The organism is uncultured Cetobacterium sp. (assembly GCF_945952365.1).
In the GTDB taxonomy this organism is placed as follows: domain Bacteria; phylum Fusobacteriota; class Fusobacteriia; order Fusobacteriales; family Fusobacteriaceae; genus Cetobacterium_A.
This window is the reverse complement of sequence record NZ_CAMFHX010000021.1, coordinates 1-41,570: the sequence shown is the minus strand read 5'-3', so window position 1 is coordinate 41,570 and position 41,570 is coordinate 1. Positions and strand designations below refer to the sequence as shown.

Genomic DNA, 41,570 nt, shown 5'->3' with positions numbered 1-41,570 from the left:
TTTTAACTCCTCGCTTGTCAGTTTGCACTTGTAGGTGGAGGTTCACTCGCTTTTTTAACTCCTCGCTTGTCAGTTTGCACTTGTAGGTGGAGGTTCACTCGCTTTTTAATTACTTTTATTATATCTTATTCCATCAAAAACTTCAATGTTTTTGTGTGGTTATAAACTAAAATCTATACCCTAAATCTATAGCTAAAGTCTCTCTATCTCCAAACGAATAATCTACTAAAACTGTAAAACTATCATTTATTACTGTGAAAACTCCAACTGATGGTGTTACTTTTTCTAGCTCCATTTCAAATCTATAGTTCATATCTTTAACTCCTGGAGCAATATCTGGAATAGGCCCTGACATCGAGCTATCAGTTTTCTGATATCCAGCTCCTAAATACGGTGTTACAGAATAACCTTTACTACGATAAACTACATATCCTAGTCTTCCCATTGCAACTTCGGCACTTTTAGTCGCTACATCTCCATCCATCTCTATTCTTGTGTATGTGTACTGTAGTGATGAGAAAACTCTATTGTACTCTCCAGCTATTAAAGCCCCTCCACCATAAAGTTTTCCTTTTGCCTCGTGTTCTATAGTCCAATTTTTTTCCCCTGTTATTTCTAAAGATGGCCCCAATGAAATTGTTGGAACTCCAAGATTAAATTTGACTTTTGCATTTAATTCTCCACCTATAGCATAAAGATTCATAAATGGTAATACAAAATAATCCACTTTAACTATTTGAACATCTGCATCAACTTTTAAATTTTCTGGTTTAAAAAATTCTGCATTTAAATTTAATTCTTTATTCAATTTATCTAACTTTATTTTTCCTGAAACACTAGCCTCTGTCAAGTTTCCTTTCTCAGTCTGCTTAACACCCATAACCGACACACCCCAACGGTTCATAGGATATGGAATCCCTCTCCAACTATCCTGCCCTAAAACCAATTGTGGTAGTAAAAATAATAACCCCGTAACTCTTTTCATCTCTTCTCCCAGTATTTTTTTCTTAAAAAAAGCTAGGTGAGTGAGGCACCTAGCTAGTGATTACTTAGTATCCTTTTTTAGCAAGTAGTAAAAAAAGGGCAATAACGATTATAATTCTTTGCATTTAACGACTACACCCCCTTTCTAGGGTAAGTAACCACTGATACTAATTATATCATAACTACAAAAAATAGAAAAGAGCTAGTTTCTCACTCCTAGCTCTTCCCCATACAATGTAGTCATTAACATTGAATTATAATCGTTTATGTATTAATTATACTACTCTTTCTTCTAAAAATCAAATTTTTGTAAAAATCTTTTTATAACCTCTTTTCAGAATTCAAATATACTCCTTCACATCCTCAACTCTATTTAAAACTCTAGCTCCACCATCATATAGCGACTGCATCTCAAACTCCCCTGGTACACGAACAACCTTAGCTATAAAAGCCACTCGTTTCGTTATCTCCTCACATATATAATCCGAATACGCCATCCCACCAGTTAAAATAATAGCATCCACAGCACCCTCTGCAACAGCAGCAAGGCCACCAATCTCCTTAGCTATCTGATAACACATCGCATCTATAATTTTTTTAGCTTTTTCATCTCCACTCAAAACCCTATCCATAACCTCTTTCACATTGTTAGTTCCAAGGTAAGCAGAGATTCCACCATCCCCTTTTAGCCTTCGCAGTAAAAACTCCTTCGAGTGTTGCCCAGTGTAATAAAGCTTAAAGAAATCTCCAATTGGCAGAGTCCCAGCACGCTCTGGAGTGAAGGGCCCATCTCCATCCAGAGCGTTATTTACATCTACGACCTCTCCATTTTTATGAAGCCCAACCGAGATTCCACCACCCATATGAACTGCTATAAAAGTTTTCTCATTGTAATCTATCCCCAACTCTTTACAATATTTTTTAAGCACACCCTTTTGATTTAAAGCGTGGAACACCGATCGACGAACCAGCTCAGGCATTCCTGAAACCTTAGCTAGCTCACTCATCTCATCCACAACCACAGGGTCCACTATATACGAGGGTATCTTTAGCTCATCCGCTATCTTCTTAGCTAAAATACCACCTAAATTCGAAGCGTGCTTTCCATAAAACTCACTTCGTAAATCATCTATCATCTTATCATTCACAGAATACGTTCCACTCTTCAACGGCTTTAAAAGCCCACCCCTTCCAACAACCGCCTCTAAACTGCTGAACTCAATCGGCAACTCTTTAATCAAAGAGTATCTGTACTCCAATTCACCTTCGTAATCCAAAGTTTTCAAGAACTCACTCTCATGATGCAACTCGCGTTTTAATTTCTCAACTCCATTTGTAAAATATGCAATTTTCGTTGATGTCGATCCTGGATTGATAACTAAGATATTAAACTCTCTCATATTTCCTCTCCCTAGTAGTTATTTTTTATATACTCTCTTCCAACTTGAAGAGCTTTTTCATTTATAGGTAAAAGGTCAGCTTTTCTCTCTCCAAAAATCTTTAAAAATCCATGTAACACACTTTCATCTTTCAAACTCTTCGATATCTCTAAATACGCTCCTAACATAACCATATTAGCTACTTTTAAATTTGCACACTGCTCATGAGCCAAGTCATTTGCTGGTATTTTATATACTTTTATATCCTCTCTGTCACTCGCCTCTTTCACAAGAGATGAGTTCACTAAAAGCACTCCATTTTCTACGAGTGAATCCTGAAACTTTTTAAGTGAGGGTAGATTCATAGCTATAAGAACTGTTGCATTATTCGTTATAACTGGTGACCCGATAGGTTCATCTGAAAGTATAACCGAGCAGTTAGCTGTTCCTCCCCTCATCTCTGGACCATACGACGGTAGCCACGAAACCTCTTTACTCTCTATCATACCTGAATATGCAAGAATCTGCCCCATCGACATAACTCCTTGCCCTCCAAAGCCTGAACATATTATGAAATTATCCATTTTTCTCCACCTCACTTCTGTCTTTGAAAACTCCTAGTGGGAATACATTCATCACTCCATCTTTTAGCCATTTCAATGAATCTGCGGGTGTTTGTCCCCAGTTCGTTGGGCATGTCGATAGTATCTCAATCATAGAGAACCCTTTTCCTTCTAGTTGCAGTTGAAAGGCTTTCTTTATAGCTTTTTTCGTTTTTCTTATATTCACAGGGTCATGAACCGAGCATCTTTCTATATAATAGCTTCCACTTAAAGTAGCTAACATCTCAGACATATGAACTGGATACCCTTGAACCTCTGGGTCTCTTCCACTTTGAGATGTTGTTGTCTTTTGGTTTATTAGAGTTGTCGGTGCCATCTGCCCACCTGTCATTCCATACGTTGTGTTGTTTATAAAAATAGTTACGAACTTCTCTCCTCTAGCTGCTGCATGGACAATCTCTGCTGCTCCGATACTTGCTAAATCCCCATCCCCTTGATATGTGAATACAACTTTATCAGGCAGCACTCTTTTGATTCCAGTTGCAACCGCTGGTGCTCTACCGTGAGATGCCTCGTGCATATCTGCATTGAAATATTTATAAGCTAAAACAGCACATCCAACTGGTGCTACTCCAACTGTGTCTCCTATCACTCCGAGCTCCTCTAAAGTTTCAGCCACCAACTTATGAACAATTCCATGCGTACACCCAGGACAATAGTGGGTAGCTACATCTGTCAATCCTGCACTTCTTTTATAGATACTTTCCATAACTACCTCCCCATTATCTCTTTAACTTTTTTTATTATATCCTCTGGAGTTGGAACCATTCCACCCGTTCTTCCGTAGAAATAAACTGGCTTTCGTCCCTCGTTTCCAAGCCGAACGTCCTCTATCATCTGCCCCATACTCATCTCAACCACAAGGATATTCTTCACCTTTTCATTTAGATTTTTTACATCCTCGTATGGGAAAGGCCAAACCGTTATAGGTCTTATAAGCCCAGCTTTTATTCCATCCTTTTCCAAACTTTTAATAACATTCTTAGCTATACGAGCCGTTGTTCCATAGGCAACTAAAACTATCTCGGCATCCTCTAAACCTATAGTTTCAGACATAACCTCATTTTCTTTTATAGCGTCAAACTTTCTAAATAGTTTCTCACAGTGTAGCTCTAACTCCTCTGGCTTTAAGTAAAGTGAGTTTATAATATTTGGTGCACGTTCACCCTTTGTTGTCGTTGTCGCCCAGCTTTTATTAAACTCCTTTCTCTCGGGATTTTCATTTAACTCCACTGGCTCCATAACCTGGCCTATCATTCCATCAACTAACAGCATAACTGGAGTTCTATATTGATCAGCTACATCAAACCCTTTTCCTATCAAATCGACAGCCTCTTGGACTGTGGCTGGAGCGTAAACTGGCATGTAGTAATCACCATTTCCCCCTCCACGAGTAGCTTGGAAATAGTCGGCTTGAGATGGTTGAATCCCACCTAACCCAGGGCCTCCCCTTGTCACATTTATAACCACGCAAGGCAGTTCAGCTCCCGCTATATACGATAGCCCCTCCTGCTTTAAGGCCATCCCTGGAGATGAAGAGGATGTCATAACTCTAGCTCCGCACCCCGCTGCACCATAGACCATATTTATAGCCGAAACCTCAGACTCAGCTTGTATAAAAGACCCACCAACTTTTGGAAGCTCCCTTGACATATACTCAGGAATCTCATTTTGTGGTGTTATCGGGTATCCGAAGAAAAATCTACAGCCAGCATTTATAGCTGCTGCACTCATAGCTTCATTCCCTTTCATTAGCTTTTTTGCCATAAAACTCCTCCTTAAATCTTATCTATACTTATAACTGAATCTGGGCACATCATAGCACAGTTTGTACATCCAACACATTTTTCCTCATCCGTTACATGCGACACATTGTAACCCTTAGAGTTCATCTCATCCATATTCAGATGAACAATCTTCATTGGGCAGAACAGGGTGCAAAGCCCACACCCTTTACACCGCTCTTTATTAAAACTCACCTTAAACTTAGCCAAATCCACACCTCCTAAATAACTGATGCCAACACTATCGATAAAAACTTACTCTCTTCACTGTCAGCTCTTGATGTTATAACTATCGGGATTTTTGCTCCCACCAAAACTCCTGCTGTTTTGCTCTTTGTCAAATAACATAAACTCTTATAGAAGATATTCCCAGCTTCTATATTTGGCATTATAAGTATATCTGCATCCCCTTGAATCTTTCCAGCTATCCCTTTTATCTCTGCTGATTTTTTCGATAAAGCGTTATCTAAAGAGAGTGGTCCCTCAACTATAAATCTCTCATCCTCTGCTAATTTTTTTGTAATAGTATGAGCATCTGTAGTTGCTATCATCTTTTTAGAAACATGCTCTTTTGCTGCTAAAAGTGCTATCTTTGGTGTCTGAAGGTGCAGTGCACTCCAAACCGAATAGCAATTTTCTATTATCTTAATCTTGCTCTCAACATCTGGTAGTATATTCATAGCTGCATCTCCAAAAGCTATCACTCTATCTATAGAATCTAGCTCTGCTACTGTCACATGAGAGAAAAATATATCTTCACCCTTTGACTTTGCCAACTCCTCTTTTTTGTTTAATATCGCTTTCAATATAATTGATGTATCAACTAAACCCTTCACCAAAAAATCTCCAGCTCCACTCAAAATACTTTGAAGCGCTATCTCACTACATTTTTCTTTCGTATCTCCGTGAACAATTTGGAAATCATCTAAGTCTGCTCCATTTAACAGCAGATGTTTTACAATCTCCTCTCTATCTCCAACTAAAATTGGTTCAGTGATTATATCCTCTCTTTTAGCTCTAAGAATCGCCTTTAATAACTCATCTTCATGAGCACAAACTACAACTGGCACTCTTTTAACATGACTCTCTTTACACTTTTCTAATAGTTCTGAAAAAAATTTCATATTACCTCCAATTTTTTCATCTTTTAACGTAGCTCGGTTTCATGTTTTTAATACTCTTTATTCTCTCTTCAGCAAACTGCATAGCTGCTATATTTACTGGGATATCCTGAACTTTAGCTATCTCAAAAATTTGTAGCAATCTATCATAAATGGCTTTTACATCCGCTGTTGCTGCATCTTTATTGTAACCTTTCAACTCATGATAAACATTGATTAGTCCACCACCGTTTGCAACGAAATCTGGTGCGTATAAAATTCCCTTCTCTTTCAATTGAGCACCATGCTCCTCACCCTTCAATACGTTGTTTGATGTTCCAGCAACTATCGAACACTTTAATTGCGGTATAGTCTCATCATTTATAACTCCACCAAGAGCACAAGGTGAGAACACATCCACATCTAAACCATATATATCCTCTGGTTTTACAAACTCTACCTCTGGATGCTCTTTTTTCATTCTCTCAATATATGTTTCATTTATCTCTGTGAAGTAGATTTTCTTTGCTATATCGCCATGCTCGTTATCACCTAAAAGGTATTTGATTAAATAGTATCCTGTTTGTCCAGCTCCTTGAACAGAGAATGTTTTTCCTTCAATAGTAGAGTCACCAAACTGTACTTTTAAAGCAGCACGTATAGAGTATAGTGCACCTAGTGCTGTGAATGGTGATGGGTTTCCACTCTTTCCGTGAAGCCCAACAACATGGTCAGTCTCCATAGCTACAAACCCCATATCCGATGTACTTGTGTTTACATCCTCAGCTGTTATATATCTTCCATTTAAGCTTTGAACAAACCTTCCTAGTTCTCTAAAATATGCTTCACTTTTAACTTTTTTTGGATCTCCAATTAAAACTGTTTTTCCTCCACCTAAATTCAGCCCAGCAACAGCTGCCTTATATGTCATTCCTCTTGATAACCTAACAACATCTAACAGAGCCTCCTCCTCTGTTTTGTAATCCCAAAGTCTTGTTCCCCCTAAAGCTGGTCCTAAATCCGTGTTATGAATAGCAGTGATACCTTTTAAGCCTGTGTTTTTATCGTAGAAATATACTACCTGCTCATGATCAAACTCTTCCATAAATTGAAACGTCTTTAATTTTTTCATAAAAATCCCTCCTTAAGCGTATAATTCCAAAAGTGACTAAAACATATTTTTTTCAAACTTTATCTTAATATTTCTATATACTACACGTCTGAATAAAAAGTCAAATTTTTTTGAACCCTTTTTTACAAAATACTATTTTTATAGTAATATCTTCCTATTAAAAAGGAAAAAAGGAAATGAGGAAGTTTTTTAGAATATTAGAGCAGAATAAAAAATAGTTAAAGCAAAAAGAGAGACGCCCCTCCCAAAGTCTCTCTTTTTGTTTTCTTTATTTTTTTCTCTACATACTTCCAATTATATTCAAAAACCAACCTGAAGTTTTATACTCCTCTTCTCCGAGTGAATCTTTAAAGCCTGAGAAGTTATATCCCCCTCCAAGCTTCATATTTTTATCTAGATTTTTATAAACTCCAAATATAGCACCGTTTAAAACATCCTCGTTTGCTCTATCTAAAAGCCACTGATACTGTCCATAAACTTCCCAACTGTTCATAACCGTGTAGTTAGCTTTAAGTCCTAGCATATACAGGTCATTTAGATATACATTTTTCTCTCGTCTATACCCATTTTTTAGGGATAAATCAAGTCTTCTAGTCGGTGAGTAAATCGTTTCAAACTCAGCTATATGGGCACTGAAATCCTTTACAGCTTTTGTATCCTTATCTAAAATCATAGTGTATCTAGAAAGATAGTTCAATCTATCGTTAGAAATAGGTCTATATGCCAATCCTACACTGCTTTGTAGGTATCTGTTCTCATAGCTATCATCTGTGAATGAGTAGTTGAGTTTTCCAGCTAAAGTGTACTCTTTACTGTATCTGTAGGTGAATGAGTTCGTAGTGAGATACTGCTCTATCTCTTCATTGCCTCGCTCTGAACGATACTCAACACGGTTTTTCAGCGTCAACTTTTCAGATTCAGACCTAAGATATAAAGAGATTCCACGCCGGTCACTCTTCTCATCGTTTGGTAAAATAACCTCACCATATTGAATAGCTCCACCGATTGTAACGCCACGCCTTAAATCATAATCTATCCCATATCCTTGAAGAGAAGCCTCTTTTCCACGCTCTTTGATAAACTGGTTCTCTTGGTAAAGGCTTGTACGTTCACCAACTCTTGCTCTTTGACCAATTGTATATCTATCTCGACTTATCTCTCCATCTGAGCTATACCCAGAATAGATATTATAGTTATCATAAAGCTGATAATCTCCTCCTAGCTCGTAGTAGTTTCCAGAATCTCCAAACGACGTACGAGTGTTTACTTTGAATCTGTCGTTGACTCTTTTTTCAGCTCCAAGCGAGATGGCATTCGATATCCCCGCTTTAATCTCACTATATATCTTTGTGCTTTCATTCAAAATATACTCTAATTTTGCACTGCTGACAGTTCCGCTTTCTCTCTCCTCGCCCCACTTCATCTCATCAATATATTGAAACTTCAGATAGCTTTTCAATCTTTCCGAATGAGTGTAGGCAAGTTCACCTCCAAACGTTTGGAAAAATCTATCCTCGAAATCCGAGGCGAAAGAGTAGCCACGCTCTTTTCTTTCATACCAAGCCTTGAACTCAGCCTCCTCTAAAAGCTTAACAGCTCCCGTAATACGATAAGCGTTTCCAGTTATCTTGTCATCATCTCGACCAACACTTTGAAACGTCAATCCACCATCAAAAGATAGATGGTTATTTATATTTGAAACTCCCTCACTCTGACTGAACTCACCCTTTAGGTAGTTACCTTTCTCATCATGAAGTTTTATCTCTACACCTTTCAAATCGTAGTTCTCTTTTCCACGACTCTCATGTATAGCAGTCACTCCAACCTGAACGTTTTCATTTATATCTTTTACAGTTTTAACTCCATAGTTTGAAGAGTCTGAAATCTCTCCATCTTTTGGAATATAACTATAATCAGCCACAAGGTAGGCGTAGTAATCAGCTGAACCTCCGCCACTCAAAGGAGTTGTTAAAATAATCCGCCCAATGAACGAATCAATCTCATAGTCACGTCCCTCTTGGAGGTATATAATCTTTTCTACAACGTAGGTATCAGCATCCACAACTTTTATCCAAACCTTTTGGCTACCTTTCAATATATCTCCATTTTTCAGAAAATATAAGCTACCTCCAGTTCCCAAAAATTCATCATGCCCATACATTGTATTTGGTGTACTCGCAAAAACTTTAACGTTTATATCATCCTGCTTATACTCACCCTTAAATCCATACAGCTCTTTATTGTAATCCATAAACCGAGTTCCTAAGAACCCTGTTTCATAGGTTCCCCAAAGTAAGCTCGAATCTTTATGTTGAAACTTTAAGTAAACTTTACCTTTTGTATTTACCTCTTTTCTGATTTTAGAGTCATCTCCATAAGTTGGATAATAAACATACTCATCATCAGTGACTCTCTCTAAAAGGGTCGTACTTTTTCTATCCTTTGTATCAAAGTGCAAAGTTAGTTTGTAATCACCATAACTCGCTTTTCCAAAATATGTGGCTCTTGGAGATTCACTGTCTTTTCCAACATAAGCATCTATAAACCCTGTGCCCGTATAGTTTAGCTTTATATCATCAACTTTTAACTCATCTGAAGACTCTGAAGACTCCAAAGATTTCTCTGGAGTTTGAACTATGAAGTTAAACTTTGTTAAAGAGTATGGTGTGATTCTTTTTACCATAGGGTTTTCACTTTTTACAACGCTTCCAGATGGAAGGCTGTTCTCATCCAATTTCAAAAGAAAATTCTCTCCAAACTTTTTATCTACCCACTGGTCTGGTAAGTGAAATCTACCCTCGTCATCAGCTTGAACAACTATCCCACCAGGTGTATAAACCACAGCATAAGGAATACCCTTATCTGTTTTCTCATCTATAACCTTTCCTATAATTGTAGCTGTATTCAACAAAGAGTCTGCCTTCACCTCTACACTTGTCTCTCCTATGTTTGAAATCTTATTGTTTCTACTGCTGACAGAACTTTGAAATATATTTTTTCCAACACTTGCTCCAACTGTAGCTTTCATATAAAAGGTCTTACTATACTTTTGATTCGGAGTTAAGGAAAACTTCTCTAACTCATCCTCTAAATATCTAAAACCTCTTGGCGTTATATTTTTTAAAGATAGATTCTCATAAGTTTTGTTATCACGATTTTCCACGCTCACAGTAAACCCAACAACCTCACCTATCTTTATCTCACTCTTCGTTGAAGTCAGTTTCACACGAATCCCCTGCTCAACTTTTTCCTCCTCTGAATACTCAGAGATTGGCTTTAGAAATATCGTTTGGTCATCATTTGTACCACCAGCTATTTTAGCTTTACTCTCAATAACACCGATAGCGTCTTTATCTATATCAGCTTCTATCAAAAACTCTATTGCAACTCCGGGGCCTATATCCACCTTTGTGTTTAAATCCTCTCGCCCCGACACCTCATTTTTCAAATATGTGTACTGCTTAAATCTTGAAGATTCGTCACGAGGCCCTAGATATGTCACCTTCCAATTTGAAAAAGCCCGACCATAACGCTTTCCCTCTTTCTCAGTACTCACCTCTGACAACAAATCCTCTACTGGAATATATCTTCCATATCCCTCTCCACTGTTTTTAATAGTAAGCATATATCTCAATCTATCTCCTGGCTTATACACTCCGTTTTCTGGTTCTAACAGCGTCTTTTCACCTTTGATAGAGCCACTCACACTGCTCAATCCTTCTGAGGTTTTGCTACTGCTGTTTATTTTGAAAACCAATCCACTTAAAGTCCCCAAAGCTTTATCTGAAATAACTCCTGAAATTTGAAAAGTTATACTACTCTTTGGTGCAAAGTCTATACTTTTACGAATGTAATTTACCGTATCTCCCATCTCAGAAGTTATAACAGTTCTTGGATCGCTACTCTTCACCGACACCTCTACACTCTCGAGTGCTCGCTCCTTCACATCCGACCCAGCTAGAAGTGCTTTAACCTCCTCTAGGTTACTCTCTACAGAGAGATTACTTAAAAATCCCTCACCTATATTTTTAAGTTGAATCTCATATGTCACCATATCTCCAGGTTTATATTTTGTGGTTTTATTTAATATTTTCCCATTTAAACTTTTCAAGGTGTTTGTAAATTCAAGTTTTCCAGGTAAAGCTGTTACAGTGCTCGATTTTTTATTCTCACCATAAATAGAATCGACGTTTATACTTTCAAAAATATTGTTTTTAGTGATCCCTTTAAATGTATATTTAAACTCCTCTCCAGGGTATATAACTGGTACACTCTCGATTTTTTCATCATTTTTAAATGGATTTACATCTCGATTTTGCATTCCAGACTGTTTAACCTTAGCGTCAGCTATCCCCAGTTTATATGGGATTCCATAAGATGTTCCAAGCCCGTTATTTTTTAAGGTCACAGTGTATTCAATATTTTCTCCAGGCTTATAGTTTTCCTTTGAGACTGAGAACGAATGAGTTATATCACTACTACTCATCTTTGAAACTATCTCACCTTTTTTTATATCTCCAACTGCATCCTTACTAACTTTTCCAAGTACTCGATACTCCACGAATCCATCAGGCAGTAACCGTGCTCCCTCTCCTCGCTCTAAAATATTTTTAGTATCACTACTACTAAAAGCTAAAATCTCATCACCATGAGCTGACTTTGTTTTAATCTCATCTATGCTTGGGTCTAAATCATACTCTTTTAAAATACCCTTTCCACGATTTTCCACTCTAAAAAGATACTCTATATATCCCTCAGGCGTATACGAGTCTATCTTTTTCTTTCCAGTTTTATCTAGATACCTCTCTACTCGGGCTATTATATGTGGTTCAGGAGAATGTGATTCGATTTTATTATTGTACGTATGACTATCAATCACAAAATTCAAATATATATCACCAATCAGAAATTGTGATGTTGTTACCGAATATTTTTTTACAATCTTTTCTCCAGCTGCTATATTCACTCTTTCATTTATATCTTGAGCGTTTAAAAATGCTGGTGACATCTCCTCGGTCCAATCTCTAGCCTCACTTCTCTTCATAAAAGCTCGGATAGGAACTGCTTTAGCATTTCCAAGCCCACTGTTTTCAATCTCTACTTCATAGGTATAAAGTCTTCCAGGAGAGTATTTTCCAGAGTTTAAAATCTTGGCCTTTATGCTCGGAGGTGGACTTTTTATAGTCAGCTCTTTATAGATAACATCTCCTAAAATTTTATCGTTTACACGTCCTTTAATCTCGTAGATTAAACTCTCTCCATTTGCAATATCAACACCTACTCCAGATGTTTTCTGATTTGTTTTAATCTGAATATCTTTTAAAAAAGGTTCATCCTTTCCACTCAAAGTTGGAACTAAGATATCTTGTATAGACTCATCAATAATGTAGTTATTCAGATACCCCGAATTATCTGGTTCAACTATCACTTTATAAGTTAAATACCCTCCTAAAGTATAACTGTCTGAGTCCACCTCTCTTTTAATTTTAGGCTTTGATTCTAAAACCTCATTTTTGTAAAGTAGCTTTTCAGATATCTGCCCACCTTCGTAGATAACAACCTCATTTTTTACAATTTGATGAAGAAGTTTTTTATCTGGTTTTGCTACAATCTTATACTTTATAACCTGGTTTGGATATAGCTCAGTTATAACTTCATCTAAAGAATCTCTTTCCCCTCTATTAATTCTCTCGCCATCTTTATATATCTCCCAAGATGTAAATACAGACCCCTCCACATCTAAGAAATTTTCACCATTATTGGCTAAAACCCCTTTTAGCTCATTTAAATTATTTTTTATTTTAACATCCCTTTTAATGTTCTTACTGTAGTTTTCAATAACTATATCGTAAGTAAACTCTTTTAAAGGGTCTATATCCTTTCCATAAAGAGCCTCTAGTAGAGCTATTAAGATTATTGAAATTTTAAATAAAAATAGTAGTTTTCTCATACTCTGCTCCCTTTTGTTTAGTATACTTAGTATAACATTTTTGAAAGAAAAAATACAAAAAAGATGCAGTTAAACTGCATCTTTTAATAGAAAAACTATTCTCTTTTCTTTTAAGCTGCTGATTTTGATCTCTTTTTATTCTCTAACACATCGAATAAAACTTGTAACATAAAGATTGCTATCAACGAGTAGTTTATACCTTTTCCAGCTACTCCAACTGCTCCAAGTAAAATCAGTGATAATAGTTGAATTCCTAAGTATTTAACTCCAATCATCCAAGCCGAGAACAGTGGGAATGAAACCTCTCCGTTGTTTGTAATCTCATTTTTAAGATCCTCTTTATCCCAAACAAATCCGATAAATACACAAAGTAATAACCCTCCAACTGGAAGTAAAATATTATCTGTTAAGTATCCTAAGAAATCAAAGAAATTCATTCCAAAGAATACATTTAACTCTGCCATCGGTCCAAACGAATGTGAGTTTGGAATTGCAAATCCTGCTATTACAGCACTCACTAAGAACGTAGCTTTCTTTCTATCCAATTTCATTTGATCCACAACAAACGATACTACAACCTCTAGTAAAGACATTGTTGATGTAAGTGCAGCAAATAAAACTAGTAAGAAGAATATAATTCCAAATACATTTCCAAAAGGCATTGAAGCAAACACTTTTGGTAAAGTTATAAAGATTAATCCCGGTCCAGCTGTTGGCTCTAAACCAAATGAGAAAACTGCTGGTAGGATAGCAAGTCCTGCTAAAAGAGCAATAAGTGTATCTAGCACTGGGATACAGAACGCACTTTTTACAAGGTTCGTATCCTTAGGTAAGTAACTACCATAAGTTATCATGGCACCCATACCTAAACTTAGTGAGAAAAATACCTGTCCTAGAGCTGCTATTACAACTGCAGGAGTTATCTGTGAGAAATCAGGCTTAAGGAAATATTTAATTCCTTCCATCGCATTTGGAAGAGTTACTGATCTTGCAACAATAACTAACATAAATACAAACAATACTGGCATCATTATTTTACTTGCTTTTTCAATTCCACCAGATACACCTTTTAAAACAATTAATGCCGTTACGATTACTACAATGAAGCTATATACTATAGGTGAAGTTCCAGACGAAATAAAGTTTCCGAATGTCGTCACTGGATCCTCTGTTAACCCCCCTCTAATAAACATACCGATATATTTTACAATCCACCCAGCGATAACTACGTAGTACGAATAGATAATAAAACAACATAAAATTCCAAATATTCCTACGAATCCCCAACCCTTTTTAATGTTGTTATATGAACCGAAGGCATCTGATTTTCCTCTTCTACCTATAGCCATCTCTCCTAGCATTAAAGAGAATCCTAAGATTACTATCAGTGTTAAATAGACAAGCACAAACGCTCCTCCACCATTCTTTCCTGCTAAATATGGAAACTTCCATAAATTTCCAAGTCCAATAGCTGACCCTGCAGCTGCCAATACAAATCCTACACTCGATCCCCAATTACCTCTTTCGTTACTCATAATTATCACCGTCCTTTTTGAAAATTAATTTTTATTTTTAAGAATAATAACACATAAAAAAATAAAATACAACAGTTTTTTTACTAAAATTTAGTACTTTTGTTCTTTGTAAAAGAACTTTGTTAAAATAAAATACTTTCGTACTAAAAAATAAAACATATGACTGTCTTTTTAGTGTTGACACTAAGAGTAAATTCATAGTATACTTTTTCTTAAAAACATAAAACTATACATAATTTTTTAGGAGGAAAATCGAAATGAAGAAAAAAATCAGAATACCTGATACCTATGTCATTATCTTTTTCGTAGTTATTTTTGCTGCTTTACTGACGTATCTTATACCAGTTGGAAGCTTTACTATGGAGAAAATTCAATATGCTACTGAAGCTGGTATGAAAACTAGAACAGTTCCTGTTCCTGGAAGTTTTGCCTATGCTTTAGATGAGCTTGGAAAGCCACTTATCAAAGGAGTTCCTTTATTTGCTGCTGGTGGAGAGATGAGTATAACTAACTATATCTTCGAAGGTCTTGTTAGTGGAGATAAGTGGGGAACTGCTGTTGGAATTATCGCTTTCATTCTGATTACAGGTGGAGCTTTCGGTATTATTTTAAAAACTAAAGCTGTTGAAGCTGGAATTTTAAATATGATTAAAAAAACAAAAGGATCTGAGGTACTATTGATTCCTTTAGTGTTTTTACTGTTCTCTCTTGGTGGAGCTGTATTTGGTATGGGAGAGGAAGCTATCCCGTTTGCTATGATATTAATTCCTATCGTTGTTGGAATGGGATATGACTCTATCACTGGAATCTTTATGTGTTACATCTCAACTCAAATTGGTTTTGCTACTTCTTGGATGAATCCATTCAGTGTGGCTATAGCTCAAGGAGTTGCAGGAGTTCCAGTACTTTCAGGAGCTATGTTTAGAATAGCTATGTGGATATTCTTTACGACATTTGGAATTGTTTACACTATGAACTACGCTAAAAAAGTTAAAGCTAACCCTGAGTTATCAATATCTTACGAGACTGATAAATTCTTTAGAGATGACTTTAAAGCTGATGAAGCAGAGGATTTAGAGTTCAAGTTTGGACATAAGTTAGTATTTTTAACGATATTCTTAGGGATGTCTTGGATTGTTTGGGGAGTTGTTTTACATGGTTACTACCTTCCTGAAATCGCTGCTCAATTCACAATTATGGGTATTATATCTGGAATAATTGGAGTTATATTCAACTTAAACGATATGACTGTTAATGATATCGCGACATCTTTCAGAAAAGGAGCCGAGGAGTTAATCGGAGCTGCCTTAGTTGTTGGAATGGCAAAAGGTATCGTTTTAGTTTTAGGTGGAGTAGATGCTGGAACACCTACAGTTTTAAACACTGTTCTTAACTCTGTAGCTGGAGTTTTAAGTCAACTACACGCTTCTTTATCAGCAATAGCTATGTACTTCTTCCAATCTACATTCAACTTCTTCGTTGTATCTGGATCGGGACAAGCTGCACTTACGATGCCAATAATGGCTCCTTTAGCTGACTTAGTTGGTGTTCCTAGACAAGTTGCTGTTCTAGCTTTCCAATTGGGAGATGGATTTACAAATATGTTTGTTCCTACTTCTGGAATTCTAATGGCGATTTTAGGAATTGCTAAGATTGAGTGGGGAGTTTGGGCAAAGTTACAAATTAAATTCCAAGGAGTTTTATTCCTTTTAGGTTCAATCTTCATGGTAATTGGAGTTCTAATCAATCTTCAGTAAGTTAATATTTTGTAAAAAAAATTGACAACTGTAGTGATTATGTAGTATACTCACATCTAATAAAACAAAATAGAGGTTAGTTCACTTCCATATACGGAGCCTAAGGCCGACGGCGTAGATGTTATGATCCTGTGAATTAAGTATTGTGACGCTGCCATAACAATACGCTTATTAACTTAGTTAAGTTCTCTACGGCATACCATTTTTGGTATGCCTTTTCTTTTGGGGTAGTATTTTTAAAATACAGGAGGATTTAAAAAATGGTTTCATTCGGGGTTTTATCTATCGTTCCAATTTTAATTGCAGTTTTCTTATCAATCAAAACTAAAAACGTAGTTTTGTCACTTTTTTCCAGTGTATTCTGTGGAATTTTTATTTTAAACAACTACAATCCCCTAGAGACTACAAAGGTTCTAGTTGGTAAATACTTTATAAATCAGCTTACAGATAGCTACAATGCTGGGGTTATTGTGCTTATGATTTTTATAGGTGGATTTATTGAACTTATGATGATGTCTGGAGGAGCTTACGCTTTTGCTGAAAGTTTTAAAAACTCTATCAACTCAAAGAGAAAAGCTCAGCTTCTTGCATATTTTACAGGGATTATGATATTTTTCTCTGATTTGGGGACCCCTCTAATTGTAGGACCTATCTTCAATCCATTTTTCAAAAGATTAAAAATATCTAAGGAGAAACTAGCTTTCATTTTAGATTCAACTTCATCACCAGTTGCTGTTTTAGTACCGTTTATTGGATGGGGAGTTTTCATAATTGGATTGCTTCAAAAAGAGTTTGAGCTTTTAAATCTGAATCTTTCAGACTACGAAAGTTTTATAAAGTCGATACCTTTTAACATATATCCACTGCTAGCTTTAACTATAATTCCAACTCTGACTCTTTTGAAGTTAGATTTTGGACCTATGAAAACTTTTGAAGATAATCTCTCTTTAGAAAGCGAGGTTGCTGAAAATGAAACAACACTGGATAACTCAAAGTATCGTGTTGAAAATGCTCGTGGCTCTTTTGTTTGGTTGCCAATCCTTGTTTTACTTGGAACACTTTTCTCGATGCTGGGAGTTTCATTTATAACTTCTAGAGTTTCTGGGGGAGCTTTCAGAGCCGCTCTTACAAGTGGATATCTATATGCTGCTTTAGTTCTTATGGGACTGATGCTGTTTTATAAATCTAAAACTTTTAAAGAGATATTCTCAATCTACATGAACGGTATGAAAAAGATGAGTGAGATTATTATAATCCTTATTTTAGCTTGGTCTTTAGGGGTTATCAATAAAGATTTAGGAGCTGACCAATTTCTAATCAGTTTCTTAAAATCACTAGATATAAACTCTGGATTCATTCCAGCTATAGCATTTTTATTTGGAGCTGTGATTTCGTTTTCAACTGGGAGCTCATGGGGAACTTTTAGTATTATGATACCTCTTGTTATTCCTATGGCTTTGACTTTTAACGCTCCGCTTTACGTTACGATAGGAGCTATTCTTTCAGGTGGACTTTTTGGAGATCATGTTTCTCCAATCTCAGATACAACTATTCTTTCATCTGCTGGAGCTGGTTGTGACCATATAGACCACGTTAAAACTCAGACTCCATATGCTCTTATAAATGCAGCTTTAGCAGTAACTGTGTTTTTAATAGGTGGTTTCACTGAAAACAGTTACTTAATAATATTTGCTATCATTGCACAGATTTTGATTTTAATTGGTATAAAGTTAATTACACAAAAATGTTTTAAGGGAGATGAAAAATGCAGTACTTTTCAGGAAGATTCAAAGAAGCAGCAAGTGATTTAATCCTAGATTTTCACTCGTCGATACACTTTGATAAAAGACTATATAGATATGACATTATGGGAAGTATAGCTCATGTCAGAGGGCTATCTAAAATGGAGATTATTTCAAAAGAGGATGGGGAGCTTATAGAGAAAACTTTAATCGAGATTTTAGAAAATATTGAAAATAATGAGATAGAGTTTTCTACAACTTACGAAGATATCCATATGAATATTGAGAAAATTCTAATTGATAGAATAGGGGATGTTGGAAAAAAGCTACATACTGGACGTAGCAGAAACGACCAAGTTGCAGTTGATATGAGACTCTTTGCAAAGGATGAAGTTAAAAAGATTCAATCATTTCTTTTAGAGTTGATTGAGGTTACAACAGAGCTTGGTGAGAAAAACTTTGAGACGTATATGCCTGGGTTTACTCATCTTCAAAAAGCTCAACCCATCTCTTTTGGACACTATATGTTTGCATATTCAGAGATGTTTAAAAGAGACTTCAAGCGTTTAGAAAATGCTGCTGAGCTTATGGATTTCTCTCCTCTTGGAAGTGCTGCTCTTGCAGGAACAACTTATCCAATAGATAGAGAGTTTACAGCTGCAATTCTAGGTTTTAAAGGACCTACTTTAAACTCTTTAGATGGAGTTAGTGACAGAGATTATCTGATTGAGATTATGTCAGGACTTTCTATTATTATGATGCACCTTTCTAGATTCTCAGAGGAAATTATAATCTATAGCTCAAATGACTATGGATATATTGAATTAAGTGACTCTTTCTCAACAGGAAGTAGTATCATGCCACAAAAGAAAAACCCAGATGCAGCCGAACTTGTTAGGGGGAAAACTGGTAGAGTTTACGGGGATTTAATGGCACTTTTAACTACTATGAAAGGGATTCCTTTGGCATACAATAAAGATATGCAAGAGGATAAAGAGGCTTTCTTTGATGCTGTAGATACTGTCAAAGGATGTTTACAGGTGTTTATTGGAATGGTTAAAACTCTAAAAGTGAAAGATGAGGTTTTACTTTTAGCATGTAATGATGGTTTTATAAATGCGACTGACGTTGCTGACTATCTGACAGTGAGAGGAATGAGTTTTAGAGAAGCTTACAAAATAACGGGGGCAATTGTGAGCTATTGTATTCAAAATAATCTGAACCTAGAAACTCTTTCTTTAGAGAAATACAAAGAGTTTTCATATATTTTTAGCGGGGATATATATGAAAATATAGCTATTAAAACGTGTGTTGAAAAAAGAAAGTCCTTAGGTGGACCTAGTAAAGAGAGTTTATTATCTCATCTAGAAGATTTAAATAGGTTTATTGCGGGGGCTAAAATAGATCTTATTAACTATAGATTAAACGATATATTTTAAATAGTATATTTTAAGAAAAAGCTCTAGGGATTTTAATATCCCTAGAGCTTTTAAATTATAACTATATTCTCTAATTTAGCTAACTGTTCTCTTTGAATCTCTAGTATCTCACCACGAAGAGTTATTGTTGAGCCATACTCTTTTGATAAGATTTCAAAACTATCTTCTAAAACTATTTTTACCGCAGATTCCTGAGAGTACGGAAAATCTATAACACAATACACTCTTTTTTCAACTGAAACTGTAGAGTTATCTAAACTATTTTGAAGAGCTTTATTATAAGTTTTGAAAGCTTCTCTCACTTCTAACTCCTCATCAAATTGCATCTCTTTTGCTACTTTCTCACCTAGCTTTGTCAGCTCAAAGTAGGTATGATTTCTATGTTTTGTTACAACATTATTCTCTTTCGTTTTATAGTTCACCATTACATTTTGCACTCTTTGAAGAACTTTTTCTAAAACTAATTTTTTAACAGTATCTCTCACATCATTTTGATTCTCTAAAATTCTATTGGCCAACTTTGATATAAACGTCGGTCCTATTTTATATATTGTAAGTATTATCTTCTTTTCTAAACTATTCATATGAACATCCTTTCTATTTTCTATACTTTAAATAAATATCTATTTTCGAGTTTCCAGCAGGATTAAATAGAAGCTCTAACTTCAAATTCTCACTTATAATTTCTAATGGTTTTTCGGGTTTAATTGAAAATAACTGTTTTGCTAAATTTGTATTATAATCCAATGTACTTATCTCTGGAAAATTAAGAGGATGAATCTCTCTATGTACAATTTTTCTAAAAACATCTATATTTTGAGCTTCGATTTCACTGCTTTTTAACAAAACATAAAACTCTCCAATTTTATCACATAAAACCCCTTCTAATAAACTATCAAAATTTAGTCCATACTTCTTTTTATTTTTTATAGTGAATAATACCTTAGCTTTTACATAGTCATAATTATGTAAACTCATAGCATCAAACAATAGATAAGCTACCTTTTTTTTATCTACTATATGATTCTTATATAATTTTAAAAATAACTTTGTATATATTTTCAATGTTTCAACTTTAGAGTTTTGAATATTAAATACTATACTCCAATTCTCCTCTATCTTTTTTACTGTAAATCCTATATTAAAATCTGTATTTTTATTTATATCCTCAATTAATGGAGTTAATACAAATCTTTTTAAATCATACAATCTCGAGTAACTTTCAATTGATATCAGTTCCTTAAATTTTTCCACGTCAATCTCTAATGTATTTTTTAAAATATTTGTTTTTAACACTTTATAAAAAAATTCAATTGAAAATATATTTTTTAAAAACAGTGCTTCTCTTAATGAGTATTTAAAAACTTTTTCTTTATTTATTAAATAGTCTACAAACTCTGAATTTAAGCTAACCTTAAATGAATCCTTTTGAAAAATTATACAATTAAAAAATGGACAATAAATCTTTTCTTTATCTTGCTCTATAAAAAATACCCCTTTTTTACCAAGCCTTTCTATAAAATTTTTCTTACAATTTCTCAATTTAGGTATCTCAATCTCATCTAAAAAAAACTCTAGCTTCTCTTTTTTTAAGTACTTCTCTATTAAAAGTTTTAAAATTATCTTTTCCTCTTTTAATAGTTGTGACGAAAATTCCAAAAAATATTTATTTTTCATAAAAATTTCACACTCTCCCCTTTTTAAAAATAACGAAAATCGTTATCTCTCTTTTTCAATAGTGTACTTTTTTGTATTTATCACTAAATTTTATCACTTTTTTCTATATTTTTATACAATTAAAGCGAAAAACAGAGACTTTAGTTCGAAATTTGACATTATTTTTTAGATATCGTATCATTGTGACAATAAGACGTCAAATAAATTTTTTAGGAGGTTTAACTTTATGAAAAAAATATTACTATTATGTGCTGCTGGAATGTCAACGAGCTTACTTGTTACAAAAATGAAAAACTCTGCTAAAGAGAAAGGAATCAAAGTAGAAATCGAAGCCTGCCCTGTAGAAAAATTTACAGATAAATTACCTATATATGATATCTTTCTTTTAGGGCCTCAAGTTAGATTTAAGCAAGATGAACTTAATTTAATCGCTAAAGAACACAACAAACGAGTAGAAGTTATAAACATGATGGACTACGGAACTATGAATGGAAAAAAAGTTCTTGAAGATGCATTAAATCACTTAAAATAATTGGAGGTATATCTATGGCAGCAATGGATCGTTTAAATAATATTTTAGAAAAACATTTTTTACCTATAGCTATGAAAATTTCATCACAAACACATATTCAATCTGTTAGAGATGGACTTACTTTATCAATGCCACTACTTATTGTTGGATCTATATTTTTAATTTTTGGTTTTTTACCTATCCCAGGTTACCCAGAATTTATGAGCAGTGTATTTGGACCACTTTGGAAAGCTAGAATTTTATATCCAGTACAAGTTACTTTTGATATTATGGCTTTATTTATTGCTATTGGAGTTGCTTATAGACTAGCTGAAAGAAGAAAGGTTGACCCTTTATCTTGTGCCGCTATATCTTTAACTGCATTCCTACTTTTAACTCCATTTAATATTGCTCATAAATATAGCGATATTGTTTTAAATGTTAAAGGAATTGATTTAGATTTAATTGGAAGTAAAGGAATTTTCGTGGCTATTTTAACTGGTCTTTCTACTACTGAAATTGTTAAATTTGCAGTAGAAAAGAATTTAGTTATCAAAATGCCTGATTCTGTTCCTCCTGCTGTTAGTAAATCTTTCTCTGCTATTATTCCAGCTATGCTAGTTATATTATCTGGTTTAACTTTAAGAATTATTTTTGAAGTTACACCGTTTGATCATATTCATAACTTTATTATAGCTATAATTGGAAAGCCGCTAACTATTCTAGGTGGGTCTTTCATTGGAACATTCTTAGCTGTACTTGCAGCACAGCTACTTTGGTCAATGGGATTACACGGTCCTAATATTGTCGGTTCTGTTATGACTCCAATTTGGTTGGGAATGATGGATCAAAATAGAATCGCTTTCCAAGCTGGAGAAGCTATTCCTAATATCTCTGGAAGTACTTTTGTATTCTTAGCATCTAAATTAGGTGGCTCTGGAATGACATTAGGTTTAACTTTCTTTATGGCATTCTTTGCAAAAAGTAAGCAACTTAAAGAGATAGGAAAGATGTCTTTCGGCCCAGGTATATTTAACATCAATGAACCAATTATTTTTGGTACGCCAATTGTTATGAATCCTATCTTAATTATTCCTTTTATCGTTGCACCTTTAGTTACTACAACTATAACGTATTTCGGAATGAAATTTGGATTTATTGCTCTTACAAATGGAATTAACGTTCCTTGGACTTTACCCGCTCCTATCTATGGTTTCTTAGTTACTGGTGGACATATTTCTGGAGCTGTTATTGGAACTGTTGTTGTCCTTATATCTTGTGTTATTTACTATCCATTCTTTAAAATATATGATGCTCAAAAAGTAAAAGAGGAATGGTCTTTTGAACAAGAAGCAAAAAAGGATGAAGAAGAGATTGGAGAGTTTGAAACAATTTAAAAATTGAAGATATTAATTGAAATCTATAAAATAAAAAAATAAAACTTGGAGGAAATATTATGGATAAGAGATTAAAAATAGTTACAATTGGTGGGGGATCATCATATACTCCTGAAATTATTGAAGGTTTTATTAAAAGATATAAAGAGTTACCTGTTAGTGAGCTTTGGCTAGTAGATATTGAAGAGGGTAAAGAAAAATTAGAGATTGTTGGAAATTTAGCTAAAAGAATGGTTGAACAAGCTGGATTAAAAGGTAAATTTGATATCCACCTTACTTTAGATAGAAGAGAAGCTTTAAAAGATGCTGATTTCGTTACAACTCAATTCAGAGTTGGACTTTTAGAAGCTAGAATCAGAGATGAAAGAATTCCTTTAAGATATGGAATGATTGGGCAAGAAACAAATGGAGCTGGTGGATTTACTAAAGCTTTAAGAACAATTCCTGTAATTTTAGATATTTGTAAAGACATAACTGAACTTTGTCCTAACGCTTGGCTTGTTAACTTCACTAATCCTAGTGGAATGGTTACTGAAGCTGTTATAAAATATTATCCAAATATCAAAATAGCTGGTCTTTGTAATGTTCCTATCGGAGTTAGAAAATCTGTAGTTGACGCATTAAAAGCTAAAGATGAAGAGGTTGAACTAATCTGTGGAGGATTAAATCACTTCTTCTGGGGAAGAAAAGTTTTACACAATGGTGTAGATAAAACTAAAGAAGCTGTAGCTGGAGTTTTAGCTGATATCGAAAACACTCCTGCAAACCTAAGAACAAAAGAGCCTTGGTTAAAAGATCAAATTATGGATTTAGGTATGATTCCTTGTGGATACCATAGATATTACTATATGACTGATGAGATGTTAAGAGCACAGGTTGCAGATATTAAATCTGGAAAAGGAACTAGAGGAGAGCAAGTTAAAGTTGTTGAAAATGAGTTATTCGAATTATATAAAGACCCTAACTTAAATATTAAACCTAAACAGTTAGAGCAAAGAGGTGGACAGTATTATTCTGATGCTGCTTGTGAGTTAATTAACTCTATTTATAATGATAAAGGTACTGTAATTGTTGTTTCAACTAAAAATAATGGTGTTATTGATTGCTTACCTGATAACTGTGCTGTTGAAGTTACTGCTAGAGTTTATAGAGATGGTATCAAGCCATTCCCTCAAGATCCTATGCCTGTTGAAGCTAGAGGAATCTTACAGCTTATGAAATCATTTGAAGAGATGACTATAGAAGCTGCTGTTACTGGAAATTATGGAAAAGCTTTACACGCTTTAACTTTAAATCCTCTTGTTAATAGTGGTAATCAAGTAAAAACAATGTTTGACGAAATCATTAGAGAAAACTGGGATTTCCTTCCTCAGTTCCACCACGCTATATCTAGATATAAGTATTAATTTAAAAAGGGCTATTATTTCAATAGCCCTTTTCACTTTTTATTAACTTTTTTAACGTAGAAGCATCTGTTGTTAATCACTCTAATTCAATATTTCATTCAATGGTTGTTTTTGTTTTATATAAATCTCTTTTCTAAATTCTTTTAACTCAAAATATTCTTTCATTACTCTTAATTCTATTTTTTGACGCTCGAATATATTTTTATCTAAAATTAATACTCCTCTTTCTAAAAATTCATTTTGTATTACTGTTAATAAATCTATAAAATTGAAAACCTTTATCTCCTTAGAAGTCTTACTTTTCAAATCATTTTCAAGAAACTTTATTATAGATTTTTTAATTTTACCATCTAGTAAAACTGCAATAAACAACTTACCTTTAGCTTCCAATAAATATATTGATATAATTTTTAGACTACATAATTTTTTTTCAATTATCTTAAGTAAAATATCAATCATAATCTTTACTCCTTTGAATCAACAACTTCTTTCTTTATATATTCTGCATTAAGCCAAAAAGATTGTTTTGACATTTTTCTTCCGTCTGGTAGAGGATAGGTATCACTACTATCTTTAGCATGTGGTCTAACATGACCAACACCATTAAAAGAGCTACTTGGCAAATTATTAAAATTTCTTGCTCCTCTTTTTTCTATTATAACGCCTTCAGAAATAACTTTTTTAGTTTCATTCCATAACTCTTCCATTTTATCTAACCCCATTGACGGAACTCCCCAAAGTTTAACTTTTTTTAACTTCAAATATTTTCTTTGCTCAAAGCTATCTAAATCTTTAAACTGTTTTTTAGTTTCGGTTGTTATCTCATAAACTACAAAGAAAAACTTATTCTCAACAAGATAATTAAACAGTTGAGATTCTTCCCATTCTGCTTCACCAACTAAATCTAAAAATTTGAATGTTGGAAAAGATATATTTTCTAATGGTAGACCATTTTTATCTGTTCTTATAGTTTTTAATGTTACCCCTGCTTTTTTAAATTCTTCTATTTTTTTACTTTCAACGCCCAAAATTTTATTCGAAAGTAGAAAATAATAATTCTTTGACAAATTATCTTTTGTATAATCTACCTCCATGCCAAACTGCTCTTCTATTTCATAAGCTGTTTTTCCTATAAACGGTTGGAATATATTTTCCAAAGTACTCTCTAATGTTTGATTCTTCGCTTTTATTGATGTTAAAAGTTTTGATTTTTTTTGTAATAATTCCTCGTAAACCATATCCATGTATGACCGTTTAAAAGAAAATGCTCTTTGCTTTGCTAACTCTTCTGAAAACGGTTGAATTCTTTTTGAATTTGCATTTGCTCCTTTTGTACAAGCACCTAAATACAATGTATCTCCTTCTGAAATCTCATGAGCTTTTCCAGCTTTAATTTTATTAACAATAGTGTTCCAATCTTGTTCTATAATTTCTAAATCTTTTTCATTAGGTTCCCATAAACTAACCAAATCAAAGATATATTCTAAATTAGCTTTATCTTTTTTCCAAATATAAAAACAAAATAAAATTTTAAAAGCTTTCTCTCTTAAACTATTGTTTTCCCAAGACTCTTCCGCTAATTTATAATAATCAATCATTGTTAATACTGTTCTTTCTTTCATCGAAAGACCTTTTTTCTCTCTTAAAGATTTAGAACTTTTTTTCTTTGTTATCTCTTTCAAAGGTGTAACTTTTAATTCTATGCCAGCTTCTGAAAAATCAGCTATCTGAAGATTGTTATTATCTATTTTAAAATAGCTTTCTTCTACTATTTTATTAAATCCACCCTTGTCAGAACCTTTAGATATTTTATTAATTTGAAAATCTTTTAGGCATTTTCCTTCTAATCTCTTTCCGTATTTTTCAATTGAATTCGAACATTTTTTATCAAATAACATGCTATCCCCCTATGTTTTATATTTAAGTATTTTCCACTTAAAAAGCTTGATCTTTTCACAAAAATATTATACAATATTATTAGATAATATAAAATTTTAATTTAGAGAGGATTTAAAATGGAAAAGAAAATAGTAGAACTTTTTGCAGGAGTTGGAGGGTTTAGAATCGGTTTTGAAGAAGCAAATCCTGATTGGGAAACAGTTTTTGCAAGTCAATGGGAACCAGGAAAGAAAAACCAGTTTGCTTTTAACTGCTATAAAGAGCATTTCGAAAATAAAGGAGGAGTTACTAAATTTAGTAACTGTGATATATCTACAGTTCCGACATCAGAAATTCCTGATTGTACTGTTTTAGTTGGTGGATTCCCTTGCCAAGATTACTCAGTAGCAAGTACTGGAGCACAAGGAATCGCAGGAAAAAAAGGAGTTCTTTGGTGGGAAATAGAAAGAATTTTAAAAGATAAAGAACCAGCTTTTATACTACTTGAAAATGTGGATAGACTTTTAAAATCTCCTTCAAAACAAAGAGGAAGAGATTTTGGAGTTATCCTAGCGTGTTTAAATAATTTAGGTTATAGCGTTGAGTGGAGAGTTATAAATGCAGCTGAATATGGATTTGTTCAAAGAAGAAAAAGAATCTTTATATTTGCATTTAAAAACACTACTAAATATCATCAAGCTATAGCAAAAAAAGATATCTCTAGAATAGCATATTTCGATGGAATTTTTGCTAAAAGATTCCACGTAAAAAGAGATAAAGATTTAAATAAAATTAATGAAACAGAGATAACTATATCAAATGATATTCAAGATGTTTCTGATAACTTCAAATATGAGTTTGAAAATACTGGTATGATGATAAATGGAAAAATATATACTGCTAAAACTGAGCCTGGGACTCCTGTTCAAGAGGCAGTTGTTTTAGGAGATGTATTAGAAGGTGGCGTTGCTACTAAATATTATATCGATGGAAACGATATGCCTAAGTGGGAATATATGAAAGGTCCTAAGGCTATTCCTAGAAAGTCTAAAGATGGACATGAGTATATGTTCCGTGAGGGTGGAATAGCGTTCCCAGATCCACTAGATAGACCAGCAAGAACTATGCTGACGAGTGAAGCTAGTAAAAATAGAAGTACTCATATTATTCAAGACCCTGAAACAGGTAGACTTAGAAAGCTTACACCTCTTGAGTGTGAAAGAATCAATGGTTTCCCTGACAAATGGACAAACACAGGATTAACAGATTCTAATAGATATTTCTGTATGGGAAATGCCCTTGTAGTAAATGTTGTTAAAGAGCTAGCTGATGAGATTGGACACATAATTGATTGTGAGTAACATTTAATAAAATCAATCGCTATTTGAAATCAAATAGCGATTGATTTTAAATTAATATACTCATCTATTTATTAATTTTTTTATAAATGATTTTTTTAAATAAAAAGCATAATTTTTATCCGAAAGTTTTATATCTAAATGTTTTGAATAAACCTCATGATATTTTTTTGTTTTTTTGCCCTTTGAATCTTTACTTCTTATTTGCAAGTAATTATTTGGTCCACTTGTTGTTTTTATTTTTTTACTTGTTTTTATTTTCGAAATAATAAAATCATAATCTTCTTCTAATTCTTTTTGAAATTTTTTACTTTTAAATAAAGTTACATTTTTTACAAACCACTCAAAGGGAACTAACCCTTTTTTTTCTTTAACTTTAATCACAGGAACAAGCAAAAGATTTGAAATTTTTGATCCTAATAAAGATTTTGAGAATGAACTCTCTAAATAATCATCAACATTATTAGATGATATAATTGTTAATGCTATTGTTTCTTTAGGTACAATTTTTGTATTTTTTAACTCACATTTATGTGATTTTAATTCTCCATCTTCAAAATCTAAATGATGATTTCCAGATTTTAATCCAATTTTTGTTTCTAGCAATTGGCCTGCTCTTCCCTTATTCAATAATTCACAGTCTAAATTTAACATTCCAAATGTTTTATTTTCAAGTTTTTTTAATTTTTTATAACCCTCTTTTAACTTCATTATCTCCTCCTTTTTTACATCCAAACACCTAGAATAGACAATAGTCTAAATCATTTCAAATGTCAATACAGAAAAGTAGATGATTAATATTAAAGCTCAAAAAAATCTCTTGCCTTATAGCCAACTCTAAGTTGTATACTATGGTATCTTATTTTAGGAGGTTGAAATGGAAAAAATACTATTTTTAAATGGAAGTCCAAGATTAAAAGGAAATACTCGTTTTGCTCTAAAAACTTTAGAGGAACAAATTGATAAAACAAAGAGTGAAGTTGAATTTATTGATGTTACGAAGTTCAACGTAGCTGGCTGCATAGCTTGTGATTCTTGCAAAAGAAACGGTGGAAAGTGTTTTATGAACGATAATACTAACGAGTTAGTTCAAAAGATTGTTGATGCAGATACTCTTATTTTTGGTTCACCTGTATACTGGTGGGGAATCTCAGCTCAACTTAAAGCCTTAATCGACAAGATGTATTCAAAAGCCCACGACACTGAATTGACTGATAAGAAAAAAAGAGTTGGACTTATCTCTGTTGGTGCTGACGAAATCGGTGCTGAACAATATAAAATTATCTCTTCTCAGTTCAGATGTATCTGCGAATACCTTGGATGGGAGTTCTTTATTGATGAGGCTATCTCAGCTCATAACCCGAACGACTTATCAGCTCAAAATGAAACTCTATCTCTTTTAAAAGAGCTTGGAGAATCACTTAACTAATAATTTTTAATAAACAAAGTGGCTATTCAAATCATCGAATAGCCACCTTTTTAATTCAACTCATTTTTTAATAACTCTGTAAACTCTCTTATATCATCCATTAAATTAACTTCTGGATTACATTTCAAAACCATACCATCTAAATACATAAGACTTTTAATAACATGAAACATCCCCTCTTCAAACTCCATCCCAGAATTTATAGATAACTTTATCGTCTCCATCATACGTTTTGTTAAGCTCACATCTGAAACACTGCTATCTTTAAAATCACTGTAAAGAGCTTTAAATTTTTCTAAGAACTTTTCAAAATCTTTCTGATTCAACCTCTTCTCCGACATCTCATTTAAATAAAAAGCTGATTTATCATAATCATATCTTGAAAGATAGTAGAAAAATCCAAATAATCCTTTTCTCAGTTTAGACTTTACTTTGCCTATAGTTGAGCAATCAATTAAAGTTATCTCACCATTTTCATTTAAAATAATATTTCCAGGATGTAAATCTCCATGAAAAACACCTAGTTTAAACATAAAAAATGTATGATATTTAAAAAGCTTCAATAACTCAGAATATTTCAATCTTCCCTCTTTCAGAAGTGAATTAAAACTTTCTCCCTCTATAAACTTAGAGACAATAACCCTTTCACAACATAAAGATTCCACAAAACTTGAAAAATATAGGTCTTTCAAATCGAATTTTTCGCTATTTTCACTTTTTAATCTTCTAAGGTAATTAGCACCTTCCACCTCATTTAAAAAATGAAGTTCTTTTAGAGTTCCCTCCTCTATGTTTTCTAAAACTTCTAAAGGATTAAAAACTTTTTTCAATTTTGGATAGAAAAATAGTAAAATATTCGCTATTCTTTTAGCATTTTCTATATCTTTTAAAAAGCTCTCTTTAAAATTCTCCTTTCGAATTTTTATAGCTACTTTTTTACCTTCTTTATCATTACCTCTTAAATATCCAATGTGAACTTGACCTATAGAAGCCGACGAAAATGGTAAGTTTTCATAAGATTCTAAAGCATCTAAAATCCACTCATCTTTATTAATTGCTAAGTCTATCTCTCGCTTTTGAGCACTATAACTATACTCGTATAGTTTAGATAGATACACACAAGTTTTCTCATCTATAAAATCAGCTCTCAAAGCATAGTATTGAGATATTTTTACAGCTAATAATCCCATTTCCTCTATCTCTTCTAATTTAGGTGGTTTATTTCTATGAATTTTATATATCAGTCTTATCAATTTTAAACTTTTCATTTTCTTCTCCTCTCTCCTATTCTATCTTTATTATACAAAAAAAGAGAGGTTAAACCTCTCTTTCAGCTCTCTTATTTTGTAATATAATTATTTATATTGTTGTAACATATATTTTGAACCATTTTCCCTAACTTTTCAATATCGTTTGGAACCTCTCCATTTTCAACCCACTCAGCTAGTAGGTTACAAAGGATTCTTCTGAAATATTCATGTCTTGTATAAGATAGGAAACTTCTTGAATCTGTTAACATCCCAACAAATCTTGAAAGTAAACCTAAGTTAGCTAAAGCCGTCATCTGCTTTATCATTCCATCCTTTTGGTCTAAGAACCACCATCCAGATCCTAATTGAATCTTACCTGGGATTCCCCCTCCTTGGAAACAACCAATTAGAGTTCCTAAAGTCTCATTTTCTCTAGGATTTAAGTTATATAAAATAGTTTTTGGTAACTCATCTGTATCATCTAAAGTATCTAAGAAGTGAGATAACGCCTGTACAAATACGTCATCAGCTATACAATCAAACCCTGTATCAGGACCTAATTTTTTATACATTCTAGTTGAGTTATTTCTGATAGTTCCCATATGAAGCTGCATTATCCAACCTCTTTTGTTATACTCTTTTCCTAAGAATAACATTATAGCTGTTTTAAACATCTTAACTTCATTTTCTGTTAACTCTTCACCAGATAATCTCTTTTTAAATACATTCTCTACTTCCTCATCAGTTCCTAATAAAAATACAATTGGATCTAATGCGTGGTCAGAAACTCTACATCCAACCTCATGGAAAAACTCTACTCTCTCAGCTAAAGCCGATTTGAACTCCGCCACTGTATCTATTCTCTTTCCATGTAATACTTCTAATGTTTGAAGCCAAGGTATGAAATCCTCTTTATCAATTCTAACACCTTTGTCAGGTCTAAACGTTGGATTTACAACTACATCAAAACTAACATCTTTTTTTATAGCTATATGATACTCTAAAGAATCGATTGGATCATCTGTTGTACAAATAGCTTTTACATTTGCTCTTTTTATTAAAGATCTTGCTGTAAACTCATCTTTTGCTAACATCTCATTTGTCTTTTCCCAAATCTCTTCAGCTGTTTCTTTCGAAAGAATCGTATCTATTCCAAAGAATCTTTTAAGCTCTAAGTGTGTCCAATGGAAAAGTGGATTTCCATAACACTCATCTATCGTTTCAGCCCATTTTAAGAACTTTTCCTTATCCTCTTTAGCTCCAGTAATGTATTCCTCATCAACACCATTACTTCTCATAGCTCTCCATTTGTAGTGATCTCCACCTAACCAAATCTCAGTTATTGATCTATATTTTTTATCCTCGAAAATCTCTTTTGGATTTAAATGACAGTGATAATCATAAATTGGCATATCTTTTGCATAGTCATGATATAACGTTTTAGCTATATCATTAGTTAATAAAAAATCTTCACACATAAATTGTTTCATATTTTTCCATCTCCCATTTTAAATTAATCTTTATAAAGTAACCCCGGATTTAAATATCGCAATCTCTTGGAACCTATTTAATTCATTGTTTACTTTTTTCCCATTTATTACTTCAACTATGTAGTCTATAAATTCATTTAGTAGCTCATCCATAGTTATATCCTCTGATACCAATCTTCCTGCATCAAAGTCTATCCATCTTTTCTTTTTATTATATAACTCACTATTTGTAGATATTTTAACTGTTGGAACATATCCACCATATGGATTTCCTCTTCCCGTTGTGAATAAAACCATATGACAGTTTGCTGCTGCTAGGGCTGTTGTTGCAACTAAATCATTTCCTGGAGCACTTAGTAAATTTAACCCCTTAACTTTTAAAGTCTCTCCATATCTAATTACATCTACAACCTCTGACTTTCCAGATTTTTGAGTACAACCTAGTGATTTATCCTCTAAAGTTGTAATCCCGCCCTTTTTATTTCCAGGAGATGGATTCTCATATATCTCTTGGTCATTTTTTATAAAATACTCTTTGAAATCATTTATCAAAGAAACACATCTTTTAAAGACATCCTCATTCTTACATCTTTTCATAAGTAGCGTTTCTGCTCCAAACATCTCTGGAACTTCCGTTAAAACTGTAGTTCCACCTTGAGATACAATATAATCTGAAAACTCTCCTAACATAGGATTTGCAGTTATTCCAGATAACCCATCTGAACCTCCACACTCTAATCCAAAGTTTATCTCTCCTAAATTAGCCTCTTCTCTTTTATCATTTAACATATTTTCATAAAGTTTTAGAAGGATATTTTTCCCCTCTTCTACCTCATCCTCTACATCTTGAGAAACTAAGAATTTAACTCTATCAGTGTCATACTCTCCTAAAGTTTTTTGAAACTCAGCAACCTGATTGTTTTCACATCCTAAACCTAAAACTAATACTCCACCTGCGTTTGGATGTTTAACTGTATTTTGAAGTATCGTTCTTGTATTTAAATGATCCTCTCCTAATTGAGAGCATCCATAGTTATGTGTTAAAACATTTATATTGTCGATTTTTAAATCTCCAATCTCTCTCATAAGATCCTCTTTTATACGCTGAGCTATTCCATTCACACAACCTACTGTTGGAATTATCCAGAGCTCATTTCTGATTCCCACATCACCATTTTTTCTTTTATATACATTGATTTTTCTCTCAGATGTCTTTAAAATTTTTTCACAAAACTCAGGAGAATAGCTGTAGTTATTCAAATCTTTCAAATTTGTTTTAGTGTTGTGAGTGTGTATCCACTCTCCCATTTTTATATCTGAAAGGGCATGACCAATTGGCATTCCATACTTTATTACATCTTCATTTTGAGCAATATCTTGAAGGGCAATTTTATGCCCTTTCAATACATCCTCTAATATTGTAATCTCTTTATCTTCTAAAAGTATTTTCTCATCTTTTAAATAATCTCTTAAAACTATTAAAACATTATCTCTTTCATTTATTTTTATAAACTCTTTCATTATTTAACCTCTTTTAAAGCTTTTGCAACTCCAACCTTGTCTATATTTTCTAAGTATTTAGCTACTAAATCAGTCATACCCTCTACTGCATTTAAATCAGTATCCCAGTGACTCTCTAATCCTAATACTGCTTTTACAATCTCATTGTAGTTATTAGTCATCCATAACTCTTTATACATATCTAGGTGATGTTTATCATCTCTTAATTGAATAGCATCTCCATTCTCTCTAACTCCTTTATAGAATCTGATCAGTGCAGCTAATGAGAATAACAATTTTTTAGATAACTTCCCTGTTCTGTTATTTAACTCTAAAACTTGCGGTAAAATTCTAGATTTATATTTTGCCATTGAGTTTAATGAGATATCCATTAACATATGTTTTACATATGGGTTTTTGAATCTGTTTATAACAGCATCTTTAAACTCCTCTAACTCCTTTTTATCCATATCTAAAGCTGGAATAATCTCCTCATCGATAGCTGATTCGATAAACTTTCTTAAATCCTCATTTTCCATAGCTTCTCTTACTGTATCTATTCCATATAAATAAGCCACTGGAACCATCGCAGTATGAGCACCATTTAAAATTCCAACTTTTCTCATTTTATATGGTTTTAAATCATCAACTATTAGGATATTTAAATTTAATCCCTCTAATTTTAACTCTTTAGTTAATATATCTTTTGGTCCTTGAATTACAAATAGATAGAAGTATTCTCCAGTCGTTATAAAGTTGTCAGAGTATCCTAACTCTTTTTCTAACTCCTCTTTTTCTCCTCTTGGATATCCAGTTACTATTCTATCAACTAGTGTAGAACACCAGATATTTCCATTGATTAACCAGTTTGTAAACTCCTCTCCTAAGTTCCAAAGTTCAGCATATTTTAAAACAACTCTTTTTAACTCTTCGCCGTTATAGTCAATTAACTCACACGGTAGTAAGATAAATCCTTTTGTCATATCTCCATTGAAAACAGTGAATCTTTCATGAAGTAGTCTTGTTAGTTTTGCTGGGAATGTAGCTTGTGGTTCATCGTCATATTTATCTTCTGAACTGAAAGTGATTCCAGCTTCTGTAGTATTTGAAACGATAAATCTCATATCCTCGTTATGAGCTAACTCTAAATACTCTTTAAAGTTTTTGTAGATAGGAATCTCTCTATTGATTGATGAGATAACTGTGTAATCTTTTACAACTTGTCCACTTTCGTTTATTCCTCTGATTATTGCTGTATAAAGTCCATCTTGAGTATCTAATAAAGGAACTGCATCAAAATCGATTGGCCTTACTACTGCAACACCTGCATTTAAATCTGTATTTTTATTGATTATATCTAATTGCCAGTCAAAGAAACATCTTAAAAAATTTCCCTCTCCAAATTGAATTACCTTTTCCGAATATTTAGGTAAATTTAGCTCTTTTCTTGTTAACATAACTCTCTCCTTTTTTGTGATATATCACTATTATATTACGAGTATATTATATTTTGTAGGAAAAATCAAGTTTTTTTAATAAAAAATAATCTCTATTTAATTTTTTCGTTCTTAAAAAGAACAATTTTTGTTTGTTATTGGTTTTTTATAAAAAATATTATATAATATATTTATAAAAAAATAGGGAGTTATATTTATGAAAAGTTTAAAAGAGAAGGCTTACGAAGAGATTAAAGAATTGATTATTTCTGGTAAACTAAAAACGAATGAACGAATTGATGAAGATTTTTTATCTAAGTCACTACAAGTTAGTCGTACTCCTGTTAGAGAAGCTATCAACAAACTCGAACAAGAGGGATGGATTAGTATCGTTCCTAGAAAAGGGATGTTTGTTAAAAATATTTCAATAAAAGAGATTAATGATATTTTTCAAGTTAGAAGTAACTTAGAACCTCTTATTCTTAAAATGGCTTTTTACAAAATTGATAAAAATTATCTTTTAGGTTTAAAAAACAAATTTTTAGAGTTTACAAACAAGGAGATTTTAACATCTGAGGAGAAACAAAACCTTGATAACTTAGATAATGAGCTACACATTTTTATCCTTAAAAACTGTGCCAATGACTATATTATCAAAATGATGGAAAATGTTTACGAGCATAATATGAGAATTAGAAATCTAAGTCCTCAACCTCCTGTTAGAAGATTCGAGGCAATAAAAGAGCATATGAATATCATCGATTTTATTTTAAATGACAATTTAGATGATGCTATTGAAGAGTTGAAAAATCACAATTTAAAAGCTAAAGAAGGTTTCTTCTACAGCTTAATTGATTAATTGAAAACAAAATTAAACAAAAAAGGACCGTAAGGTCCTTTTTAATTATACTATCTTACTAACCATCCACCGTCTATAGCTAAGATGTGTCCGTTTATATAATCTGCTGCTTTTGATGATAAAAATACTGCTCCTCCAACTAAGTCAGAAGTTTGTCCCCATCTTCCAGCTGGTATTCTTCCTAAAATCTCTTCATTTCTCTTTTGGTCAGCTCTGATTGGTGCTGTATTTGCTGTTTCGATATATCCAGGTGCAATCGCATTTACTTGGATATTTTCTACTGCTAACTCATTTGCAAAAGCTTTAGTTAACCCTGCAACCCCATGCTTACTTGCAGTATAAGATGGTACAAACTTTCCACCTTGGAACGACAGCATAGATGCGATATTTATTATCTTTCCTCCACCTTGCTTTTTCATCTCAATAGCTGCCATTTTACTTAAATAGTAGATTGATGATAAATTTAAGTCGATAACTTGTTGCCAATCTGAGTTAGGCCCCTCTAATAGTGGTGATCTTTTTATTGTTCCAGCGTTATTTACTAAAATATCAATTTTTCCAAAAGCTTCGATACATTTAGATACAGCTTCCATAGCTACGTTTTCTTTTGATAAATCCCCAGTTGCATAAGCTACCTTTCTTCCAAGTGCTTCAACCTCTTTTATCATATTTTCCATATTATCTCCGTTATATGTAAAGATAAATAGATCTGCTCCAGCTGCTGCTAACCCCATTGCAAGTGCATTTCCAATTCCTACATTTCCACCAGTTACCATAGCAACTTTTCCTTCTAAATTAAACATATTTAACATTTTTCCCTCCTAAATTAACCTAACGATGTCGTATAATCTTTTTATTTTTTTATTTAATTATTATCTTACTTGATTTCGTTCATTGGAACGTGATCCATATCTGTGAACGTTTGGTTTTCTCCAGCCATTCCCCAGATAAATGTGTAATTTTTAGTTCCTACACCTGAATGGATTGACCAAGATGGTGATATTACAGCTTGCTCATTAGCCATTACAATGTGACGAGTTTCGTTTGGTTGTCCCATTAAATGGAATACTCTTGAGTTCTCATCCATATCGAAATAGAAGTAAACTTCCATTCTTCTTTCATGAGTGTGACAAGGCATTGTGTTCCACATGTTGTTTGGATCAAGCTCAGTCATTCCCATTACAAGTTGACACGACTTACATACAGCTGGATGAACATATTGGAATATAGTTCTCTTATTTGAGTTTTCTAAATCTCCTAATTGAACTTTATTAGCTGTTGTTCTATCTATCTTTACGATTGGATATGTCACATGTGCTGGTGATGAGTTGATATAGAACTTTGCTGGGTTCTCTTTAGAATTAGAAGTAAACGTTAACTCTTTGCTTCCCATACCTACATATAATCCATCTTTTGCTTCCATATTGTATTCAACACCGTCGATAACCAGTTTTCCAGCTCCTCCAACGTTGATTATTCCTAACTCTCTTCTCTCTAAGAAGAATTCAGAACCTAACTCTTTACACCCCTCTAATTTTACTTCAGTTTCTATTGGCATAATTCCACCCGCGATTACTCTATCTACATGAGAGTACACAAGATTAACTTCATCAGCAATGAAAACTGTTTCCATTAAATAGTGCTTTCTTAACTCCTCTGTAGTATAGTGCTTTGAATCCTCTGGATGATTTGCATATCTTACATCTAATTTCATTTTTACACTCCCTTTTATCTCTTGATTTTATCTTATTTTGTATTGAAATAATGTGAAAATTCCCCATTTATTAACTCTTGTAATCTATTTATTCCACTGTTAAGGTGAGCTTTTATAACCTTTTCAATTTTCTTAACATTTTTTTCCTTTATTATTTCTACTAACATTTTATGATCCTCATAAATAGCATCAAAATTTCTAACCCCAATAATATCTAGCATTTTGAATCTTTTATAATGAATCTGAGCTTTTTCTATTTGCTCCCAAACAAATAGTTTATTTGTTGCTGCAAACCAAGCTTTATGGAATTCACAATCCAATTCATAGAACTCTTTTGGTTCAAACTCTCTTTTTAATAGTAACTCTTGAAGTTTTAAATTGTACTCCATCTGAGCTATAAATCTATCATCTAAAATCTCTATTACATCTTTTATAACTTGTAACTCTATCACTATTCTCATATAGATACTTTGTTTTATTATATCCATATCTAATAAACTAACATAGCTTGATTTGAATGGAACACTTTCAATTAAACCAGCTGAATTTAACTTACTCAAAATATCTCTACTTGGAGTTCTTGAAACTCCATATTTTGTACTTATCTCCTGCTCTGTTATAATTTGACCAGGTTTATACTCTAAATTCATTATTTTTTCTTTTAACTCTTCATATATATTCTCTGTATTATTTTTTGTCGACATTTTTTACTCCTCAGTAATCTTTATTAATAAAACAATCTTTATGATTGTATACGATTTTAAATTTAGTATACAATCAACATAGGGATTTGTCAATTATTTTTTAAATTTTCAAATGATATTTTTTCAAACTTTGTTCGGTTTTAGTTTTTTTTAAACAAAAAAAGAGTGGTTCCCCACTCTTTAAATTAATATTTATATCTATCTATTGCATTGTGGAACTTAGGTAAGTAGTCCCAGTTCTCTCTAATTATCTCATCTAAAATAGTTTTTGCAACTGCTCCACTTGTAACCAACGGATTTATTGTTAGAGCTTGAAGTGCTTTTCCATAGTTTCCTGTAACAGCAGCTTCTATTGTCAATTGCTCAAAGTTTTTCATAAGTTGTAAAATCCCTCTAGCTTCTAATGGCATAGGCTTTTGTGGGAACGGCTTAACTCCATCCTTATACACTTTTGCAGATACCTCTACTGCACATCCTTCTGGTAAACAATCAATTAGACCATTCTCATTTTTAGTTGAAACAACTATAACTGTTCCTTTATCATTGTATATTGAATTTATCAACTCACAAGCTGCATCAGAGTAGTATTGCCCTCCTCTTTGCTCTAACTGTTTTGGTTTAACATTTAGCTCAGGGTCTTTATATAATTCAAATAGCTCGTTTTCTACTTTTTTAACTTGCTCTCCTCTTGTTCCTTTTCCACTTCTTATCTCTTCTAATTGATCCGCTAACATCTCATCTGTTAAATAGTAATATTTATGATATGCACAAGGAATCATTCCTAAATCCATAATTTGCTCTCTAATCCAAGGTTTTCCATGTCTTAAGTTCGCTGGTAGGTTTTCAATATCTGTAAGTATCTTTCCTAACGCTTCCTCTGTTCTATCTACTCCATTATGTAAAACTTGTCTTCCCCAGAAGAAGTGATTTAATCCTCCACATACTAACTCTATCTCTTCATCTGGAACTCCTAATGCATCAGTTACAGATTTTCTAACTCCAATAGGTACATTACAAAGTCCTGCTACCTTTATATTAGGATAGTATTTTAAAACTGATTCTGTTACCATTCCACTTGGATTTGTAAAGTTTACTAACCACGCATCTGGACAAAGCTCTGTCATATCTTGACAAATATCTAAAATTACAGGAATTGTTCTTAAAGCTTTAGCAAACCCTCCAGCTCCATTTGTTTCTTGTCCTATCATTCCATATCTTAAAGGAATTCTTTCATCTCTTATTCTAGCTTGTAATAATCCTACTCTGAATTGTGTTGTAACAAAGTCTGCATCTTTTAAAGCTTCTCTTCTATCAAGAGTCAAATGTACTGACATCTTATCAGCTAATCCAGCTTGTTGAACCATTCTTTTTGCTAAATTTCCAACAATCTCTAATTTTTCTTTTCCATCCTCTATATCAACTAACCAAAGCTCTTTTATTGGTAGTTCATTGTATCTTTTTATAAAACCTTCAACTATCTCTGGAGTGTATGATGATCCCCCACCAATTGTAACTATTTTTACTGGCTTTTTCATAATTTTGTTCCTCCTATGTTTTAAATTCTATATTTTATATTTAACTTTTTAATTATAACTCACTTAATAATGATTCTAAGCTTTCCTCTTTTTCAACTTCATTTTCAGATGCAGCTAATTGAGCATCATAGATTTTAAAGAACGGATAAAATACTACTACTGATAACAAAATACTAAATACTCCTAACAAAGCTGTTGAAACAGAGAATCCTGCTGCTAAAAATCCTGCAATTACTGGTGGCGTTGTCCACGGAATAACTGTGAATGGAATCTTAACTATATCCCACTTCATTAAGAACCAACTTACTAAAGTTATAAGTAAAGGATTTAAAATAAATGGAATCATAAGTAGTGGATTCATCACTATAGGTGTTCCAAATATTACTGGTTCATTTATATTAAATAACGATGGCGTTATTGATAACTTTCCAACCTCTTTTAACTGCTTCGAACGAGCTCTAAACAGCATTAGAAGTACAAATCCAATCGTAGCTCCACTTCCTCCAAGTTTCATAGTCATATCTGCAAAAACTCCACTTGATATAATATATCCGTTTGAGTATATGTTATCAATTCCTGCTGCTGCTAAAGAAGCATTATGCATAGTGTTTTCCAACCAAATTGGATCCATTATTCCCCCAACTATTGTTGCACCGTGAATTCCAGCACACCATAGTATAGTTGTTATTAGTACAACAACAATCTGTCCAGGTAAAGATGTACTAGCAAATCTTAAAGGTGTTCCAACTAAAATAGTTATCATGTCATGGAAGTTTCCAAAGTTTGTATTTACTACAACTGCTGTTATTATTCCCCAGAAACTTATTACAATAACTCCTGGAATAAGCGACATAAATGTTTTTGAAATTGCTGGTGGTACACTTTCAGGCAGAGTTATTACAAAACCTCTTTTTATAATTTTTGTTACCATCTCAACACTGATTAAAGCTATAATAACCCCTGCAAAAAGACTTTTAGCGCCTAAATATCCCATATCTATCTTTCCATCCACAGCTGTTGGAATCATCGTCACAATAAAACTCGCAACTGCTATTATTCCATTTGATAGTGCCATCTCAGGCATTCCAAATCCAATTGTCATTCTATACGCAACTGAAAGAGCTGCAACTAATCCAATTATTCCAAAACAAGCTGTAGATATGTATGAGAAATATCTTCCCATTCCACTCGCTTCTATAAGCTGACTATAACCTGGAATTGGTAAGAAGTTTAAAATTAAAAATAGTGAACCTACTATAGTTAATGGCATTGTTGCTACAACCCCATCTTTTATTGCTACTACATGTCTTTGAGCTGCAACTTTATTAGCTACTGGAACAAAGTATTTATTTAAAAAGTTATTAAATTTTTCAAATATCTTCATATGTACACTCCCTTTCTATTTTTTAAACTCTTTTATTGCTAATATGGCATCTTTTAATACTCCAAGACCGTCCATCATTCCATATTTTTGAGTATTTATTGTAAGAACTGGAAATCTTCCATTTGCTAATCCTATCATCTTTTCCTCTAAAAATTTAATTTGTGGACCTAGTAAAAGTATATTTATATCATTGAAATGATCTGGTGCTTGCATCTCTGGAACTGCTTTTATTTCAGCTTCTAATTTATGCTCAGCTGCTATCTTTTTCATTTTGTTAACCAATAAACTTGTTGACATTCCTGCGTTACATGCTAGTAAAATTTTAATCATAACTCTTTACCTCCAAATATTTTTTATATTTCTATTCGCATATTTTGTTCTGTTCTTGCTATTAAGATACCACTTAATTACATTTTTTGTCAACTTTGTAAAAATTAGCTTTGTTTTTCGTCTATTTTAGCTTATAATATTTTCAAGAAATCAAAATAAATATCTCTTTTTCGTTTGTTTAACTTTTTTTCTAGAAAAAAATATTTAAAAAATTTAATTTTTTTTTAAAAATGGAGGCATTTAACAGTTGAAATAAATTTATAAAATTCAAAAATAAGTTTTGACTT

The 41,570-nt window shown here is 33.0% G+C and carries 34 protein-coding genes; 9 read left to right on the top strand and 25 right to left on the bottom strand.

Annotated features, from left to right (window positions below):
• Window positions 1-166: 166 nt before the first annotated feature.
• The 10 genes from Q0O83_RS08380 to Q0O83_RS08335 form a co-directional block, all read right to left on the bottom strand.
• Window positions 167-985 (bottom strand): hypothetical protein, encoded by an 819-nt coding sequence (locus Q0O83_RS08380; protein WP_294096154.1) that lies wholly within the window; start codon window positions 983-985, stop codon window positions 167-169.
• Window positions 986-1,325: 340 nt separating this feature from the next.
• Window positions 1,326-2,384, bottom strand: a complete 1,059-nt coding sequence (buk, locus tag Q0O83_RS08375) for a butyrate kinase (protein WP_294096152.1) — start codon at window positions 2,382-2,384, stop codon at window positions 1,326-1,328.
• An 11-nt stretch (window positions 2,385-2,395) separates the two neighbouring features.
• Complete coding sequence (locus Q0O83_RS08370) at window positions 2,396-2,947, bottom strand: 2-oxoacid:acceptor oxidoreductase family protein (RefSeq protein ID WP_294096150.1); 552 nt, start codon at window positions 2,945-2,947, stop codon at window positions 2,396-2,398.
• Window positions 2,940-3,695, bottom strand: coding sequence for a thiamine pyrophosphate-dependent enzyme (locus Q0O83_RS08365; protein WP_294096148.1), 756 nt, complete (start codon window positions 3,693-3,695; stop codon window positions 2,940-2,942). The genes Q0O83_RS08370 and Q0O83_RS08365 overlap by 8 nt, the downstream gene beginning before the upstream one ends.
• Window positions 3,696-3,697: 2 nt before the next feature.
• Window positions 3,698-4,753 carry a 3-methyl-2-oxobutanoate dehydrogenase subunit VorB gene (locus Q0O83_RS08360; protein WP_294096144.1) on the bottom strand — a complete coding sequence of 352 codons (1,056 nt, stop codon included), beginning with the start codon at window positions 4,751-4,753 and terminating at the stop codon, window positions 3,698-3,700.
• A gap of 11 nt (window positions 4,754-4,764) precedes the next feature.
• Window positions 4,765-4,986, bottom strand: a complete 222-nt coding sequence (locus tag Q0O83_RS08355) for a 4Fe-4S binding protein (RefSeq protein WP_294096142.1) — start codon at window positions 4,984-4,986, stop codon at window positions 4,765-4,767.
• A gap of 5 nt (window positions 4,987-4,991) precedes the next feature.
• Entirely contained in the window at window positions 4,992-5,894 is a 903-nt protein-coding gene (locus tag Q0O83_RS08350) for a phosphate acyltransferase (protein ID WP_294096140.1), read from the bottom strand.
• Between the two features lie 16 nt (window positions 5,895-5,910).
• The gene (locus tag Q0O83_RS08345; RefSeq protein ID WP_294096138.1) at window positions 5,911-7,002 is read right to left on the bottom strand and encodes a Glu/Leu/Phe/Val dehydrogenase dimerization domain-containing protein; all 1,092 of its coding nucleotides are present in this window, start codon (window positions 7,000-7,002) and stop codon (window positions 5,911-5,913) included.
• 280 nt (window positions 7,003-7,282) lie between these two features.
• Complete coding sequence (locus tag Q0O83_RS08340; RefSeq protein WP_294096136.1) at window positions 7,283-12,952, bottom strand: hypothetical protein; 5,670 nt, start codon at window positions 12,950-12,952, stop codon at window positions 7,283-7,285.
• A gap of 110 nt (window positions 12,953-13,062) precedes the next feature.
• Complete coding sequence (locus Q0O83_RS08335; protein WP_294096134.1) at window positions 13,063-14,487, bottom strand: sodium-dependent transporter; 1,425 nt, start codon at window positions 14,485-14,487, stop codon at window positions 13,063-13,065.
• A gap of 257 nt (window positions 14,488-14,744) precedes the next feature.
• On the opposite strand from Q0O83_RS08335, the gene yfcC reads away from it, so the two are divergent.
• From yfcC to argH, 3 genes are all read left to right on the top strand, one after another.
• Complete coding sequence (yfcC, locus tag Q0O83_RS08330) at window positions 14,745-16,244, top strand: putative basic amino acid antiporter YfcC (RefSeq protein ID WP_294096131.1); 1,500 nt, start codon at window positions 14,745-14,747, stop codon at window positions 16,242-16,244.
• 260 nt (window positions 16,245-16,504) lie between these two features.
• Window positions 16,505-18,055 (top strand): Na+/H+ antiporter NhaC family protein, encoded by a 1,551-nt coding sequence (locus Q0O83_RS08325; protein WP_294096129.1) that lies wholly within the window; start codon window positions 16,505-16,507, stop codon window positions 18,053-18,055.
• Window positions 18,010-19,425, top strand: a complete 1,416-nt coding sequence (argH, locus tag Q0O83_RS08320) for an argininosuccinate lyase (protein ID WP_294096127.1) — start codon at window positions 18,010-18,012, stop codon at window positions 19,423-19,425. The genes Q0O83_RS08325 and argH overlap by 46 nt, the downstream gene beginning before the upstream one ends.
• 50 nt (window positions 19,426-19,475) lie before the next feature.
• On the opposite strand, the gene Q0O83_RS08315 is transcribed toward argH, so the two are convergent.
• Both Q0O83_RS08315 and Q0O83_RS08310 read right to left on the bottom strand, forming a co-directional pair.
• Entirely contained in the window at window positions 19,476-20,009 is a 534-nt protein-coding gene (locus Q0O83_RS08315) for a DUF2250 domain-containing protein (RefSeq protein ID WP_294096125.1), read from the bottom strand.
• A gap of 13 nt (window positions 20,010-20,022) precedes the next feature.
• Window positions 20,023-21,102 (bottom strand): replication initiation protein, encoded by a 1,080-nt coding sequence (locus Q0O83_RS08310; RefSeq protein ID WP_294096123.1) that lies wholly within the window; start codon window positions 21,100-21,102, stop codon window positions 20,023-20,025.
• 226 nt (window positions 21,103-21,328) lie between these two features.
• Between Q0O83_RS08310 and Q0O83_RS08305 the strand changes: the two genes are divergently transcribed.
• From Q0O83_RS08305 to Q0O83_RS08295, 3 genes are read left to right on the top strand one after another with little or no spacing between them, the layout of a single operon-like run.
• A complete protein-coding gene (locus Q0O83_RS08305; protein ID WP_294096121.1) occupies window positions 21,329-21,634 on the top strand; it encodes a PTS sugar transporter subunit IIB in 306 nt (101 codons plus the stop codon).
• 14 nt (window positions 21,635-21,648) lie between these two features.
• Entirely contained in the window at window positions 21,649-23,010 is a 1,362-nt protein-coding gene (gene celB, locus Q0O83_RS08300) for a PTS cellobiose transporter subunit IIC (RefSeq protein ID WP_294096119.1), read from the top strand.
• A 59-nt stretch (window positions 23,011-23,069) separates the two neighbouring features.
• The gene (locus Q0O83_RS08295) at window positions 23,070-24,416 is read left to right on the top strand and encodes a 6-phospho-beta-glucosidase (RefSeq protein ID WP_294096117.1); all 1,347 of its coding nucleotides are present in this window, start codon (window positions 23,070-23,072) and stop codon (window positions 24,414-24,416) included.
• A gap of 81 nt (window positions 24,417-24,497) precedes the next feature.
• Here Q0O83_RS08295 and Q0O83_RS08290 read toward each other — a convergent pair whose 3' ends face one another.
• Both Q0O83_RS08290 and Q0O83_RS08285 read right to left on the bottom strand, forming a co-directional pair.
• Entirely contained in the window at window positions 24,498-24,875 is a 378-nt protein-coding gene (locus Q0O83_RS08290) for a hypothetical protein (protein WP_294096113.1), read from the bottom strand.
• Between the two features lie 5 nt (window positions 24,876-24,880).
• Window positions 24,881-26,314, bottom strand: a complete 1,434-nt coding sequence (locus Q0O83_RS08285) for a Sau3AI family type II restriction endonuclease (RefSeq protein ID WP_294096112.1) — start codon at window positions 26,312-26,314, stop codon at window positions 24,881-24,883.
• A 117-nt stretch (window positions 26,315-26,431) separates the two neighbouring features.
• Here Q0O83_RS08285 and dcm point away from each other — a divergent pair, with 117 nt between their 5' ends.
• The gene (gene dcm / locus Q0O83_RS08280; RefSeq protein ID WP_294096111.1) at window positions 26,432-27,655 is read left to right on the top strand and encodes a DNA (cytosine-5-)-methyltransferase; all 1,224 of its coding nucleotides are present in this window, start codon (window positions 26,432-26,434) and stop codon (window positions 27,653-27,655) included.
• A 60-nt stretch (window positions 27,656-27,715) separates the two neighbouring features.
• Here dcm and Q0O83_RS08275 read toward each other — a convergent pair whose 3' ends face one another.
• Complete coding sequence (locus tag Q0O83_RS08275) at window positions 27,716-28,363, bottom strand: MutH/Sau3AI family endonuclease (protein WP_294096110.1); 648 nt, start codon at window positions 28,361-28,363, stop codon at window positions 27,716-27,718.
• Window positions 28,364-28,529: 166 nt separating this feature from the next.
• Between Q0O83_RS08275 and Q0O83_RS08270 the strand changes: the two genes are divergently transcribed.
• On the top strand, window positions 28,530-29,081 hold the full coding sequence (locus tag Q0O83_RS08270; RefSeq protein ID WP_294096108.1) for a flavodoxin family protein: 552 nt from the start codon (window positions 28,530-28,532) through the stop codon (window positions 29,079-29,081).
• Between the two features lie 50 nt (window positions 29,082-29,131).
• Here the strand turns inward: Q0O83_RS08270 and Q0O83_RS08265 are convergent, their stop codons facing one another.
• The 4 genes from Q0O83_RS08265 to Q0O83_RS08250 form a co-directional block, all read right to left on the bottom strand.
• Window positions 29,132-30,349, bottom strand: a complete 1,218-nt coding sequence (locus Q0O83_RS08265; protein WP_294096105.1) for an AarF/ABC1/UbiB kinase family protein — start codon at window positions 30,347-30,349, stop codon at window positions 29,132-29,134.
• A gap of 71 nt (window positions 30,350-30,420) precedes the next feature.
• Complete coding sequence (gene uxaC, locus Q0O83_RS08260; protein WP_294096103.1) at window positions 30,421-31,821, bottom strand: glucuronate isomerase; 1,401 nt, start codon at window positions 31,819-31,821, stop codon at window positions 30,421-30,423.
• Window positions 31,822-31,851: 30 nt separating this feature from the next.
• Window positions 31,852-33,342, bottom strand: coding sequence for an altronate dehydratase family protein (locus tag Q0O83_RS08255; protein ID WP_294096101.1), 1,491 nt, complete (start codon window positions 33,340-33,342; stop codon window positions 31,852-31,854).
• Complete coding sequence (locus tag Q0O83_RS08250) at window positions 33,342-34,778, bottom strand: tagaturonate reductase (protein WP_294096099.1); 1,437 nt, start codon at window positions 34,776-34,778, stop codon at window positions 33,342-33,344. Before Q0O83_RS08250 ends, Q0O83_RS08255 begins: the two co-directional genes overlap by 1 nt.
• Window positions 34,779-34,974: 196 nt before the next feature.
• On the opposite strand from Q0O83_RS08250, the gene Q0O83_RS08245 reads away from it, so the two are divergent.
• Window positions 34,975-35,616 carry a GntR family transcriptional regulator gene (locus tag Q0O83_RS08245; protein ID WP_294096096.1) on the top strand — a complete coding sequence of 214 codons (642 nt, stop codon included), beginning with the start codon at window positions 34,975-34,977 and terminating at the stop codon, window positions 35,614-35,616.
• A 50-nt stretch (window positions 35,617-35,666) separates the two neighbouring features.
• On the opposite strand, the gene kduD is transcribed toward Q0O83_RS08245, so the two are convergent.
• From kduD to Q0O83_RS08215, 6 genes are all read right to left on the bottom strand, one after another.
• On the bottom strand, window positions 35,667-36,428 hold the full coding sequence (gene kduD / locus Q0O83_RS08240) for a 2-dehydro-3-deoxy-D-gluconate 5-dehydrogenase KduD (protein WP_294096094.1): 762 nt from the start codon (window positions 36,426-36,428) through the stop codon (window positions 35,667-35,669).
• Window positions 36,429-36,493: 65 nt separating this feature from the next.
• On the bottom strand, window positions 36,494-37,330 hold the full coding sequence (gene kduI / locus Q0O83_RS08235; RefSeq protein WP_294096092.1) for a 5-dehydro-4-deoxy-D-glucuronate isomerase: 837 nt from the start codon (window positions 37,328-37,330) through the stop codon (window positions 36,494-36,496).
• A gap of 32 nt (window positions 37,331-37,362) precedes the next feature.
• Window positions 37,363-38,034, bottom strand: coding sequence for a GntR family transcriptional regulator (locus tag Q0O83_RS08230; RefSeq protein ID WP_294096091.1), 672 nt, complete (start codon window positions 38,032-38,034; stop codon window positions 37,363-37,365).
• A 185-nt stretch (window positions 38,035-38,219) separates the two neighbouring features.
• Window positions 38,220-39,569 carry a 6-phospho-beta-glucosidase gene (locus tag Q0O83_RS08225; protein WP_294096090.1) on the bottom strand — a complete coding sequence of 450 codons (1,350 nt, stop codon included), beginning with the start codon at window positions 39,567-39,569 and terminating at the stop codon, window positions 38,220-38,222.
• Between the two features lie 52 nt (window positions 39,570-39,621).
• Window positions 39,622-40,953: a PTS transporter subunit EIIC gene (locus tag Q0O83_RS08220; RefSeq protein WP_047382910.1), complete on the bottom strand. Its 1,332-nt coding sequence runs from the start codon at window positions 40,951-40,953 to the stop codon at window positions 39,622-39,624.
• 15 nt (window positions 40,954-40,968) lie between these two features.
• The gene (locus tag Q0O83_RS08215) at window positions 40,969-41,283 is read right to left on the bottom strand and encodes a PTS sugar transporter subunit IIB (protein ID WP_047395018.1); all 315 of its coding nucleotides are present in this window, start codon (window positions 41,281-41,283) and stop codon (window positions 40,969-40,971) included.
• Window positions 41,284-41,570 lie beyond the last annotated feature (287 nt).

Coding starts and splice junctions, on each gene's coding strand:
- Q0O83_RS08380 (WP_294096154.1), bottom strand. CDS start 985: ATGAAAAGAGTTACGGGGTTATTATTTTTACTACCACAATTGGTTTTA.
- buk (WP_294096152.1), bottom strand. CDS start 2,384: ATGAGAGAGTTTAATATCTTAGTTATCAATCCAGGATCGACATCAACG.
- Q0O83_RS08370 (WP_294096150.1), bottom strand. CDS start 2,947: ATGGATAATTTCATAATATGTTCAGGCTTTGGAGGGCAAGGAGTTATG.
- Q0O83_RS08365 (WP_294096148.1), bottom strand. CDS start 3,695: ATGGAAAGTATCTATAAAAGAAGTGCAGGATTGACAGATGTAGCTACC.
- Q0O83_RS08360 (WP_294096144.1), bottom strand. CDS start 4,753: ATGGCAAAAAAGCTAATGAAAGGGAATGAAGCTATGAGTGCAGCAGCT.
- Q0O83_RS08350 (WP_294096140.1), bottom strand. CDS start 5,894: ATGAAATTTTTTTCAGAACTATTAGAAAAGTGTAAAGAGAGTCATGTT.
- Q0O83_RS08345 (WP_294096138.1), bottom strand. CDS start 7,002: ATGAAAAAATTAAAGACGTTTCAATTTATGGAAGAGTTTGATCATGAG.
- Q0O83_RS08340 (WP_294096136.1), bottom strand. CDS start 12,952: ATGAGAAAACTACTATTTTTATTTAAAATTTCAATAATCTTAATAGCT.
- Q0O83_RS08335 (WP_294096134.1), bottom strand. CDS start 14,487: ATGAGTAACGAAAGAGGTAATTGGGGATCGAGTGTAGGATTTGTATTG.
- yfcC (WP_294096131.1), top strand. CDS start 14,745: ATGAAGAAAAAAATCAGAATACCTGATACCTATGTCATTATCTTTTTC.
- Q0O83_RS08325 (WP_294096129.1), top strand. CDS start 16,505: ATGGTTTCATTCGGGGTTTTATCTATCGTTCCAATTTTAATTGCAGTT.
- argH (WP_294096127.1), top strand. CDS start 18,010: ATGCAGTACTTTTCAGGAAGATTCAAAGAAGCAGCAAGTGATTTAATC.
- Q0O83_RS08315 (WP_294096125.1), bottom strand. CDS start 20,009: ATGAATAGTTTAGAAAAGAAGATAATACTTACAATATATAAAATAGGA.
- Q0O83_RS08310 (WP_294096123.1), bottom strand. CDS start 21,102: ATGAAAAATAAATATTTTTTGGAATTTTCGTCACAACTATTAAAAGAG.
- Q0O83_RS08305 (WP_294096121.1), top strand. CDS start 21,329: ATGAAAAAAATATTACTATTATGTGCTGCTGGAATGTCAACGAGCTTA.
- celB (WP_294096119.1), top strand. CDS start 21,649: ATGGCAGCAATGGATCGTTTAAATAATATTTTAGAAAAACATTTTTTA.
- Q0O83_RS08295 (WP_294096117.1), top strand. CDS start 23,070: ATGGATAAGAGATTAAAAATAGTTACAATTGGTGGGGGATCATCATAT.
- Q0O83_RS08290 (WP_294096113.1), bottom strand. CDS start 24,875: ATGATTGATATTTTACTTAAGATAATTGAAAAAAAATTATGTAGTCTA.
- Q0O83_RS08285 (WP_294096112.1), bottom strand. CDS start 26,314: ATGTTATTTGATAAAAAATGTTCGAATTCAATTGAAAAATACGGAAAG.
- dcm (WP_294096111.1), top strand. CDS start 26,432: ATGGAAAAGAAAATAGTAGAACTTTTTGCAGGAGTTGGAGGGTTTAGA.
- Q0O83_RS08275 (WP_294096110.1), bottom strand. CDS start 28,363: ATGAAGTTAAAAGAGGGTTATAAAAAATTAAAAAAACTTGAAAATAAA.
- Q0O83_RS08270 (WP_294096108.1), top strand. CDS start 28,530: ATGGAAAAAATACTATTTTTAAATGGAAGTCCAAGATTAAAAGGAAAT.
- Q0O83_RS08265 (WP_294096105.1), bottom strand. CDS start 30,349: ATGAAAAGTTTAAAATTGATAAGACTGATATATAAAATTCATAGAAAT.
- uxaC (WP_294096103.1), bottom strand. CDS start 31,821: ATGAAACAATTTATGTGTGAAGATTTTTTATTAACTAATGATATAGCT.
- Q0O83_RS08255 (WP_294096101.1), bottom strand. CDS start 33,342: ATGAAAGAGTTTATAAAAATAAATGAAAGAGATAATGTTTTAATAGTT.
- Q0O83_RS08250 (WP_294096099.1), bottom strand. CDS start 34,778: ATGTTAACAAGAAAAGAGCTAAATTTACCTAAATATTCGGAAAAGGTA.
- Q0O83_RS08245 (WP_294096096.1), top strand. CDS start 34,975: ATGAAAAGTTTAAAAGAGAAGGCTTACGAAGAGATTAAAGAATTGATT.
- kduD (WP_294096094.1), bottom strand. CDS start 36,428: ATGTTAAATATGTTTAATTTAGAAGGAAAAGTTGCTATGGTAACTGGT.
- kduI (WP_294096092.1), bottom strand. CDS start 37,330: ATGAAATTAGATGTAAGATATGCAAATCATCCAGAGGATTCAAAGCAC.
- Q0O83_RS08230 (WP_294096091.1), bottom strand. CDS start 38,034: ATGTCGACAAAAAATAATACAGAGAATATATATGAAGAGTTAAAAGAA.
- Q0O83_RS08225 (WP_294096090.1), bottom strand. CDS start 39,569: ATGAAAAAGCCAGTAAAAATAGTTACAATTGGTGGGGGATCATCATAC.
- Q0O83_RS08220 (WP_047382910.1), bottom strand. CDS start 40,953: ATGAAGATATTTGAAAAATTTAATAACTTTTTAAATAAATACTTTGTT.
- Q0O83_RS08215 (WP_047395018.1), bottom strand. CDS start 41,283: ATGATTAAAATTTTACTAGCATGTAACGCAGGAATGTCAACAAGTTTA.